The 57,671-nt window shown below is 52.5% G+C and carries 47 protein-coding genes, 1 tRNA gene and 2 pseudogenes (1 of these 50 running past the window's edge); 23 read left to right on the plus strand and 27 right to left on the minus strand.

Going from position 1 to position 57,671, the window contains the following annotated elements; translation table 11 throughout:
- The coding region (locus tag H6F57_RS03640; protein WP_190507635.1) for a transposase at positions 1-156 on the plus strand (156 nt) is incomplete at its 5' end.
- Here the strand turns inward: H6F57_RS03640 and H6F57_RS03645 are convergent.
- Together H6F57_RS03645 and H6F57_RS27440 are read right to left on the minus strand one after the other, a co-directional pair.
- On the minus strand, positions 123-3,341 hold the full coding sequence (locus tag H6F57_RS03645) for a CHAT domain-containing protein (protein WP_199289507.1): 3,219 nt from the start codon (positions 3,339-3,341) through the stop codon (positions 123-125). The genes H6F57_RS03640 and H6F57_RS03645 overlap by 34 nt on opposite strands.
- 44 nt (positions 3,342-3,385) lie before the next feature.
- On the minus strand, positions 3,386-3,793 hold the full coding sequence (locus H6F57_RS27440) for a toll/interleukin-1 receptor domain-containing protein (RefSeq protein ID WP_199289508.1): 408 nt from the start codon (positions 3,791-3,793) through the stop codon (positions 3,386-3,388).
- Between the two features lie 243 nt (positions 3,794-4,036).
- Here H6F57_RS27440 and H6F57_RS03650 point away from each other — a divergent pair, with 243 nt between their 5' ends.
- Complete coding sequence (locus H6F57_RS03650) at positions 4,037-5,185, plus strand: alanine--glyoxylate aminotransferase family protein (RefSeq protein ID WP_190625056.1); 1,149 nt, start codon at positions 4,037-4,039, stop codon at positions 5,183-5,185.
- Between the two features lie 21 nt (positions 5,186-5,206).
- On the opposite strand, the gene H6F57_RS03655 is transcribed toward H6F57_RS03650, so the two are convergent.
- Positions 5,207-6,781 carry a DEAD/DEAH box helicase gene (locus H6F57_RS03655; RefSeq protein ID WP_190625057.1) on the minus strand — a complete coding sequence of 525 codons (1,575 nt, stop codon included), beginning with the start codon at positions 6,779-6,781 and terminating at the stop codon, positions 5,207-5,209.
- Positions 6,782-7,009: 228 nt separating this feature from the next.
- Here H6F57_RS03655 and H6F57_RS03660 point away from each other — a divergent pair, with 228 nt between their 5' ends.
- From H6F57_RS03660 to H6F57_RS03690, 8 genes and pseudogenes are all read left to right on the plus strand, one after another.
- Positions 7,010-7,972 carry an aldo/keto reductase gene (locus H6F57_RS03660; protein ID WP_190625058.1) on the plus strand — a complete coding sequence of 321 codons (963 nt, stop codon included), beginning with the start codon at positions 7,010-7,012 and terminating at the stop codon, positions 7,970-7,972.
- A gap of 195 nt (positions 7,973-8,167) precedes the next feature.
- The gene (locus H6F57_RS03665) at positions 8,168-8,452 is read left to right on the plus strand and encodes a YkvA family protein (protein WP_190625059.1); all 285 of its coding nucleotides are present in this window, start codon (positions 8,168-8,170) and stop codon (positions 8,450-8,452) included.
- Positions 8,452-9,291: a metal ABC transporter permease gene (locus tag H6F57_RS03670; protein WP_190625060.1), complete on the plus strand. Its 840-nt coding sequence runs from the start codon at positions 8,452-8,454 to the stop codon at positions 9,289-9,291. Before H6F57_RS03665 ends, H6F57_RS03670 begins: the two co-directional genes overlap by 1 nt.
- A gap of 134 nt (positions 9,292-9,425) precedes the next feature.
- Positions 9,426-10,274, plus strand: coding sequence for an ABC transporter permease (locus H6F57_RS03675; RefSeq protein WP_190625115.1), 849 nt, complete (start codon positions 9,426-9,428; stop codon positions 10,272-10,274).
- Between the two features lie 261 nt (positions 10,275-10,535).
- A pseudogene (locus H6F57_RS28265) lies at positions 10,536-11,819 on the plus strand (ABC transporter ATP-binding protein); the annotation flags it as partial.
- 138 nt (positions 11,820-11,957) lie between these two features.
- Positions 11,958-12,521: pseudogene (locus H6F57_RS28270) on the plus strand (TylF/MycF/NovP-related O-methyltransferase); the annotation flags it as partial.
- 72 nt (positions 12,522-12,593) lie between these two features.
- Positions 12,594-13,502: a class I SAM-dependent methyltransferase gene (locus H6F57_RS03685; protein ID WP_190625062.1), complete on the plus strand. Its 909-nt coding sequence runs from the start codon at positions 12,594-12,596 to the stop codon at positions 13,500-13,502.
- Positions 13,499-16,018, plus strand: coding sequence for a glycosyltransferase (locus H6F57_RS03690; protein ID WP_190625063.1), 2,520 nt, complete (start codon positions 13,499-13,501; stop codon positions 16,016-16,018). The genes H6F57_RS03685 and H6F57_RS03690 overlap by 4 nt, the downstream gene beginning before the upstream one ends.
- Positions 16,019-16,153: 135 nt before the next feature.
- Here H6F57_RS03690 and H6F57_RS03695 read toward each other — a convergent pair whose 3' ends face one another.
- The 5 genes from H6F57_RS03695 to H6F57_RS28275 form a co-directional block, all read right to left on the minus strand.
- The gene (locus H6F57_RS03695; protein ID WP_190625064.1) at positions 16,154-17,659 is read right to left on the minus strand and encodes a VCBS repeat-containing protein; all 1,506 of its coding nucleotides are present in this window, start codon (positions 17,657-17,659) and stop codon (positions 16,154-16,156) included.
- Positions 17,660-18,538: 879 nt separating this feature from the next.
- Positions 18,539-19,564, minus strand: a complete 1,026-nt coding sequence (locus tag H6F57_RS03700) for a methyltransferase domain-containing protein (protein ID WP_190625065.1) — start codon at positions 19,562-19,564, stop codon at positions 18,539-18,541.
- Positions 19,548-20,498, minus strand: a complete 951-nt coding sequence (locus H6F57_RS03705; protein ID WP_190625066.1) for a class I SAM-dependent methyltransferase — start codon at positions 20,496-20,498, stop codon at positions 19,548-19,550. Before H6F57_RS03705 ends, H6F57_RS03700 begins: the two co-directional genes overlap by 17 nt.
- Before the next feature lie 56 nt (positions 20,499-20,554).
- Positions 20,555-21,892, minus strand: coding sequence for a glycosyltransferase (locus H6F57_RS03710; RefSeq protein WP_190625067.1), 1,338 nt, complete (start codon positions 21,890-21,892; stop codon positions 20,555-20,557).
- Between the two features lie 14 nt (positions 21,893-21,906).
- Entirely contained in the window at positions 21,907-23,703 is a 1,797-nt protein-coding gene (locus H6F57_RS28275; RefSeq protein WP_190794979.1) for a glycosyltransferase family 2 protein, read from the minus strand.
- A gap of 526 nt (positions 23,704-24,229) precedes the next feature.
- Here H6F57_RS28275 and H6F57_RS03720 point away from each other — a divergent pair.
- The 5 genes from H6F57_RS03720 to H6F57_RS03740 are packed head-to-tail and all read left to right on the plus strand — an operon-like array spanning position 24,230 to position 29,169.
- Entirely contained in the window at positions 24,230-24,928 is a 699-nt protein-coding gene (locus tag H6F57_RS03720) for a glycosyltransferase (RefSeq protein WP_190625069.1), read from the plus strand.
- A 52-nt stretch (positions 24,929-24,980) separates the two neighbouring features.
- On the plus strand, positions 24,981-25,895 hold the full coding sequence (locus H6F57_RS03725) for a glycosyltransferase family 2 protein (RefSeq protein ID WP_190625070.1): 915 nt from the start codon (positions 24,981-24,983) through the stop codon (positions 25,893-25,895).
- A gap of 2 nt (positions 25,896-25,897) precedes the next feature.
- On the plus strand, positions 25,898-27,046 hold the full coding sequence (locus H6F57_RS03730) for a glycosyltransferase family 1 protein (RefSeq protein WP_190625071.1): 1,149 nt from the start codon (positions 25,898-25,900) through the stop codon (positions 27,044-27,046).
- Positions 27,047-27,082: 36 nt separating this feature from the next.
- The gene (locus tag H6F57_RS03735) at positions 27,083-28,045 is read left to right on the plus strand and encodes a GDP-mannose 4,6-dehydratase (protein WP_190625072.1); all 963 of its coding nucleotides are present in this window, start codon (positions 27,083-27,085) and stop codon (positions 28,043-28,045) included.
- 50 nt (positions 28,046-28,095) lie between these two features.
- On the plus strand, positions 28,096-29,169 hold the full coding sequence (locus tag H6F57_RS03740; RefSeq protein WP_190625073.1) for a glycosyltransferase family 1 protein: 1,074 nt from the start codon (positions 28,096-28,098) through the stop codon (positions 29,167-29,169).
- Between the two features lie 53 nt (positions 29,170-29,222).
- On the opposite strand, the gene H6F57_RS03745 is transcribed toward H6F57_RS03740, so the two are convergent.
- The 3 genes from H6F57_RS03745 to H6F57_RS03755 form a co-directional block, all read right to left on the minus strand.
- Positions 29,223-29,672 (minus strand): phosphate-starvation-inducible PsiE family protein, encoded by a 450-nt coding sequence (locus tag H6F57_RS03745; protein ID WP_190625074.1) that lies wholly within the window; start codon positions 29,670-29,672, stop codon positions 29,223-29,225.
- Positions 29,673-29,685: 13 nt separating this feature from the next.
- Positions 29,686-31,920: a nitrate reductase gene (locus tag H6F57_RS03750; protein ID WP_190625075.1), complete on the minus strand. Its 2,235-nt coding sequence runs from the start codon at positions 31,918-31,920 to the stop codon at positions 29,686-29,688.
- A gap of 416 nt (positions 31,921-32,336) precedes the next feature.
- Positions 32,337-33,929: a ferredoxin--nitrite reductase gene (locus H6F57_RS03755; RefSeq protein ID WP_190625076.1), complete on the minus strand. Its 1,593-nt coding sequence runs from the start codon at positions 33,927-33,929 to the stop codon at positions 32,337-32,339.
- Between the two features lie 326 nt (positions 33,930-34,255).
- Between H6F57_RS03755 and H6F57_RS03760 the strand changes: the two genes are divergently transcribed.
- From H6F57_RS03760 to H6F57_RS03770, 3 genes are all read left to right on the plus strand, one after another.
- Entirely contained in the window at positions 34,256-35,356 is a 1,101-nt protein-coding gene (locus tag H6F57_RS03760; protein WP_190625077.1) for a HEAT repeat domain-containing protein, read from the plus strand.
- Between the two features lie 239 nt (positions 35,357-35,595).
- Positions 35,596-36,522 (plus strand): LysR family transcriptional regulator, encoded by a 927-nt coding sequence (locus tag H6F57_RS03765; protein ID WP_190625078.1) that lies wholly within the window; start codon positions 35,596-35,598, stop codon positions 36,520-36,522.
- A gap of 46 nt (positions 36,523-36,568) precedes the next feature.
- Entirely contained in the window at positions 36,569-37,651 is a 1,083-nt protein-coding gene (locus H6F57_RS03770; protein WP_190625079.1) for an anthranilate phosphoribosyltransferase family protein, read from the plus strand.
- Between the two features lie 53 nt (positions 37,652-37,704).
- On the opposite strand, the gene H6F57_RS03775 is transcribed toward H6F57_RS03770, so the two are convergent.
- Both H6F57_RS03775 and H6F57_RS03780 read right to left on the minus strand, forming a co-directional pair.
- The gene (locus tag H6F57_RS03775; protein ID WP_190625080.1) at positions 37,705-38,385 is read right to left on the minus strand and encodes a Rho termination factor N-terminal domain-containing protein; all 681 of its coding nucleotides are present in this window, start codon (positions 38,383-38,385) and stop codon (positions 37,705-37,707) included.
- Positions 38,385-39,728, minus strand: coding sequence for a ParA family protein (locus tag H6F57_RS03780; RefSeq protein WP_199289510.1), 1,344 nt, complete (start codon positions 39,726-39,728; stop codon positions 38,385-38,387). Before H6F57_RS03780 ends, H6F57_RS03775 begins: the two co-directional genes overlap by 1 nt.
- A gap of 456 nt (positions 39,729-40,184) precedes the next feature.
- On the opposite strand from H6F57_RS03780, the gene H6F57_RS27900 reads away from it, so the two are divergent.
- Together H6F57_RS27900 and H6F57_RS03785 are read left to right on the plus strand one after the other, a co-directional pair.
- Entirely contained in the window at positions 40,185-40,310 is a 126-nt protein-coding gene (locus H6F57_RS27900; protein ID WP_277873735.1) for a hypothetical protein, read from the plus strand.
- A gap of 372 nt (positions 40,311-40,682) precedes the next feature.
- A complete protein-coding gene (locus tag H6F57_RS03785; RefSeq protein ID WP_190625081.1) occupies positions 40,683-41,834 on the plus strand; it encodes an S-layer homology domain-containing protein in 1,152 nt (383 codons plus the stop codon).
- Between the two features lie 60 nt (positions 41,835-41,894).
- Here the strand turns inward: H6F57_RS03785 and H6F57_RS03790 are convergent, their stop codons facing one another.
- Positions 41,895-42,566, minus strand: a complete 672-nt coding sequence (locus H6F57_RS03790) for a MarC family protein (RefSeq protein WP_190625082.1) — start codon at positions 42,564-42,566, stop codon at positions 41,895-41,897.
- Positions 42,567-42,675: 109 nt separating this feature from the next.
- Between H6F57_RS03790 and H6F57_RS03795 the strand changes: the two genes are divergently transcribed.
- Positions 42,676-43,326: a TraX family protein gene (locus H6F57_RS03795; protein ID WP_190625083.1), complete on the plus strand. Its 651-nt coding sequence runs from the start codon at positions 42,676-42,678 to the stop codon at positions 43,324-43,326.
- A 143-nt stretch (positions 43,327-43,469) separates the two neighbouring features.
- Here the strand turns inward: H6F57_RS03795 and H6F57_RS03800 are convergent, their stop codons facing one another.
- From H6F57_RS03800 to xth, 12 genes are all read right to left on the minus strand, one after another.
- Positions 43,470-43,634 (minus strand): hypothetical protein, encoded by a 165-nt coding sequence (locus H6F57_RS03800; protein ID WP_190625084.1) that lies wholly within the window; start codon positions 43,632-43,634, stop codon positions 43,470-43,472.
- Positions 43,635-43,865: 231 nt separating this feature from the next.
- Positions 43,866-44,327 carry an SH3 domain-containing protein gene (locus H6F57_RS03805; RefSeq protein WP_190625085.1) on the minus strand — a complete coding sequence of 154 codons (462 nt, stop codon included), beginning with the start codon at positions 44,325-44,327 and terminating at the stop codon, positions 43,866-43,868.
- 74 nt (positions 44,328-44,401) lie between these two features.
- Positions 44,402-45,922 (minus strand): AAA family ATPase, encoded by a 1,521-nt coding sequence (locus H6F57_RS03810; protein WP_190625086.1) that lies wholly within the window; start codon positions 45,920-45,922, stop codon positions 44,402-44,404.
- A 108-nt stretch (positions 45,923-46,030) separates the two neighbouring features.
- Positions 46,031-46,546, minus strand: a complete 516-nt coding sequence (locus H6F57_RS03815; protein WP_190625087.1) for a YceD family protein — start codon at positions 46,544-46,546, stop codon at positions 46,031-46,033.
- A 39-nt stretch (positions 46,547-46,585) separates the two neighbouring features.
- A complete protein-coding gene (locus tag H6F57_RS03820) occupies positions 46,586-47,101 on the minus strand; it encodes a R3H domain-containing nucleic acid-binding protein (protein ID WP_190625088.1) in 516 nt (171 codons plus the stop codon).
- 3 nt (positions 47,102-47,104) lie between these two features.
- Positions 47,105-48,250: a membrane protein insertase YidC gene (gene yidC / locus H6F57_RS03825; RefSeq protein WP_190625089.1), complete on the minus strand. Its 1,146-nt coding sequence runs from the start codon at positions 48,248-48,250 to the stop codon at positions 47,105-47,107.
- A gap of 107 nt (positions 48,251-48,357) precedes the next feature.
- A complete protein-coding gene (locus tag H6F57_RS03830; RefSeq protein WP_190625090.1) occupies positions 48,358-48,753 on the minus strand; it encodes a PH domain-containing protein in 396 nt (131 codons plus the stop codon).
- Entirely contained in the window at positions 48,740-49,120 is a 381-nt protein-coding gene (gene rnpA / locus H6F57_RS03835) for a ribonuclease P protein component (protein WP_190625091.1), read from the minus strand. Before rnpA ends, H6F57_RS03830 begins: the two co-directional genes overlap by 14 nt.
- A 98-nt stretch (positions 49,121-49,218) precedes the next feature.
- Complete coding sequence (rpmH, locus tag H6F57_RS03840; RefSeq protein ID WP_190523372.1) at positions 49,219-49,356, minus strand: 50S ribosomal protein L34; 138 nt, start codon at positions 49,354-49,356, stop codon at positions 49,219-49,221.
- 62 nt (positions 49,357-49,418) lie between these two features.
- Positions 49,419-49,994, minus strand: a complete 576-nt coding sequence (locus H6F57_RS03845) for a DUF2808 domain-containing protein (RefSeq protein WP_190625092.1) — start codon at positions 49,992-49,994, stop codon at positions 49,419-49,421.
- A gap of 213 nt (positions 49,995-50,207) precedes the next feature.
- On the minus strand, positions 50,208-53,501 hold the full coding sequence (locus tag H6F57_RS03850; RefSeq protein WP_190625093.1) for a DEAD/DEAH box helicase: 3,294 nt from the start codon (positions 53,499-53,501) through the stop codon (positions 50,208-50,210).
- A 221-nt stretch (positions 53,502-53,722) separates the two neighbouring features.
- Complete coding sequence (xth, locus tag H6F57_RS03855) at positions 53,723-54,511, minus strand: exodeoxyribonuclease III (RefSeq protein ID WP_190625094.1); 789 nt, start codon at positions 54,509-54,511, stop codon at positions 53,723-53,725.
- Positions 54,512-54,600: 89 nt separating this feature from the next.
- On the opposite strand from xth, the gene H6F57_RS03860 reads away from it, so the two are divergent.
- Positions 54,601-54,894, plus strand: a complete 294-nt coding sequence (locus H6F57_RS03860) for a Precorrin-3B methylase (RefSeq protein ID WP_190625095.1) — start codon at positions 54,601-54,603, stop codon at positions 54,892-54,894.
- Positions 54,895-54,926: 32 nt separating this feature from the next.
- A tRNA-Ala gene (locus H6F57_RS03865) sits at positions 54,927-54,999 on the plus strand.
- A 1,071-nt stretch (positions 55,000-56,070) separates the two neighbouring features.
- Here H6F57_RS03865 and cas12k read toward each other — a convergent pair.
- On the minus strand, positions 56,071-57,671 hold the 3' portion of the coding sequence (cas12k, locus tag H6F57_RS03870) for a type V CRISPR-associated protein Cas12k (protein WP_190625096.1). The gene runs 379 nt beyond the window's last position; only the last 1,601 of its 1,980 coding nucleotides appear in the window; the start codon falls outside the window, past its right edge; it ends in the stop codon at positions 56,071-56,073.

Raw genomic sequence — 57,671 nt, forward strand, 5'->3', positions numbered from 1 at the left:
GACTATGACCAGGAGTTATACAAAGCACGGCATCTAATTGAGAACTTCTTTGCCAAGCTTAAGCAGTATCGAGCGATTGCTACCCGCTACGATAAGCTCGCAGAAACCTTTCTTAGTGCAATCTACATGGCGGCTGTCGTGATTTGGCTTAATTGATGACACGCCCTAGGTTCATTGAGTTGATTAAAGATCGTGAATGCTGCTTCATAACCAGCTAGAGAATCTTGGATTTTATCTTGCAGAAGATGTACTGTTGCTAGTTGAAGCCTTCCTACTGCTATGCTTCTAAGATTTTGTATTTTTTCGGATTCGACGATACCTTTTTCATAAATTTCAGCTGCTTGATCCAGTTGCCCCAAACTTACTAAGCAATCAGCTCGATCAAGTCTACTAACAGAGGCCATAAGTTCTCCCAGTTCATTTAATTCCTCAAATATTTTTTGGGCTTGCACAAATTCTTCTAAGCCAGCTTTAGGTTGTCCAAGCCTTTTTAGAACTCTACCTAGCAACCAATGAGCTTGCGCCAGATTATGAGAGACTCCAGTGTAGGCAGTTAGCTCTAGTGTTTTTACTTCTGATAGCAAAGCCTGAGCTTTCTGGAAAGCTAGATTTAGATTCCCTTGCTCCAAAAGGCGCTGAATTGTCTGCTTTTCACTATTAAAACGCGTATTGCTCCAATTTTGAATTACTACTACTGCCTGTTCTCGAACTGCTATGGTTCGAACTACCAGCTGGGGGCGATTCAGTCGAGCTGCCAGTTCCTCAATCTTTCCTGCGACGTCTACAACTTGTTTGGCAGTTGAATGATCTGCTTTGAATTGCAGCTCAAGTGCATCCAGTAAGGCTATTAAATTGGGTAGTTCAAGGAGTGTCAGGCTACAGGCCAGTTTGCTGTCGTTAAACTGCTGCTCATAGAGAAAGTCGATCAGTTTTACCATGGCTTGAATCCAGATAGTTGTTAATTTTGCTAGTTTCTCTGGAGCTTGTCTTAGCCTTAAATAAGGAGGCAGGGCTGGGTCAAGCCACAAATAGCCATACTCCCGATCTTCTGCCACCCCTACTTCAATCAGCATCAAACCTAAGGCTTTTGTGTGATCTGCATCAAGGTTCATTAACTGACCCATCACAAACAGATGAACTCCACCATGCACCACCGCCAGCCGATTCACCTGCTCTCGCACCTCATCGGGCAGCCGCCGCAGCGACAGCTCCACGCTGGCGTACAGCGAGTTCTCCCGATCGCCCGGATTCTCCGCCTCCAGCTTCGCCATCAACTGGGCCACATTCTGTGTCGTTGCCCGTACCCCCCACGCCACTTCCCTGGCCAGCAGCACCAGGGCGCGGGGGTGGCGGTTCACGGTTTCCACCAGTTCGGTAATTTCTGCCGGGGTGGTGGCGTTGTCGGTGGCGGGGGGCTCCCAGCCGTGTTGGGCCATCACCTGCTCTACTAGTTGAATCGCTTCCCGTTCGCTCAGCCGATCCAGTTCAACGGTGCATCGGGCTTTGGTAAAGGGGGCGGGCAGGCGTTCTCGGCTGGTGAACAGCAGGCGGCATCGGGAGTCGGCAGCGAGAAATTTTTGGCAGAGGGCCAGCAGTTCTGTCACATCCGCCACGCCAGCGGGGTTCTGTCCCTGGGCATCGGGCAGCACGCTTTCCATATTGTCCAGCACGATCACCGTGGGGAAGTCCCGCAGAGCGCGTTCAATGGATTGCAGGGCGGCGGCCAGATCGTCGCCATACTGAGCCACCAGGTAATTCGGCACCAGTTGCCCCCCGATGACCTGCAAAACGCCTTTCACATCCTGCACATTCTGGGGCTCCACGCTGACAAAGGCGGCCCGCTGGAACCGGCCCGACTGCACCAGCCAGCGGGCGAGTTCTGTAGTCAGGGCGGTTTTGCCCAGGCCGCCGCTGCCGCGAATTACGGCGTATTGTTCCTGCTGTAGCAAGCGCTCCAGGTGCAGCAGTTGGCGGCTGCGACCGACAAAATGGTGCTCCGGTTCTGGGGGGAGTTGGCCCAGTTGTACCTGCCGCCGCTCTCGGGCCAGGCGGGCCGCTGCTTCCCCCACGGTGACAGTAAAGAGCTGGGGGTCGGCTTCATCCTGGTAGAGCACGGGCACAAACCAGTCTTGCAGCTCCAGGTTGCCTGCTCCCATAATTTTGAAGCGGTAGGGGTCGCCGTAGAGGGCCGCTTGCCCCGCCAGCATGGCATCTCCCACCCGTTTGCCTTCCGCCAGGGTGCGGTAAAGGGGCTCCACAAAGCGGCGGGCGGTTTCCACCAGCACAGAATGGCTCATGGCCACCACAGAACCGACGCCTTCTTCCAGCAGCCGGGCAGCGACGGAGGCCATGGGGTCGTCGGTGGCCTGGGCGCTCTGACAGGCTTCCAGAAAAATCAGCGGCACGCCGTAGCCTCGCATTTCGGCGGCGAGTTCCGGGGCATTTACCAGTTCGAGTAGTCGCTTGCCGAGTTTTTGGCGATCGCGGTGGGCTTCAAAGCAGAGATACCCCAGCCCCACCCGTCGGTCATAAACGCCATGACCGTCAAAGTGGACGACATCGTAGGGTTCGCCTTCGTCCCTGGCCTGCTTCAGGGCTTCTTTCATGGCGGGAAAGGTGGAGGATTGCAGCATATTCACCTTGACCAGGTCTTCCCCCAGTTCCTCAACAGCCTGCACCAGGGCTTTGGCACTGATGCGGTGGTCGATATAACCCACTGGATTTCCCTGATCATCCGCGACTTCGGGACGAGGGCTGATGAGCAGCACTCGAATCGGAAGCTTTGCTTTTGTAACAGGTTGAGGCTCTCGATTCGGCAAACGACGCCTGACTCGCGCTCCGTTTGCCCCTTGAGACAGATAGCCTTTGCCATCGTGCAAAATCTCCCAGGGCAGCGAGAGCAGATCGCTGGCGGCTTCTCGGCACAGAGCGGCTTCTTCTTCGGGAGTGCCTTCCACAGGTTCGCCGTCTACCTGCACGGAAAAGCGGCGATTGCCGCTGGTGCGCCGCCATTCTGCTAACGGTTCGCGGGCGGTTTCGCCGCTAAGGGCAGCATCGTAGAAGGCTTTGCCCCAGAGGGGGAGGTTTTGCTCTGTCTTGGTGGCCCGTTGCTTAAAGACGCCCGTGGGCCACTGGTAGTACTTCTCGATGTACCAGCGAATGTCTTCAAGTTCCAATGGCCCCAAGGGAGCGGTGAAGCGGTAGCGACGGCTGGTAATCTCGCGGTTATGGTTAGCAGGGATGTAGGTGAGTTCGGCGATCGCTGTGGCGCGGCGAATGCCATCTTGCTCGGTGATGTGGGGGTCGCTGAGCTTAAGCAGTAATTCTTCAACGGGCTGCACCTGAACGATTTGGCCTTGCTGTCTATCCGTAGGCAGCTCTAGCCCTAGCCGGCAGCGATATCGGGCATGGCCTCGTTAAGGCCGCTAGGGGTGTCGTGAACGAAAATGTGAATGGGGTCGTTGGGGAAGAAGGGCTTGAGGATACCCCGCTGTACCCCCGGCAGCACTACGGGAATTACCTTGTAGCCATCGGTGCGTTCTTGCGCCACCTCTGAAGCCAGGCGAATTTCTTTTTGTACCCATGATGAGCCCAAGGCGTCAAGGCTGATCACCACCAAAAAATGCCGAGCGGTGCGAATGGCCGTTTCAATCGTGGGAGTTAACGCATCTCCGCCTGTGAGTTCTCGGGAATCAACCCAGGTAGTTTGACCGTGGAGCTCTAGCGTTTCCCGCAGCCGCTGAACGGTGGGGTCGTCTTTGCTGGAGTGGGAAATAAAAATATGGTCACTCATACCCCGGTTTACCCTAGTGAGGTGCCGAAAAGAGTTTGTTAGCTTCTAGCCCTAGCTCTGCGTAGATACACCAAAGATAACGGGCATTTTCCGGAAAGCTTTGCATCTGACCCTCCAGTTGCCCAATTCAAAACCCAAAACCTCCTGCCGCGTCTCACGACACTCCGAAAAAATGCAGATTCTCCTAACCTTATTGGTAAGCTGGAGGTTTGTTCTTCGATCGCAGAGTTGGGGCAGTAAGGCATGGATAACAAGTTGATGCTGATGATTCCGGGGCCGACCCCGGTACCCGAGCAGGTGCTGTTGGCCATGGCCAAGCACCCCATGGGCCACCGTAGCGGCGAGTTTAGCGCCCTGATGGGCGAGGTGACTGAAAACCTCAAGTGGCTGCACCAAACCCAAAACGACGTGCTGGTGCTCTGCTCCAGCGGCACCGGGGCCATGGAAGCGGGCATTATCAACTTTCTCAGCGCGGGCGATAAAGTGCTGGTGGGCAACAACGGCAAGTTTGGCGAACGCTGGGGCGAAGTGGCCCGCGCCTACGGCCTCGATACCCACGAGATTACCGCTGAGTGGGGCAAACCCCTCAACCCCGACGACTTCAAGGCTGCTTTAGACGCCGACACCGCTAAAGATATTAAAGCGGTGATCATTACCCACAGCGAAACCTCTACCGGGGTGCTCAACGATGTGGAGACCATCAACCGCCATGTCAAAGCCCACGGCGCGCTGATCATGCTGGATGCGGTGACTAGCCTAGGAGCTATCTCGGTACCGGTGGATGAGTGGGGTCTGGATGTGGTGGCCTCAGGTTCCCAAAAGGGCTACATGATTCCGCCGGGGCTGGCCTTTGTCAGCGTCAGCGCCAAGGCCTGGGAGGCTTACGAAACGGCTACCTTGCCCAAGTTTTACCTCGACCTCAAGCCCTACAGCAAAGGGGCGGCCAAGAATACGACCCCCTTCACCCCCCCAGTTAACTTGTTCTTTGCCCTGCACGCGGCACTGCAAATGATGCAGAAAGAGGGGCTAGAGGCGATCTTTGCCCGTCACGATCGCCAGAAGCGAGCCACCCGCGCCGCCATGGCCGCCCTCAACCTGCCGCTGTTTGGGGCCGACGACTGCGCTAGCCCGGCCATCACCGCCGTTATGCCCCAAGGAGTCGATGCCGAGCAAATTCGCTCGGTGATGAAGAAGCAGTTTGACATTGTCTTAGCCGGGGGCCAAGACCACCTGAAGGGCAAGATCTTTCGGATTGGGCACCTGGGCTTTGTGGGCGATCGCGACGTGCTGACCGCCGTTGCTTCCCTAGAGGCCACCCTGACCAAGCTCGGCTATGACCAGTTCACCCCTGGGGCTGGGGTCAACGCTGCGGGCCAAATTCTGCTGGCTTAGGCTCACACCTAAAGGCCCTGGCTAGATCGCTTGACGCAGGTTAGCCATCCGCTGAAAGCTGCCGGGGCCGCACTCTTTCTCAAACTCCAGCACAATCCAGTCCTGGCGCTTGCCGATGCGCTTGGCGCTTTTTTGCAAGTATTCGAAGTACTCCAGCATTTGCGTAGGCGTGGGCCGGGGGCCAAGGATGGAGCCTAAGCACCAGACATCCTTGGGTCGGCGACCGCAGTGCTCCCAAAACGATCGCTCGGCCCAGGTTGGCGCATTGCCACGCATGTAGGCGCGGCGGCGGTGGCTGTGGAACAACTCCATCAGGGTGGGAATGTCGTTGATCTGGTGGGCTTGGTCGGCGGAGTAAATTTCCACCATATCCTCCAGATTGAGCGGGCGCTCGGTGATCCACTGGTGACCGCAGTCGGGGCATTTGGCGATGAACGAGAGCACAATGCGCCCGCACTGGGGGCAGGGCTTCGTCGGCGGTGGATTGCCCCCCTCGTCGTCTTTTTGCTCTTGGACAGGCAAGTGGTAGTCCTTAATATCTTCAGGAAAGCCCAGGCGCTCTAGGTTGCCCGCCTGATCGAGAATAATGCCGTACTGCTTGCCCGACTGGGGCGAGATTCGCATCACCCGGCCAATCTGTTGCAGGTGTAGGGCGCTCGACTGGGTGGGTCGCAGCATCAGCCCTACCTCTACGCTGGGCTCGTCAAAGCCGATGCTGATCACATTGCAGGAGGTCAGTACCAGAATCTTTTCTTCCCGCAGCTCGCTGTACATGCGCTTGCGGTCTTTAATCGGGGTGCCGCCTTCTACCGTGTCGGCGGTGATACCCACCGCACGAAAGGCCTCGGCAACGTGGCGGGCGTGCTCGATATCCACACAAAAGGCGATGGTGCGCTTGCCGGGGCAGAGGCGCTGCCACTCGCGGACGATTTTTTCGATCAGCTCGGGGCGATCGCAGGCATTCTTCAGCCCGATCTCGTCGTAGTCGCCTCGCACGGTCTTCACTTCTTTCAAGTTGGCGACTCCATCCGGCGGCATGCTGTAGTACTTCATGGGGGCTAAAAAGCCCCGCTGTTGCAGGTCGCTGGGCACGGGCGAGGCCACCAGAGTATCCATAAAGTCGCCGAGCTGCTCTTTGCCCAGACGCTTGGGGGTGGCGGTCATCACCAGGTGCCAGGCATCGGGAAACGTTTTGAGCACTTTTTTGCCCACCTGACTAAACAGGGTAATGTGACCCTCGTCGTAGAACACCACATCCGCAGGCCACTGCTTCCACCACTGCCGCTTTGACATGGTTTGAATGCTGGCGATCTGAATGGGGGCATCGCGGTTCTCTTCCCAGCCCGCTTTGATAAATCCGCAGTTGAGCCCAAAGGATTCCATCTTTTCGTAGGTCTGGCCCACTAGCACATCCAGATGCACCAAAAACATTAGCCGCTTGCCCGCCCGCTCGGCATGGGCGCAGATTTGCCCGCTGATCACGGTCTTGCCTGCCCCGGTGCCGGCGACGATCGCTACCCGCTTGTGCCCTTCGTTGAGCTTGCGGTAGAGATCGTTAATTAGGTCAACCTGGTAGGGGCGCAGTTGGGGCGGCATGGGGGAGTGGGCGGGTGAATGGGTGGATGGGTCGATGGGTGGCGGGCGACGGGTGGTGGTTCAAGGTTTACGGTGTAAGGCAGAGACGTAAACTCTCTTCCCCTGATACCCGATACCCAACACCTTATAGATAATAAACGGGTACTACCTTCTGTCCTCGCGATCAAGAGCGCCAATGGCAACGGCGCTACCATGCAGGTAGCTAAATCCAGGGACGGGCGCTTGAGCATGGAAACTCGCAAGTTGGGCAACACCGATATCGAGATCACGCCGTTGATTTTTGGCACTTGGCAGGCGGGTAAGAGCGGCTGGGTCGGGATAGAAGACCAGGATGTGATTGACGCGATGCGGGCGGCCCTAGAGGCGGGGATAACCACCTTCGATACGGCAGAGGTCTACGGCAACGGCTGTTCTGAGGAACTGGTGGGCAAGGCGCTGGGGGATCGACGCGACCAAGTGGTGCTCGCCACCAAAGTTTTCGCCAACCACCTCAAGGCCGACCAGGTGATTGAGGCCTGCGAGCAGTCTCTCCAGCGCATGCAGACCGATGTGATCGACCTCTACCAGATTCACTGGCCGTCGGGGGCGTTTAAGAGCGAGGTCGTGCCCATTGGCGAAACCATGGGGGCGCTAAACCAGCTGAAGGAGCAAGGCAAAATTCGCGCGATCGGGGTGTCGAACTTTTCGAAGGCACAGATTGAGGAGGCCACGCAGTATGGCCAAATCGATAGCCTCCAGCCGCCCTATTCTCTCTTTTGGCGTGGGGTAGAGACTGAGCTATTGCCCTACTGCGTAGAAAACAACCTGACGATCCTTTCCTATTCATCCCTAGCCCAAGGGCTGCTCACCGGTAAGTTTGGCCCCGACCATCACTTTCCCAAGGAAGACATTCGCAGCAAAAACAAGCTGTTTCAGCCGCCAATTTACGGCAAAGCCCAAGCGGCCTTAGAGAAGCTGCGCCCCATTGCCGAGCGTTACAACACCACGTTGGGGAATTTGGCTCTGGCCTGGCTGATTGCCCAGCCTCAGACCACTTCGATCGTCGGGGCGCGTAACACTGAGCAAGCTGTAGAAAATGCCAAGGCCGCAGCGCTTTCGCTCTCTGCGGACGACTTGGCGGCGATCGACGGCATCAGCCGCACCGTAACCGATCACCTGCCCGCCGATCCAGTAATGTGGGCTTTTGGGTAAAGTACTTCCTTTACGTTGGTGCTCCCTGTGCCTGTTCTCCTTTGTCTTTCTTAAATGGCTGGCTGTTCATTCTCCTGGTCAACTTTCTGTTTTCCCATAGCCAGACTTGCCCTCAGAAAACGCCTAGGCGATCGCCTGAGAGAGTGTATTACAGTAGTCGGTGATGAGTTCCAAACGTTCTCTCCTTGTCAACCCATGAAAGTTCCGTTCTTTAGTCGTCTCTACAACGGCCTGCTGAAGCATCCCCGCTACCGCTGGGTCGTTATGGGCGCCTCGCTCATCTACCTGGTGAGCCCTATCGACATTTCTCCCGACTTTATTCCCGTAGCGGGCTGGATTGACGATGGTGTAGTCGCGACTCTGCTGGCCACTGGCATTACTCAGGTCTTGCTCGATCGCCGTCAGACTCTAAAAGACCAAAAAATTCTGGCTAAAGATCCCAAAGCCATTGCCCTTTCTACCGATTCTGAGAACGCTTGATGGACTGGCTGCTCGACCCGCTGAACTACGACTTTATGCGTCAGGCGCTGCTGGCCAGCCTGCTGGTGGGCATTCTCTGCCCAGTTGTTGGCACCTATCTAATTGTGCAGCGCATGGCCATGCTGGGGGATGTGGTAGCCCACGGAGTGCTGCCAGGACTGGCGATCGCCAGCTTTTTTAACCTCCCCATCCTGCTGGGAGCCTTTACCATGGGCCTATTTAGCACCGCCGTCATCGACTGGATTCGCAGCCAGTCGCGCATTAAAGTTGATACGGCGATGGCCATCACCTTCTCTACCTTTTTCTCCCTAGGCATTACCCTGCTGACAGTGTTTCGCAGCCGCGTTTCCCTAGAACAGCTGTTGTTTGGCGACATTCTTAGCATTAATCCCAGCGATGTCTGGCAAATCGCCCTAATTGCTGGACTAGTGCTCATGGGAGTGGCACTATTTTACAAAGAACTGCTGTTCTTCACCTTCGACCCCCTAGGGGCCGAAGCTTTAGGTTTACCCGTTAACACCATTAACCTGGGCCTAATGGCAAGCATTACCCTAGCCATCATCGCTGGCATGAAAACCGTAGGCGTCATCCTTGTCGTTGCCCTTATGGTAGGCCCCGCCGCCACGGCTTACCTGCTGGTCAAGGAACTCCACTGGATGATGATCCTAGGCGCAGCCCTAGGCGTACTTTTTGGGATCGTGGGCATGTACAGCAGCTACTATTTGGATATTCCGTCGGGGCCTGCGATCGGTCTGACCGTGTTTGCAGGGTTCTTGCTGGCGCTGCTGTTTAGCCCTCGCCAGGGAATTGTAGGGCGATGGGTTAGCGGCAATACCTAAGCAGTCACCGGGTACCTAAACCACCCCGATTGGTGTCCACCTCTGCTAGCTGGGTAAGAGCCAAGTTGCGGTATGGTGTCTGTGGTTTAAGTCTTATTGTTAAGGTAGCTACGGTGGCGATTGTCCTGACCCCCCTGAAAGCCCTATGGCGCAAGAAAACTTTAATCAAGCGTTGGCTGCCGCTGGATGATACCCAATGGGCAAAGCTCAATTTACTCAAAACCTTAGTTCAGCGAGACTTAGAGGCGCGCTATAAAGGCTCTATTTTAGGCAAGCTTTGGCCCTTGCTCAACCAAGTGTCCCAGCTGCTGATCTATACCTACGTGTTTGGGGTCGTGCTTCAGCTTAGGCTCAGTTTGGCGGGATTACCGGAAGACAATTCTTTCGTCTTTGGGCTATGGCTGTTTGCCGGTTTGCTTCCCTGGCTAGCCTTTAGCGGCGGACTATCCCAAGCGGCTACGTCAGTTATTAACCAATCTAATCTGGTCAAGAAGGTTGTCTTTCCTCTTACCCTGCTGCCCCTAGTGCCAATTCTCTCTAGCTTTATTGAAAGCACCTTGGGCCTCATGGCGCTGATCACCTTCGTGGTGCTAGCCACCCAAAAGCTGCATCCAACCCTACTCTTGTTGCCTCTAGTATGGCTACCCCAGCTCTGTCTGACCGCTGGCCTGGGGTTTTTAACTGCCGGGCTGTCAGTATTCTTACGCGATATTCCTCAAACCCTAGGGGTTATTCTCAACCTATGGTTCTATGCCACACCTCTCATTTATCCAGCTAACATGATTCCCCAGCCATTTCAAAGCTGGGTATTTTGGCTGAACCCTATGGCAGCTATAGGCGAGCTATACCGGGATATGATTTTAACGGGCACTGTGACCCACTGGAACGAGTGGGCTGTAGCGACAATTGTATCCATACTGATTTTGCTAGGGGGCTTCTGGTGTTATCGAAAACTGCGACCCGCTTTTGCTGATGTACTGTAGTGCGATCGCAAAAAACACGATCTGGGAGAATTAGCCGTGCTTTTTGTAAGCATTGTGGTCTGTGATCTTGCCAGAGCGTGACAACTCCAACATTGAGGTTTGGCTGATCTCACCTTCTATCAAGATAAAGCAACCAGAGGCAGAGAAACTAACATAACAGAGCCTCAGCCGAGAGAACTAAAGGCACCGCCGAATGTTCACGGCATGAATAAGGTAGGCGTTAGCGGTAATTGGACTACATAGGAAGGACTTTGAGGAGCAATGACTAAGGAGATTGTGATTTCGCTACAAAATGTATCCAAGGTGTATAAGCGATATCATCAGCCTGTAGATCGTTTGAAGGAAATTTTGCTGCCTGGAAAGCCCAGAGCAGAAGAGTTTTGGGCACTGCAAAATGTCAACCTGGAAATCGCTCAGGGCGAGTCGTTGGGCATCATTGGCCGAAATGGGTCGGGCAAAAGTACCTTGCTGCAAATTATTGCAGGCACCCTCACCCCAACAACGGGGGAGATGAAGGTCAACGGACGAATGTCAGCGCTACTGGAGTTGGGCAGCGGGTTTAATCCAGAATTCACAGGACGGCAAAACGTATTTTTTAATGGCCGCCTTTTGGGATTAACCCAGGAAGAAGTTGAGGGTAAGTTTGATGAAATTGCTGCCTTTGCTGACATCGGTGATTTTCTTGATCAGCCAGTCAAAACTTACTCTAGTGGTATGTTTATCCGCTTGGCCTTTTCGGTAGCGGTTAACGTTGATCCTCAGATCCTGATTGTAGACGAAGCTCTAGCCGTAGGAGATGTTTTTTTTCAGCAAAAGTGCTTTGGCAAAATGCGGCAGCTAAAGGCATCGGGTAGCAACTTACTATTTGTCTCTCATGATTCCTCGGCAATCTACAAACTCTGTAGTCGGGCAATACTTTTAGAAAATGGGCACCTAATTCTAGATAGTCAGCCGAGGCAAGTGATCGATTTATACGAAGCCAAAGTCTTGAAAGAAGCAGATCAAGACTCTGGCTCCCTAGACATCAACGTGATTTTTGAAACGAATCAACCCAAAGATAATCCTGACCTACAGGATGTAATTGAGGGAATGCCAGAGAACGTAGAAGAGATAAAACTTCATCGATCAGACGTTACTATCCGCTCGGTTCAGCTTTTGGATGCTGACGGAAAAACCATTCAAACCCCTGCTATTGACCAGCCTGTTAGGCTGGCGATAAATCTACAGTTTCACAAAGCCTTTGAAGATCCGCACGTTGGATTTAAGGTTCGAGATCGCACAGGCTTAGACTTGTTTATGACGAACACCTACATCATGAACAAATCATTAGGGGCAGTTACAGCTGGTGAAATTATAGAAATAAGCTTTAGCTTTTCTGTCTCTATAGCTGAAGGCGATTATACAGTAACCATTGGCGTAGCTGATGGTGGCTACGGTGAAGGCTCATTTCGCACGACTCTTATTTATGCACACAACGCCCTGTCCTTTAAAGTGCTACGAAACCCTGAGGAACCAGTATGGTTTGGAATTGCTAACCTACGGCCAAAGTTGACATTAAAGCGGAGTCAATCAACAATTTCTCATTCGAATGAGATCCCATCACTAGAAATAATTACCCCATTGTCGTCAGCTAGGACTTATATAGACGATCAGCTGTTCGCCTTACTTCAGCCATACACGCTGTGTAGCCGTGGTCGCCTTGAAAATATGGCCCAACTTTCCGCGCAACTCAACAACCAAAATATACCTGGCGACTTTGTTGAATGTGGAACGTATAAAGGTGGTTCTGCGGCTCTACTTTCAAAATTTTTGAATTTGGGGCGGCAGCTTTGGTTATACGACAGCTTCCAGGGAATGCCATCAACCTCTGCCAAAGATGGAAAAGATGCCGCCGATTGGGTCGGAAAATGTGTGGCTGAGATCAGTGATGTCAAAGAAATCTTAGGCTATGTATCTGCGCCCTTAGAGAAATGTCATATCAAGCCAGGTTGGTTTCAAGAAACGTTCCAGCAGCCTTTACCAGAACAGGTTGCACTGCTACACTGCGATGCTGATTGGTATGAGTCAGTTATTCTTGTTTTGAACACGTTCTATGATCGCATTCCAAGGGGGGGATGCATTGTTCTCGATGACTTTGGCTATTGGGAGGGATGCCGGGAAGCCTTCTATGAGTTTTGCAAGCAGCGAGATGAGAAACCCCTGTTAGAGCGTGTTGGCTCAACTCAAGCATACTGGATTAAAACTTAATTACGCGATTGTTAAGCGCCATATTGAGACTCTCCTTATCATATTCTTGAAACTGTTACTTAGTATAGGTCAATGGTAGTTAAGAGCCCCCTAACTAATTGCGGTAATGTGACTCTCTTGAACAAGTTCTCAAGGGAAAAGATTATCAGCGACTGGCAAGATTTTTTTCAAATAGATGTTAGTGCGGATCTCAAAGCTTATCCAGCCTTTCAACTGTATCGATGTAATATCACCGACCTACGTTTTTTCTACCCTTTGGATATTTTCGGTTCAGCTCAGTTGTACGAGAATCTTATGAAATTTGAGTGGTACTACATGGCTGAAAAGTGGGAGTACCAAGTCGCCCTTCAGGACTTACAAGAGAACAGCAGAATCCTAGAAATAGGTTGTGGACATGGTCATTTCGTGCGTCAGGCAGAAAATAAGGGCTTTCAAATTGGAGGAATTGACTCTAACCAGAAAGCTGTGCTTAATGCTCAGAAAAACGGCCTCAATATTCGTCAGTTATCAGTTCCAGATATTTTGGTTGAAGGAAAATCTCAATACGATTGTCTCTGTGCCTTCCAGGTTCTGGAACACTTACCCAATCCGTTAAAGTTTCTTACAGATTGTATTGACCTTTTGAAATCAAATGGTTTGTTATTGCTAAGCGTACCTAACGCGAATAGCTTTCTAAAGTACCAGTATAACTTACTTGATATGCCTCCTCACCACATGACTCAGTGGTCTGTTAAATCTTTCCGCGCTTTAGAAAAGTTGTTACCGCTAAAACTTGAAGCTGCCCGTTATGAACCCCTAGCTGATTATCATATTACTGGCTACGTTCAAACAAAGGAAAATCGACTTAAGGGAGTATTATCTCGACTACCAAACTCCTTAACTGGCTTAATAATAAATAACTATGAGAAAGCTTTAAGAAGAGGATTAAATAGATATACAAGAGGGCAAAGTCTGTACGTTAAACTTCGGAAGCAGAAATGAGATATCTAAATTTAGGATGTGGCAATCACTTTCATCCAGACTGGGTTAACATAGACTTCCAGTCAACTGGAACTGATGTTATTGCTCATGATCTGCGTAAACCGATCCCTTTTGCAGACGATACTTTTGATGCCGTTTACCATTCTCATCTTCTAGAACACTTTTCTCGATCTCAAGCTAAGCCTTTTCTTCAAGAGTGCTTACGAGTTCTTCGTCCGGGTGGTGTGCTTAGGGTTGTTGTACCAGATCTAGAGCAAATAGCCCGCGAATATCTACGAATCTTGGAAGAAACAGAAAATGGTTCTGAGAAGACCGCCCATGATTACGACTGGATTTTGTTAGAAATGTATGACCAGGCTGTTCGTCATCAATCTGGAGGCGACATGGCCAAGTATCTCTCGAAAGACCAGATTCCTAACGAAGATTACGTCATCAAGCGTTTTGGCTATGAAGGGCAGACGCTTATAGAAAACTTAAAAGGCAAAAATTTAGAAGATTCTCAAAACCAAGCGATTTCAGAAAATACGGATGAAGCTGCATTGGCAATCGGGCATTTTCGTTTAGGTGGTGAAGTTCATCAATGGATGTATGATGGCTATTCTCTACGGCGATTATTAAGAGAGTCTGGATTCAACGATGTTAAAGTTAACGATCCATCAGAATCACGAATTTTAAACTTCTCTAATTATTATTTAGATGTTCTGGAGAATGGTCAGATTAGGAAACCTGACTCCTTATTTGTAGAAGCTAGTAAACCCAATAGTGTTATAGATTCCTGGATTTTTGAGACTGGGAACTCTCAAGAGATACTAAAAACAATACAGATCGTGACTTACGACATACAAGGAGGAGCAGCTCGGTCTGCATATCGACTACATCAAGGATTACGCCTGATTGGTCAAGACTCTTTGATGTTAACCAGATATCGAAAGTCAGAAGATCAGTTTGTATGCTCAGCATCAGATTTAAGTTCGGTAGACGTTCTTTCAGACGAATACAGTCTCTACGCAGAAATTCAGCCTAACTACATAGATAATAACCGTACTGACCTTTCAAACACTTTATTTTCGTATCCTTATCCAGCTATTGACCTAGCGAATGTTGAGCAGGTTAAGCAGGCTGACATTTTAAATTTACACTGGGTTGCTTGGTTTCAATCTGCTAAAACTATCGCTTCACTTTTAGCTTTAGGAAAACCTATCGTGTGGACTCTGCATGATATGGCTGCCTTTACAGGTGGCTGTCATTATTCTGCTAGATGCCATCAGTATCAAACCGATTGTAGTAAATGCCCTCAATTAAAAGCAGATAAACATGATTTACCTGCTTTGATTTTAGAAGATAAGCTTAAAAATTTATCGCCTTATTCAAATTTGACTATTGTGACACCTAGTAAATGGTTAGCAGAGTGTGCTCGCAAAAGCTCCTTATTTCAGAATAATCGTATTGAAGTGATACCTTATGGTTTAGACACTGAAGTGTTCAAACCCATTCCTAAAGAAATAGCTAAACGTCAATTAGACCTACCTAGCGATTCAATAGTATTGCTTTTTGGTGCTGACTCTAATGGGGAAAAACGAAAGGGATTTGAGCTTCTATTTAAAGCACTATGTCAATGCTTTGAAAACTCTCTAGTTCAGCAAAAGCTCCAAGAGGGTCAAATTAGGATCTTGAACTTTGGTTATGGTTGTTCTAGTTTAGATAGCCTAGGATTGCCTATCACGTCTCTTGGCCATATAACTTCAGACAAAGAACTAAGCTATATTTATTCTGCCTCAAACGTTTTACTACTTCCTTCTCTAGAAGATAATCTGCCGAATCTTATGTTAGAAGCGATGAGTTGTGGAACACCTGTTTTTGCATTTTCAACAGGTGGAATGAAAAGCTTTATAAAAGATAAAAAGACAGGGAGTCTAGTACCTCTTGAAGACATTTTCAGCTTTTCCGAAGCAATTTTAGATATATTACTTGATCCTGAAAAATATTTACGGATGGGTTTGAAAGCACGTTCGGAAATCGAGGAAAATAATTCCTTAAAACACCAAGCAAATCTATATACGGAGCTTTATCTAGACTTATTAAATAATTATCAAAAATCAGACATGCACAAACAACAAGAATCTGAAAGATCTATTTATAGTAAAAGCTCGGGCCTACGTGATGTTGCTATTGAGGCAGGGCGCATCGCTTTATTAAAAGAGCGTCAGCTTACTCATGATCTCCGACAAGAAGTTATAGATGCTCAAATTAAACTTCAGCAAGCCAAAGAGACTCTTCAGCAAACTCAAACTCACCTCCAGCAAACTCAGGCTGATCTCCAGCAAACTCAAACTCACCTCCAGCAAACTCAGGCTGATCTCCAGCAAACTCGGGCTGATCTCCAGCAAACTCGGGCTGATCTCCAACAGGTTCAAACTGCCATAGTAAATATGGAAATGAGCAAGTTTTGGCAAATGCGAAAAATTTGGATTTTAGTGAAAACCTCAATACGTGAAAAGTTCTTTAAGTCTGATTAGGTAATAATTGCCATTTGAGATGCCCAGCTAAGAGCTGCTAACTGCGCATCCTAACTGGGCATCTTAGATTTTCCAATTGACCAACACGGGTCGCAATAACTTTCATCCTGCCTTAGCCGTGTTCCTGTGTGCCCGTTAGACAAGAACTTCAGGAACTTCTCCAGTTGGGTTGGGCTGTGCAAAGAATCCACCGCCAATAATGTCGGGGCCATCCATAAGCCAAGCAGCCTTTGTTCCGGTACTGGATGTCCAATAGATATCAGTCTTGCCATCCCCATTTAGCTCACGGAATTCAAATTGCCAACCATTTTGTCCTGTAATTGGGGCATCGGGTAAGAAGCCACCATCGATAATAGTAGGCCCATCCATGATCCAGATGGCGAACTGGTCATCAGGGGTGTTGTTCCATAAGATATCAGTCTTGCCGTCGCCGTTAAAGTCGGCAAAGAATGAATCCCAATCTTCGCCGTTGGTGCCAGTTTTGGGCGATGTGGGCAGGAAGCCGCCATTGACAATGGCGGGGCCATCCATTATCCAAACTGCTTTAGTGCCGTTAACAGAGTTTTCCCACAGAATGTCGGTTTTGCTATCGCCATTAAAATCGCCAAAGGCAGTATCCCAATCGTTGGGGTTGCTGCCAGAAATCGGTGTTGATGGCAAAAAGCCGCCATTAACGATGTTGGGGCCATCCATTATCCAGATGGCCTTTTCTCCGGTGGTATTATTCTGCCAGAAAAAGTCAGTTTTGCTGTCGCCATTAAAGTCAGCAAATACAGAGAACCAGGAACTAGGTGGCTGCTCAGGTCTGGGGTTTGCCTGCAAAAAGCCCCCGTTTACAATGTTAGGGCCATCCATGATCCAAATTGCTTTTTGGCCAGGGCTAGTAGCTGCAGAGTTACTTTTACTCCAGAAATAGTCCGTTTTGCCATCTCCGTTAAAGTCAGCAAAGCCTTCAGACCAATCTCTAGGAGCTGAACCTGTGGGTGAGATAGGCAAAAAGCCCCCATTGGCGATGGTAGGACCATCCATAATCCAGATGGCGTTTTCTCCAGCATTAGAGTTTAACGAGAAGCTAGATTTTCGCCAAGCAAGGTCAGTTTTGCCGTCTCCATTAAAGTCAACAAGTGGTTGCACGAACCAGTCGGCAAGATTCTCCCCTAGATCAGTACGGGGAACTCCCTGCAGAAAGGCTCCATTGATAACGGTGGCACCCTGCATGTTCCAAATAGCGATTTCGCTACCACCATCCTTCCGCCAAAAAATGTCGCTAGTGCCGTTACCATCAAAATCTAGCTTGGGGAGAGGATAGCCGAGAAAATTACCTGCATTACTGAATTCACCAAATGGAATATAGCTTTGCGTATCGCCATAGGAGGCATTAATAGACCAAAAAGACGGATCCTCTGTACCCTTAGGCGATGCTGGTAAAAAACCACCATTTATAATGCTCGCGCCATTCACAATCCAAATGGCGACCTGTCCACGGTTGGAGCCTATAAAAGCACTTCGTCGCCAAAGAATATCAGTTATTCCGTCTTCATTAAAATCTGAGGACGGTAATGAGGAAGTAAAAGAATCGTAGAGGTTAACCTGCCCCCAGGTAGTGGGGCCGGTTTGTACACCGTAAAATGTATTTGGCATGGGCTTTCTCCAAAGTTAAGCATTTACACACATGACATGTTGCCAGAAATGACAACATGCCTTTGAATTTTCTGAATGCGCTTTCCGTAGGATTGGACAATTTTGGCAACGCCACGTGATAAGCGTGGAGCTTATCACGCTGTAGACGTCGTCGCGTCATCGTTCCCATCACTAGGTAGAGCGAACCCGACGAAAGCATGTAATAGAAATCTTTAGAGAACACACTATGACACTGTACTACTCTACTAATGCGCTGGGTTTTTACATCTGACAAAGTAAAACAATCTTCTCATTGCCTTACTCAAGTACATATGATATGACAGAGTTCTCGCATGCGTGTTAAGCACTGGATACCGGATGCTTTTAGGGCATCTCGAAAAATAATCCTTACTGGGAATGGCAACGAGACTTCAATGGCTTTGGGCTCTAAAATTCGCAATAATGCAATTAACCGAGGTACGTTTTACATTGACAGGTTCTTAAGATAGTTTGTCCAGCGATCGCCTTGACACTTAAGTGCGCATTCTTCTCAATCAGCTTTTTCCTGACCTCCCCGTAGATTCGACCAACATCAGAATCTTCCATGAAAAGCTTTATCTCGTCAATCATTGTGTCAGCTGTAGCCTCATTGACCAGACGAGCATTGAGATCAAATAGTTTTAGGAAAGGTGTTGAATGGGATTGTTCAGTTCATCAGAGATCTACCTTATAGAAAGTACACCAACCGACGGAGAAAGGCACCATCAACAGTTTAGGTACCATTCATGAGCTAAATTGCCTCCACTTGGATACTGAAATTTTTCCAATGGCATCTCTCAATAAAATTGAATTAATTGAATTTTCCTCAATTGCTCACTGAAAACCAATATATAGGAAGCACTATTCTGTTTTAATTTCCATTTCAATCGTACGACGTAAATATTCCGGGTAGTCAAATTTTTCTCGTGTTCTCTGAATATCTCGAGTGTCAATAATATACAGAATATGATGGTGGTCATCCGGAGCTTTATAACGCTTTACCTTGCTCGGTGGAATCCCTATCAAATTTAAGAAATCCATGATTAGACCATCTGACATGGTGAAGCTATGATATATCAAAGATTTACTATCGTTTGTCCAACCTGAAGACAGATTGAACCTATGATCAGAATTATCTTGAGCGCCCGTATCAAAAATTACGGTTTCTTTTGCTAAATTTACAACACGGGCCAACCCATAAAAAGGGAACAGAAAGTGATTGTGTACCTCGGACAAAAATACAATATCGTGAGTGGGAATGGTGAAATCCATTAGCACATCAGTGTTCTGGAATTTAACATTCTGATAACCAAGAATACTCGCGGACCAAATAGCACTTTCATATTGACTCCGAATAATCTCAACACCCGTTACTTCAGAAGCTCCAAGTTCTGCAAAACGGAAACTGAAGAATCCGTTGGAGCTTCCTAATTCGAGCACCGATTTCCCAGTCAGTTCGGGTAATAGTGGTCTAAGATAATACCATTTAGGCCAAGGGCGTAAAATCGATGCTTCCTTGCTAGTTAGTCTTTTGCCTAAGGTGTTCAAGCCTCCTTCATCAATATATGCTATTGAATGATTTGATGTAGAAGTGAGATGATGATTGGGATAATCAACTCTTTGAAACCAATGAGGATAGAAGGACTCAATTTTTTGAGCAATCTCTCCTGTTAAAGCGATTTGGGTTTCGGAAGATTTGTCTTGTGCTAACATCTTCCTTAATTCGATTACTGCTTGATCAAGAAAATCCTCATTGAACAGTGGCATAACTGAACTTTCTCGAAAAGGATCATCGTCTGTATCAATTGATCCTTTCCGATGAGTGTAGGCCCCAAGATTAACTTTATCCGAACTTAAAGTCTTGCGTATACTATTTGATAAATCCATTCTTATTTTTCTCCAAAACTCCAAACATTTTCTTTACTTTGAACCAAGCTAATCTAATCTTCCAAAACTTACTAGACTCCATTGCCTGAATACGAGATTGAGCTTGCTCAAGTTCAGTCTTAACTTGCTGAATACGAAATTGAGCTTGCTCGAGTTCAGTCTTAACTTGTTGTAAATCCTGGCCTATGGCTGCATCAGGTTTAGGATTACTAGGTTTGCTCGAATCAAGGGCAGTATTACGCTTATACGTTGATTGACCAATTTTCGAAAGAACGTCAGCTTTACATCCTGCAAATTCCTGTTCGCTCAGTCTTGGCCTAGCTACTCCACCACATTGATTTGTTGTTAGTAAGAAAGCGGAACAACCAAACGTTCCAACAAACTCAGCATAGCCTTCTCGAATAAACTCATTAACGGCCTGCCTGACTCCCATTTCACCTGTTTCATTTTCAGGGTTAGCGTAGTCATGACACAGAATTGGGGTTCCAGCTACTAGATAATCTTTGAGCAATAGTAAGTCGCTTTTAACGCCTTCATATCGATGATCAGCATCCACGAAAACCATTGTGGGTTGAATAGAAAATTCTTTAGCAAAACTATTGAGCGTTCCGTGAAATAAAAGGCAATAATCCGTCAAATTAAATTTTTCGAGAGTATCAGCTGTTCTCAAAACACCATTAATATCTAGGTCAATACCAAAATATTGGGGCTTGATAGAGCGATCTGGATTTGCTAGGGCACCTTCCAACTCCACAACTGCCGATCGACCACCGTAAGTCCCAATCTCCAAAATTACATCCCCGCTTCTATAGCCCATTTCGTAGAGCTTATAGGAATCTCCAGGCTCCTGCCAGCCTGGAATATCTTTTGTCTTCTCGAAAATGTTATGATGATCTTCGTTGAGGAAGTGCTGTTGCTCAGTCCAAGTAGTCATATGCTTGCTCTAGTTTAAGACCTATAAAAAATTAAGCTCATGGTTCTGGGATACTTCTATTCCAGATGGGAAGGACTTTCGGCAGCCAAACGTGAACTTGTTTCTTTACAGTTCCCTACTGGCTGCGTTGATAGCTTTCTAAAATAGTTCATCCATCGCTCGCCTTGACACTTAAGGGAAAATTCTTTCTCAACTAACTTTCTTCCCGCCTCTCCATAGATTTGACATGCATTTGATGTTCCCATAAAAAACTCAATCTCGTCAATCAACGCTTCAGCTGTTGCCTCATTAGCCAGACGGGCATTGAGCTCATGGCGGGCTATTTCTGGAATGCCATCTCTCTTGAAAGCAACAATGGGTACAGCACAGGCTGAGGCTTCACAAAAGGTTTGGCCAAAGGCTTCTTCCAAGGAGGTTCCTACAAACAAATCTACTGCACTGTAAATTAAAGGCATTCGGCGATAGTCTCGAATTAACCCTGTGCCACACACACCAGGAACTTGTGTGGATGCCATACCAAACACAACAAAGTGGGCTCTGCCTTTCAGGCGTTGGACAACTTCCTTGAAAATGTGCCCTCCCTTGCGATAATCGGTGACGTTAACCGAACCCCCTAAAATCACAAACTTATTTTGGGGAATACCGAGAATCTTGCGGGCTAAGGTTCGATTTATCGGCTGAAACAATTGCTCGTCTATCCCATAATAGAGACAGTCAACCTGAGCCTCTCCATGAAAAGCTTTATTTGCCATGTCTGCCGTCCACCGACTATTTGCAGCCAGAGGAATAGCGTTAGCACCACAAAAAATCTCTCGACGTAGTTGCCATTGGTCAAAGATTTTCTTAGGTTCTAAGACAGGATACTCTTGCCACGTAGGACAGGTATCATTACAGCCGGTTTGATATAAAGTGCAGTTACCAGTGTAGGCACAACGTCCTGAGATCAGGTAACAGTCATGCATATAAGCAATCACCAGACATTTTAGTGATTGCAAGGTTTTCAGTAAATCTAGGGGCCACATGGCACTATGTAAGTTGCCTACGACAATTACATCAGGGCTCCATCGGCTCACTTCGAGAATCAACTGCTCTATGATGTAGTTTGCCCTCAAACCAAGGTAACCATCCAAATGGGGCAGTTCTGTTAACCCAAGCCAACGCCCCGAAGAGTTTTGCGTCTCTAACGGAATAGTCTTTTCCGTTTCCCCTTGGGTACAGGAAATAGCTTTGACAGCATGCCCCATGAGCAAAAAAGACTGAATCTGCCGTAGAGCAGCAATGCCAGCTCCATATTGAAAACCCAGATCATTGATGTAGAGAATACGAAGCGGTTGCTGCCTATCGAGCTTATCCTGAATGAAAGGATAGCGGCAATCTGTTGAGGAAGTATTCATGCCTGGGTGTACAACTAGAGATATTGACTAAACTGCTTGCTGACCCCCCGCAATTCGGGGAGGTAGGGAAGGACTTCACCATAGGTTTTTTGGGCATTGTGAACCCGATAGTTCACAAGTACATCAGGAATGTGGATGACCTTTGCTCCTGCACGAGCCATTCGAAGCCACAGTTCATAATCCATGCTGTAAAAAAGGTCTTCCTTGAGACGAGCGCCTGAGCGTTCCCAAATATCGCGAGTCCAAAAAACTTCAGGCTGATAGAAGAAATATCCCTTTAACCAACAATTATCAATATCCAATAATTTTTCTAGCGATAAAGGAACAACCTGGCCGATCGGCATTTGATCGTGATGAATTGTAGAAAGTTCAGGACTATAATCATGGTATAGACGACAACCTCCAGTCACAATATCACACTCGTAGATTTTAAGAGCCTGTGCTACCCGCATTAAGGTGCCGGGTAGATAGTAATCATCACTATTGAGCCATGCCAAAATATCCCCAGTGGCATGACTAAATCCTTTATTCAGCGCGTTAGCCTGACCCTGATCCGGCTCGCTGACGCAATAAGTAAGTTCATGTCTGTAGCGATCGAGAATTGCTGAGGTGTTGTCGGTAGATCCTCCATCGATGACGATATACTCCAGATTCGGATATCCTTGCATCAATACCGAACGGATTGTTTCTTCCAAGAATGCTCCCTGGTTGAGAGTCACTGTAATGATGGAAATTTTGGGAAATTTGTACCCTGATGATAATCTTTCAGGAAGTTGGGCGGTAGGATAGTTCCAAGGCCAGGCATAACGCTTATTGAAGTCCTGATTCTCAAACGGATCAACCCAACTTTCAGCCGGAGCTTCGTAGAAATTTAGAGTTGAAGATAGTTTTTCACCGGGAACCCAATCAAATTCTGAGTTAATCATGGCAGGAAAGGTAATGATCCGAGTTTGAGGCGTAAGGTGTCCTTTTAGGAGTAGAAGACTATTTGGTGAGGTGTTACTGCTAAGGCAGAGTAAATCACAGTTCTTGAGGCTATCAGTATAGGGGTTTGCTAACCAACTTTCTAAGGTGTCAGCAATTGCACATATATTGTAGTTGGCGAGATTTGCAATTTCCAGGAAGCTACAGTCAAGACAGGTAACCTGACCTCCGGCTTGGGTGATTGCTTGCAAGAGTGGCAAAATCTGTTGATTGGGCTTTATGCAGAGAGCGTGCTGTGTTGTGGCAATCAGTACAGATAAGTACTCTAGTATTGGCAGATCGGACTCACCGTTGACCTTAATACCCAAAGCCCTCGCTACGACTGTTGTTTTGACCAACAGTGTTTCTGTGTCAATGTTAGAGCCGATTGCCTTATTGGGGAATGTCAATCTCTGTAATGTTGGCTGAGCTTTAGATTGGGTGTCGGGAGGGCTCTCCTGCCCGAATGGAGGATCTTGAAGATCGCTAGTAAGGGTGGCTGGCCGCCATTGATCGCGGAAAAAAAAGTTGTAAAGGGGAACAAATATTTTATGATTTCTGTAAACCAGGTCATAGACCTTAACTTTCTGTAAAGTTGTCTTGAATAATTTGCGAATAGAGGCCTTAGTTGTTGAGAGGTAAGCTAGTTCCTGTTGTAGGGTAAGGGTCTCATGGGTCAAAGCTGAGCGAGACAACTGAACAGATGCAAGTGCTTGTTGTAGGTGAATGATAATCGCTTCTTTTTCTTGCAATTGATTTTGCAATTGTTTGATATTATCCGATTTGGGTTGACTTTGACTCGGCAGCATGTTGAATGTTAGTTTTGCTGGATAGAGAGTGACTCGCACATAGAGACTTGAGTCAATAAGGATAGTATCATCCCTATTGACTCAAGTGGTATCGAGTCTGTCTAAGGTTCGTTTGTCTCAAGGTAACTGCTAAAGAGCTATCTGACTAGATTCGCGGGAGTTACACGGATTCGAGTTTTTTACCATACCTTTTCTAAAGTCATAGATTCGGAACCAAAATGAGTTCAGATATATGGAGTTGGCAAAGCAAGGCGAACATTGTCAGAAGTTCTTACCTTAAAATGTTTGTACTAAGTCTGAGCCTTTCTAGGGCTTCCATAATGGATTATCTCAACGTCATAATGCGGATCCTAGCCATTTGGGGTGACTGAGGTTAGTCCTTTGAACAAGAACCATTCTCATGATGAATTTTATTAGAACATTGTCTGTTCAGCAAAGTATCAAATGGTGATAGCACACCTTTACTTCCTAGAAGATTATTGATCTCTACCGCACTCCCCCTAAATGTTGTCGACCTGACTTTGGTGACTAGCTTTTCCTTCTCGGCGCACTATGGACAGAATGTATGGATAGCGTACTAGCAAAGCGATTAAAGCTAGGGATTAAGCTCTCATTTGCAATAAGCCTTCTCAAAATAAACCATAGTAAGCTTAGTAAGAGAATCCTAAGAAAATTTAACCCGCTAAAGTTTATTTTTGGTCAAGCGATACCAGATGTTATTGCGACTCATTGTGAGATTAATGATAAGCAGGGCGTCGGCATTCTTATTCAAAGACTCTTCCCCAAGAGTGACAATAATTCGCCCATTCGTTCCAAAAATCTTTACGGTGGCCGTCAAAAGTTTGGATTTGCCCATGCCTGTCTCAGCTACAGCGACGGCGAGCATGTAGCTGAGACAGGCAAAGTAGAGGACGTTAGACCCTACTTTGCACAATCGGTAGCCATGTGTGCACCGCTGTCATCGGGCAGTGGAAGCAAGTACAAGCTTTTAGAGGCGTTAAGTGCTGGAGTACCTATTGTCTGTTCCAGTTTGGCTTTGGAATGGCTAAGTTTGACTCCTGAGGTCTGTCTATTGAGCACAAACACTGATCAAGATGTAGCATCAGCTCTCTTGCGACTCATGAATGACACGGCCTTAGGGGCTCGTCTAGCCCATCAAGGGAGAGCGCTTGTATCCCAGCACTACTCCTGGGATGTAAGCCTGCAAGGTATTGATCAGTGGCTTAATGTTATGGCCAGTATGCCCAAACGAATCACCCAGTAGCAGTGGCTCTTAACTCCAGAAGACCCCGTTGAGTCATTTACTCTAAGTCATTATGTCGCTTACGTTTAGTGTCGTTACTCCCTCCTATAATCAAGGGCAATTTATTGAAAGAACGATTCAAAGCGTGCTGACGCAATCTGGGGCGGCAATTGAGTACACGATTTGCGATGGTGGTAGCACTGACGCAACTGTCAATATTCTGAAGCGCTACAAAGACCGACTGAGGTGGGTTAGCGAGCTAGATGACGGCCAAGCTGATGCCGTTAATAAAGGGGTGGCCATGACTCATGGCGATATTATTGCTTGGCTAAACTCTGATGATATCTATTACCCCAATGCTCTGGCGAAGGTAGCGGCGGCATTTGAGGCAAACCCCGCTCTAGATATTGTCTACGGTGAGGCCGACTGGATTGGAGAAAATGATGAGGTCTTAAAGGCATTTCCCACAGAGCCGTGGCGGTACAACCGCCTCAAGGAGGTATGCTTCCTTTGCCAACCGGCGGTGTTTTTTAAGCGCTCTATGGTAGATCGTTACGGTGGATTAGATAAGACTCTGCAATATTGCATGGACTACGAATTATGGCTGCGGTACGGCCAGCATGCTGTCGTTCACTTTTTACCGGAAAAGCTAGCAGGGTCTAGAATGTATGCCTCGAATAAGACTATGAGTCAAACCCTAATTGCCCATACTGAAATCAATCAAATGCTGGAGGCTAAGTTAGGGCTGATCCCAGCTAATTGGTTGCTGGGCTATGCTTTGGTAAATGTGGAAAAAACCTACGGTATTAGCCGCTACGATCGCACTCAAACCCACCGCTTCGTACGTCTACTAGTGCAGTTTTCTTGCCAGGAGCTAATGGCACACAATCCGCTGGCTTTCTTCAAAATTGCTCCCAAGATGATTTTTTGGTTTCTGGTTCCCGACCGAGCTTGGTTTAGGCGTGAAGACATTTTGGCGCTGGTTTAAGTATGGTCAGGGTTGTGGTAGATGCTACTCCGGTTTTGCCTAAGCCTAGTGGCGTAGGCTTATACGTGCTCAACCTGCTGTGGGCCTTGCGATCGCTGCAAGCATCCGAAACCTTTAGCCTCGGCGTTGCCTATCAACCTAGCCTAAAGAACTGGCTACGAGGGAATTTAGCTCTGCCTGAGGCGCTTGCGGTCTATGACGATGTGGCCGTCTTACCCCTGCCGGTGCGCTTGCTCAACCTGCTGGCCAAAGTGCCTAGAAATCCGGTTTTAGGACAGCTAGAGCATCGGTTTGGTCAGCCCGACATCTATCACGGTACCAACTATGCGGTCTATCCGTGCCGACATAGCCAGCGAGTGATGACGATTTATGATTTGTCCTTCCTGCGCTATCCCGAATATGTGACTGCCGTGGTGAGCACCTACAGTCAGCGAGTGCAGCAGTGTCTAGGCTGGACTGATCTGGTGGTGACTATCTCTGAAAGCTCTAAGCGTGACATCGTGGAGTATATGGGAGTTTCGCCAGAGCGGATATGGGTAACGCCTTTGGCTAGTCGCTACGCTGATGATACCCAGGCAGTTAGCCGTGCTGTAAAAGCGGTTGATCTAGGCGATCGCCCCTATATTCTCTTTGTTAGCACCCTGGAACCCCGAAAAAATGTGGTGCGCCTGATTCAGGCTTTTGACCAGCTTAAAAATAAGCATCGAATTGATCATCAACTAGTGTTGGTGGGCCAAAAAGGATGGCAGTTTGAGCCAATTTTCGAGGCGATCGCAGCTTCTCCCTGGAAGCATCACATTCGCCATCTCGACTATCTCTCTGATGCTGAAGTGGCTTATTGCTACAAAAATGCTGATGTCTTTGCCTACCCCTCTCTCTACGAAGGTTTTGGCCTGCCAGTGCTGGAAGCCATGACTCTGGGCTGCCCAGTGGTTACTGCCAATACGTCGTCTTTACCCGAGGTAGCCGGTGATGCAGCGCTGTTGGTAGACCCTACCAGTGTAGAAGACCTGGCTGAGGCACTGGGGCGGGTGATCGGCGATCGCTCCCTACGCCAGGCCATGATTGCCCAAGGCTATCAGCAGGCGGCTCAGTTTTCCTGGACTCGTACGGCCAAATTAACGCTGGCGGCCTATCGTTCACTACTATAGGTAAGCCCAGCCCTATGGATCTAACAAGTAGTTTCAATGGCAAAAAAAGCGTTGATTACAGGCCTCACTGGCCAAGACGGCTCTTACCTGGCTGAGCTTTTGTTGTCGCAGGGGTACGAGGTCTGCGGCATGGTCAGGCGCTCTAGTTCCAGTAGTTTTGAGCGCATCAGCCATTTTTCGAATCAAATTGAAGTTATATCTGGCGATCTGCTAGATCAATTCTCACTGATTGACGCGATCGAGCAGACACAGCCCGACGAAATTTATAACTTGGCCTCCCAAAGCTACGTGCCCCTGTCTTGGACACAGCCAGCCTTGACCGCTGAGTACACAGCCCTAGGGGTATCTCGCCTGCTGGAGGCAATTCGGCGCTGCAAGCCCAGCACTCGCTTTTATCAAGCTTCAAGCAGTGAGGTGTTTGGTCAACCCGATGAATCTCCTCAGACCGAGCGCACGGCCTTTCGGCCCCGGAATCCCTATGGGGTGGCCAAAGCCTATGCACACTGGATGACGGTCAACTATCGACAAAAGTATGACCTGTACGCCTGCTGTGGCATTACCTACACCCACGAGTCACCGCGTCGGGGCGCTGAGTTTGTCTTTCGTAAAATTACCCTGGGGGCGGTGCAGATTAAACTCGGCTTAGCCAAGGAACTGCGGCTGGGCAATCTAGATGCCCGGCGAGACTGGTGCCATGCCGAGGATGTGGTGATGGCGATGTGGCTGATGCTGCAGCCTGAGAGCCCCGACGACTACATTATTGCCAGCGGTGAGACCCATTCTGTGCGTGAATTGGTGGACTGTGCGTTTAGCTACCTGGGTTTGGACTACCAGCAGTATGTCAGCGTTGATCCAACGTTTTATCGCCCCGATGAGGATGTGCAGCTGGTGGGGTCGATTGACAAGATTAAAACTCAGCTCAACTGGCAGCCGAAGTATTCATTTCAGCGTCTAGTCGAATCGATGGTTGATCACGACTTGAAAACGTTGAATGGGTAAGCGCGGCCAGCTGATCGTAGGCACAAAATACACGACTGAACGGCTCTTACATGACTGAGGCTTCGCTGCTGATTAATCTGGCGTTTATCCCCGCCAAGCCGACGGGGCTAGGGGTCTATGCGCTCAATCTGATTCAGCATCTTCCGAAGGAAGACAGCTGGATTCTCAGCGATCGCCCCATCATCGGGCACCGCCATCTTCCCTCACCCTCAGGGGCGACCACTGATTCAGGCAAGCAGGGCCATGCACGGCGGCTGTGGTGGACACAGTTTCAGGTGCCGAGGTTGTATCGGCAGGTCGGCGCAAAACTGCTGTTTTCGCCCATACCCGAAACGCCGCTCTGGTCATCGTGCCGAACGGTGGTGACGGTGCACGACCTAATTCCCCTGCACTTTCCCCAAAAAGGGTCGCCGCTGACGCTGTATTTTCGGCACTATCTGCCCCAGGTCATTCGTCAAGCTGAGCACGTTGTTTGCGATTCTGAGTCGACCCTGCGCGATATCCACCATTTTTTTGGTCAACTACCCAAGGCAGCAACGGTCGTGCCTCTGGCCTACGATGCTGATCACTATCGCTGGCTAGATCTGCCGCGTCAGCCCTATTTTCTCTACGTGGGTAGCCATTATACCTACAAGAACCTGAGCCGTCTGATTGAGGCCTTTGCCCAGACTACGCTGCCCGACTTTAAGCTGTTGATTGCTGGAGTGCCTGACTCCCGCTATACGCCAGCGCTGCAAGCTCAGGTAGAGGCGATGGGGCTGGGTGATCGCGTTCAGTTTTTGGCCTACGTGCCCTACGACGAACTGCCTCGATTGATTAACCAGGCGATCGCGCTGGTGTTTCCCAGTCTGTGGGAAGGGTTTGGCCTGCCCGTCCTAGAGGCAATGGCCTGCGGCACCCCAGTGATTACGTCCAACGTTTCTTCGCTGCCCGAGGTGGTTGGGGATGCGGCGCTGTCAATCGACCCCTACAACGTCGGTGAACTGGCCGAGGCGATGACCGCTGTGGCCAATGACCCCACGCTTTGGGCGACGCTTCACCAAGCTGGGCTAGCACGGGTGAAGGCCTTTAGCTGGAAGCAGACCGGACATCAGACTAGCGAGATTCTTCAGCATTATTTATGAGTAAGTTTTAAGTTTTAGTTATTCAAAACTCAGAACTCGACATTCAGAACTAATTAACGGTGGCTGACCCGCACGAGCCAGTAGCTAATAGCCAGGGCAAAGATAGCGATCGCCAGCCCAATCAGGGTCGTACCCGACACCTTGGTCAGGTCGAGAATAATGAACTTGCGGCCTACCGCCGTCAGGGCCGTAGCAATGACCAGCTCGACCTGCACCACGTGCTTTTGAATATAGGCGGTGATATTTTCTAAAATCTCCAGGGCGATCAGCACCGTTAAAAAGAGGCCAAAAATATCGATTACGGTCTGGCCCAAAAACGCGCCGGGGGCGGTGGTGAAAATGGCTTGGATCAGCACTACTACCAGATCAAACACGATCGCCAAAATAACGACGACCATGCCCAGAGAAAGCACCTTCGAGATGCTGCCCTCAAACTGGTGCAGGCGACTTAAAAAAGTGTCGTTTTCGAGTTGCTTGATCAACCGTTTGGCCCAGTTTGCCATCGATGCTGACTGCTCAAGAAGTGGGTGCTGCTGAGAGAATAGACGATTCTGTAGTCTTTGGTAAAGTTTCTGCGGCGACAGTTGCCGCTTCAAGACACTTCAGCGGCACGACTTGTACCGCGCAGGCTTTGAGTTCGGGCTGGCCTGAGATCGGGCAGACGACCGGGTGAGTGAGGGCGTTGCACTCGGCATCTTCGGCCCACAGATTGCCCCAGTGCATGGGCACGAACAGAGTGCCCCGGCGAATGTTTTGGGTGACCAGCAGTGGCAGCCGGACCCTACCTCGGGGCGATCGCACCTCTACCCATTCGCCCCCCTGCACCTGGAGCTGCTGGGCATCGCGGGGGTTAATCTCTAGAAACGGGGCGGGGTGCATTTTCTGAATTTTTTCGATGCGCCCGGTGCGGGTTTGAGTGTGCCAGTGGCCGTAGAGCCGCCCGGTGGTTAGCACAAAGGGGTACTGGTCGTCGGGCGGTTCCGCTAACCCGTTGGAATGGAGGGCGGCAAAGCGGGCCCGGCGATCGGCGGTGTTGAAAATACCTCGGGTGTAGAGGCGCTTGTCGTAGCGGGTAGCGGCGGTGGCGGCCGTCTCGGGGTCGGGACAGGGCCACTGAATGGGGCCCTGTTCTCGCAGGCGCTCGTGGCTGAGGCCAGTGATATCGCAGGGTTGCCCTCGGGTGCTTTGGGCAAACTCGCGGTAGACCTCGGCGCTGGTGACGAAGTTAAACTGATCGGCAAATCCCAGGCGACGGCCCACCTCGGCAAAAATCTTCCAGTCGGGGCGGGCCTCACCGGGGGGCAAGCGAAAGGCGGCGCAGAGGGTGACTACCCGCTCTGAGTTGGTCATGGTGCCGGTTTTTTCGCCCCACTGGGCGGCGGGCAGCAGCAGGTGGGCAAACGCGGCGGTCTCGGTAGGGTAGTAGGCGTCTTGGTAGACAGTAAAGGGCGACTGGCGCAGCGCCGCCTTGGTGCGGTTGAGGTCGGGCAGACTGACCGCCGGGTTGGTGGCGGCGATCCACAACAGACCTACCTGCTGCTGCTCCAGGGCCAGCATCATTTCGCCCACGGCCAGGCCGGGGGTGGCTGAAATCTGCCCAGCGGGCAGCCCCCAGAACTCCTCCATCTGGCGGCGATGGTCGGGGTTTTTCACCAGACGATAGCCCGGCAAAATGTGGGATAGTCCCCCGGCCTCGCGTCCGCCCATGGCGTTTGGCTGCCCAGTGAGGGAAAATGGCCCCGCCCCTGGCCGGCCAATATTGCCAGTCATCAAGTGGAGGTTGATCAGCGATCGCACCTTCGCCGTCCCCTCCGACGACTGGTTGAGCCCCATTGACCACAGCGACAACACTGCCTTGGCATCGGCCCAGGCGTGGGCGGCGGTTTCTAAATCGGCGACGGTAATGTCGCAGCGCTCGGCCACAATGGTCGGCTCGTAGTGGCGCAGCACCTCGGTGTAGGCGGCAAACCCTTGGGTGCAACCGTCGATAAACTCGGGGTCAAGGCTGCCCCAGCGCAGCAGCAGGTGGCCAATGCCGTTGAGCAGGGTAATGTCGCTGCCGGGGCGAATGGCGAGGTGCAGGTCGGCGGCCTTGGCCGTGTCGGTGCGGCGGGGGTCAACCACGATGAGCTTGACGTGACCGTGGCGCTTATGGTGCTTGCGCAGGCGGTTAAAGACGATGGGGTGGCACTCTGCAGTGTTGGTGCCGATCAAAAAGGCGCAGTCAGTAGCCTCCAGATCGGCGTAGCAGCAGGGCGGGCCGTCGCTGCCGAAGCTCTGGATGTAGCCCGCCACCGCCGACGACATGCACAGCCGGGAGTTGGCGTCAAAGTTGTTGGTGCCCAGACAGCCCTTCACCAGTTTTTGGGCGACGTAGTAGTCTTCGGTTTGAAATTGCCCCGAGCCATAGACACAGATGCCGTCGGAGCCCATCGTGTCGCGCACGGCCTGAATGCGGTTGACGATCGCATCCAGCGCCACTTCCCACGACACCCGCTGGAAGGGATCGTCGAGGGAGGTCCGCATCATGGGGTACTTGAGCCGATCGCGATCGAGGGATTCGGCCACGGTGGCTCCCTTGACGCACACCATGCCCTGGCTGGAGGGGTGGGCGCGATCGCCCCGCGTTTGCCACAGCGGATTGCCTGCTGCGTCGCGGTTAGTGGGCTTGTTGGGCTGGGCCGGAGGTAAGACTTCCAGGCCGCAACCCACGCCGCAGTAAGGACACAAGGTTTTAGCCGGATCGGTCATAAGCTCAATGGGTAAACAGCAATAGATGTGGATTGGAGGGATGGCGAAAGCGTGGTTGGAGATCCCTCCTCCCCCTTAAAAGGGATGGTGGTTAGGTGCTTGCTCAGAGAGACCTAGGGTACGGAGATAGCCAATGATGCATTTGTTGTGGAGTTATCTACAATCCCTGAAAAATGCTGTACCCCTCTTAGCCAGGTAAATTTTCCCTCTTTTTAAGGGGGCTACCGACAAAGCTCCTACAGCAGAGACTTAGAGGATCGATTCAGATCTTTAAAAACACCTCACTCCAAAATCTTCCAAAAACACAAGGTTGTGAAAACCTAATATTCGCTATCGCCACTGAGCTCTGGACTGTGCTACGTTTGCCTCAAATGCAAACTGTGTGTCCTGGGGCCGTTGGCCCACAGGACATTTTTTTAGTCTGCCGTCACCATCACGCTATTGTTAGTTTCAGCGGTGCTACTGGGCTGGGCACCGAAGTTGTCGATTAGCAGCGATCGCAGCACCTCGTGCAGCTCATCGCAGGGAATGCCCTGCTGCACCTTTTCGCCCAGGTGAGCCTCCTTGCCCACCTTGCCGCCCATGAAAATATCCACCCCTTCCACGGTTTTGCCGTCCTTGCGCACCTTGGTACCCATCAGGCCAATGTCGGCCACCTGGGGCTGACCGCAGGAGTTGGGGCAGCCCGTCCAGTGAATGCGCACCGGCTGCGACAGGGTGAGTTCTGCGTCTAGCGTCTCAGCCAGGGCTAGGGCGCGCTGCTTAGTCTCTATCAGGGCAAAGTTACAGAACTGCGACCCGGTGCAGGAGACCAGCGATCGCGTCAGCGCCGAGGGGGCGATCGAAAATTTATCCAGCAGCGGCTCTTGCCGCAGCACCGCCAGCCGCGAGTCGGGCACGTTCGGAATAATCACATTCTGCTCAACCGTCAGGCGCAGTTCGCCGCTGCCATAGACCTCTGCCAGCCGGGCCAGGTCAAAGAGATCGGCTGCCTGCAATCGCCCCACCGGAATGTGCAGCCCTACGTAGTTGAGCCCCACCTGCTTTTGGGGGTAAACGCCAATGTGGTCGCGCTTATCCCAGTCCATCTCGTCTTTGGGGGCGGCAGACAGCAGCGGCTGCCCGTAGGTGGTCTCCACGGCGGCCCGAAATTGATCCATGCCCCATTCGTCAATTAGCCACATCAGGCGGGCCTTTTGCCGATTCACCCGCGGGCCGTGGTCACGGTACACCTCCAGAATGGCGCGGCACAGCTCCACTACGCTGTCGTCGGGGGTGACCCAGGCATTGAGCGGAATCGCGGCCTCACAGCGGCGAGCGGAGAAAAAGCCCCCCACCACGACGTTAAAGCCCAGCACGTCCTCTCGGTAAGCGGGCACAAAGGCAATATCGTTAATCTCCGCGTGGATAGAATTGTCGCGGCCGCCCTCAATGGCGATATTGAATTTGCGGGGCAGATTGCTAAAGGCCGCATTGCCTTCGCCGTTAGCGGTAATCATGTCTTGAACTTTGCGCACCAGCCCCTGGGTGTCGATCAGCTCGTCGGCGTCAAGGCCCGCCACGGGTGATCCGGTGATGTTGCGCACGTTGTCCATACCCGACTGAACGGAGGTCAGACCCGCCGCGTGCATGCGCCGAAAAATATCGGGAATGTCTTCGAGCAGAATGCCTCGCAGCTGAAGGTTTTGCCGAGTGGTGATGTCGGCGCTGCCATCTTCGCCGTAGCGCTGGATAATCTCAGCCAGGGTGCGGGCCTTGTAGCCGTTGAGCAACCCGTTGGGCAACCGCAGCCGCAGCATAAACTTGCCGGGCGTCACCGGGCGAAAGAAAATGCCCAGCCACTTGAGCCGATGGGTGAGGTCGGTGTCGTCCACGGCTTCCCACCCTAGCTGGGCAAACTGCTCCAGCTCGTGCTTGACTAGCAGGCCGTCTTTATCAGCCTTAAACTGTTCAAACTTGTTGAGTTTGGCGGTGGCCGCTGTGCTGGCCGTGTTTATAGAAGTGGTCACTGGTACACCGTTGTAGCAAGACGTTTACCGACGTATTCCCTATCTGAGGCTCTAACTGGTGAAAGTCTCCCAGTCTCCCCCGGACGCTACTGCCTCAATCGCTACAGAACGATCGGGATCAGCCTAGGGTTAGGTGTGGCTAGCCTAGGACCGCTCTAAACAGGCTTTTGTATAGACTCATACGTTTTTGGCAGCACCATGCAGGCTCCGCAAGAGGCGGCTGCGCGAACTGCATAGTCAACCCTTGGGTTTCCCAAGGTCAGGCCCTATGGTGTAGAAAGCCGGTGCCCGCTGCTGCCAGTTTCAAAGTCAACTAGGAGCAATCTGTGTCCTCTTTTGATCAGTTTGCGGTTTCATCATTTCCGTCAGAGGCGGCCCGAACTGCGGTGGCCAAGCTGGGTGCCGGAGACTTTCACGATCGCTGGGAGCAGTCGCGCCAGGTCGCTGATCTGGGCGACGCGGCCTTAGACGATCTGCTGGCCATGCTTCAAAACAGCGAGTGCGATTGGGAAGCCCGCTGGTTTGCGGCTCGCGCCCTGGGGGAATTTGATCGACCCGAGGTAATTGCTGCCCTGGTCAACACCTTTGCCACCACGACCGATGAAGACCTGCGCCAGGCCATGGCGGCGGCCCTGACCCAGATTGGCCCGGCGGCGATCGCTGCTCTGGGCGAGCAGCTCGCTCAACCCGCAGCGGTACAGGCTCTAGCCCGCATTCACCACCCCGCCACTATTCCCTGGCTGAAATTGGCGATGGCCGATGGGCGATCGCCTGTACGGGCCACCGCCCTCGATGCCCTTAGCGCCTTTGCCGACCCCACCCTGCTGCCCTTAGTGCAGCAAAGCTTAGCGGATCCGGCGGTGGCGGTGCGGACGGCAGCAGTACGAGGCCTACTAGGACTACGATTTTGCCTGTCTGCCCAACAGCTGATCGACGCCCTCACGCCACTACTCAGAGACGCGGATGAACGAGTGGCCCAGCAAGCCGCCTACGCCCTGGGACGACTGTCGAGTGCGGCGGCAACAACGCCTCTGCTACAGCTGCTGCAAACCCCCGACATCCCTGAGGCCCGCCAAATTTTTATTGTGCAAGCCCTGAGCTGGCAGAATACTGCCACAGCCCTAGAAGGTCTGATTCAGTCCTGGGATCGGTTGAAGGAGCCCGCTCGACTGGCTCTGGTGCAAGGAATGGCTGCCGTGGCCCCTGACCATCGTTCCCAGGCCACCTCGGCCTTAGCGAACTGGCTGCAGCTGTTGCCGCCCACGGCTGAAAACGGCACTCTGCGTCGCCACCTGGTTCTGGCTTTAGGGCAGATGGGCGACCCAAAACTAGAGGCCGTTCTGCGATCGCTGCTGCACGACCCAGACCCTGGGGTGCAGCTCCATGCTGAGGCAGCCCTACGTCAGCTCCAGCCCCAATCTGCCTAATCAATTCTCGCCCGCTGCTGGGGAAGACTGAAGGATGAAGTATTGAGCCGGCATGGGGCTGAGGTAAACTGGCCCAGCCCGCGACTCGCTGCTGTTGGTCGAAAACCCCAGCGGCCTAAACCAGGTATCGCTACTTTCGATACCAAGTGCGGGGGTACGATCTGCTAATCAAGACAAGGGCGGTCTAACGAAACTCCGTTGGGCCAATTTTCTAGCAGCGGTGTGGATACCTGTCTAAAATGCGCATAGAGCAGCTCCAGGCGTTTTTATCGGTGGCTGAAACCGGCAGCTTTCAGGCGGCGGCGCAGCAGTGCGCGGTGACGCAATCCACTGTCAGCCGCCAGGTACAGGCCCTGGAGGCCGAACTGGATGCGCCGTTGTTTCACCGGGGGGCCCAGGCCAAACTCACGGTGGCCGGAGAGCGCCTGCTGCCCAAGGCCCGGCGCATCTACCAAGACTGGATGCAGGTTTCTAAAGATATTGCCGACCTGATGGCCGGTAAGCAGCCTGAGCTTTGCGTGGCGGCAATTCAGTCGGTGTGTGCCACGGTGCTGCCGCCAGTTCTCCAGCAGTTTTGCTCAGAGTATCCTCAGGTGCAGCTGCGGGTGACGGCTCTGGGCAGCGATCGCTCTCTCAAAGTGCTGCGCGATGGTCTAGTTGACCTGGCCATTGTGATGGATAATCCCCGCCTCACCACCCAGCCCGAAATGGTGGTCACGCCTCTCTTTGAGGAGTCGATTGAGGTGTTAATGGCGGGCAACCACGACCTAGCCCGGCAGCCTGCGATCTCTTGGGAAATGCTGGCTCGGTTTCCGCAGATTATTTTTAAAGACGGCTACGGCATGGCGCGGCTGGTGCAGCAGCAGTTTCAAGACCGAGGCGAGGTGTTTAACCCAGCCATGGAACTCAATACCCTCGATGCCTTTCGCGGCGTCATTCGCCAGGGTAACTTTGTCGCGCTACTGCCCCAGTCGGCTCTATCCGACTGCCACGATGACCCCACCCTGGCGGTGCGCCCCACCGAAGCGCCGGTGTTGACCCGCTCGGTGGTGCTGGTGACCACCCGCGATCGCCTAGTGATTCCCCCCATTCAGCGATTTCACGATCTGGTGCAGAGCCTGGCCACCCCCATTCGCTCTAGACCCGCAGCGGTGTCTTACAGTTAGGTAATCATCCTTTACGAACCCCTTTTTCCCAGGGTTAGCAGTCTCTATGAGCCACGAGTTTCGGGATTTGCTCAAGCAAGTTGGCAGCGGCAGTCACACCTCTAGGGCGCTGACCCGCGCCGAGGCCGAAGCCGCCACCCGCATGATGCTGACCCAGACAGCTACCCCGGCCCAGATCGGTGCGTTTATGATTGCCCACCGCATCAAGCGCCCCACCGCTGATGAACTGGCGGGCACCCTAGATGCCTACGCTGCCCTGGGGCCGACCCTGCCCGCGATCGCCCCCAACAGCGCCTACAACCGCCCGGCCCTGGTGCTGAGCTGCCCCTACGACGGTCGCTCGCGTACTGCCCCCGTCACCCTCATCACTGCTCTGGTGGTGGCGGCAGCCGGGGTGCCAGTGGTAATGCATGGCGGCGATCGCATGCCCACCAAAGAAGGGATTCCACTAGTCGAGCTGTGGGAACAGTTGGGTGTTGAGCTGCGCTCCCATAGCCTAGAGCAGGCCCACACCCTGCTCAACCGCACTGGCATCGGCTTTGTCTACCTGCCCCAACACTTTCCGCTGGCCCACGGGCTGGTGTCCTACCGCGAGCAAATTGGCAAACGCCCTCCCTTTGCCACGGTAGAGCTGCTGTGGTCGCCCTACGCTGGTCCCCACACCCTGGTGATGGGGTTTGTGCACCCGCCCACCGAGGAGTTTGCTAAGGGCACTTTTGCCCTGCGAGGCCAGACCGACTGGATTACGGTTAAGGGGCTAGAGGGCAGCTGCGATCTAGCGCGGGGCAGAACGGCAATAGTTGGGGTCAACCACCCTGGTCAGACTGATCGCCTGCTGCTGCACCCCCGCGACTACGGCCTAGAAGGCGACGATGTGGAACTGGGGGATGAGGTGACGCTGGGCGATCGCCTGCTGGATGTCATCTTGGGTAACCCTTCAGAACTCGCCAAAACCGCTCTGTGGAATGCCGGTTTTTATCTGTGGCAGGGGGGAGCAGCAGACTCGTTAGAGGCGGGGCTGGCTCAAGCCCAAGACATCATCGCCACAGGCGGCGCAATAGCCAAGCTAAATGAGTTGCAGCTCCAGGCTGCCAGCTTAAATCAACCGCTGGCCTACAGCCGCAGTTAGTTCAGCAGAGGTGGCACCGCCCATCGCCGGAGAGAATGTCTTTAGGCATGACCTCAAGCGGCGGCTAGCAACTCCACCAAGTCAGCCTTTTTGAGCTTAGACAGGCCCTTGACATCCCGTTTTTTGGCCATGTCTTTGAGCTGCTGAGTGGTCAGAGTCTCTAGAATCTTGCGGTCTGTAATCACCTCTGGCATCGGTTCAGGCGTCAAATAAAACACTTCTTCTAGCGCCTTGAGTTTCGCCTTAGTAGTGATGCCACAACCTAGTTTTTTGACTGGTTCGAAGTTTTTCCAATATTGCCGGGGGGCTTCATCAAGCCTAGCTATAAGCGAAACGGGTTTTACCCCTTTAAGCGGAGTCGCAGGCTGGCTCAACAAATAATCTATAGCAACAGAAATTTCTTCACGACTGGCGGTAGATAGATTGGTTTTGGGCAAAACCTCTTGAGTTAACGCCTGGGTAGCTACTACTGTCTCTGGCGCGTCATCCGCAATAATGCACCAAACCTTAGATAGGCCGGCCTCAGCCGCTACGGCATATACAAAACTGTTACCAATTACCTGGTACTGCTCAGGAGAAATTTCTTTAACGATCACTGGAACCCAGTTGCGACCATTCGAACCCAATTGATTTGCTGCTGACTGAATTAAATATTCATGAATTTCAGCAGGTTTGCCAGGCTCAATTTCATCAAAGGGCAGATACATTAAGTTTCCAATATCTGAGAAGCTCATTATAGAAAATACTCCTTAACAAGGTTTTGGTATTGTTCACGGGCTTGCTTAAAAGCAAATGCAGCTGGCATGTGCATAAAATCAGCCCTAGAAATAAAAGCCATATAGGGAATGCCAATCATTTTTCGGTTGCTGTGGGCTTGCGTATCCTTGGGATAGAAATAGGGCTTCAAGTCAAATCCTGAACAATTTTTTTTAGCATCTTTGATGATGCCATCGATTGCCTGATGCATTAGTTCTACCTGTGCAGGTGTCACCCGAAAAGCATTATTCAGAAAAATTGGCAACGCTATCGGCCCTGCATCTCCAAACTTTCTCCGCTCAACCTGGGTTTCCGGGATAAACTGTGTGATTGCCGTCCCAGCGTTCTGCAACGAGTGCAGATTGTCATGGCGTGCGGGAATCAAAACAACATCAGCGGCATAAAGAGCCTTTTGGGCAAAAATACGCCAGTTGGGTGGAGCATCAATCAAAATATAGTCATAATCGTTCTGAACAGATTCTAAGAGGCGACGGAGAGCATAAAATTTTATCTGCTGCCGCAGATCTTTTTCCTCTTTTTCACTTACCAATTGTTCATCAGCCAGAATAACATCAAATTCCGGTGGTTCTTTGACGCGGGGATGCTCAAATTTGTAAGTAGATATAATACTTCTGACGTCACATTCTTTATTGGAAAGTGCCTCAAAAACCTTACCGTTCAAAGGCTTAAGATTGAGAGCATCACCTAAGTCGCTTTGATTGGGATCAAAATCGACTATCAGAACTCGCTTTCTATATAGTGCTAGTGTGGCAGCAATGTTTAGAGTTGTAGTGGTTTTTCCCACACCACCCTTGTTATTGTAAACTGCCACCATCAACGCTCTACTTGGGGCTTCTATCCGACGTTTAATTTCACTTACAGTATGCTCAAAGTCTTCCTTAAGAGAAAGACATGGCGTAATTGGATGAATAACTTTCCCGTGCTTGCGAAACAGCTGAACGTGATTGGCATTGGTGAGAATTCCCCACTTAACCGTTTTTGAGTCTGGGTGTAAGAGATATTGCTTTAATTGAAAAGCAGCCTTACGATAATTTGGATGTTTTTCATCAGATAGATTTTCACACCGGCCCTTAACTTCCATATAAAGATATGGATTTTTTCTAGTGCTTAAAAAAATATCTTCTTCGCCAGGATTTTTCCGGGCGGCTTGATCTACAAATCTTTTGCCTACAGGAAATTGAGGTAGAATTTCCAAATTCTCGAACCCCAAAGCATTTAGAAAGACTTTAGAAAAGTTGTGTTCCACGACTGCTTCTGGTGCGTCGCCGGGAAGATCTCTTAGAACTTGTGCTAGGCTCATGGTTATTTTTGGGGCTTTACCCTAGTCGTAACGAATGTGACTGAAGGTATCCGCAGATTTTCTGCTGATTTCATCGAAGCTTTATGTAATGCGGTAGTTAGCGATGGCTGCCCATTATCTTTTAGTCCCGCCAGATCCGCATATTCAACATACCCAGCCGACCACGATCGCCATCACCTAATTCTTGAGCCTTGCTAATTATTCTTGTGTAAAGAATATTTTTTTATTAGCAAACCAGCTATAGGGCCTGCACTTCTAAATTTCAATCACGACGGAGCACTAAGTCTCTATATTCAAAACAGAATGTTTTGCGTAGAGCTGGGCGATGATGCAGTTCTGGGCGATCACCTGCTAGACATTCTCACGGGCACCCCTTCAGAACTCGCCAAAACTGCCCTGTGGAATGCCGGGTTTTGCCTGTAGCAGGGCAGCATTGCCGATTCTCTCGCAGGGGGCTTGGCCGAGGCTCAGACGCTACTGGCGACTGGCAAAGCGCTGGCCAAACTAGAAGAATTTTGCCAGCAGTCCGCCGACTTGACCCAGGCTCTCACCTACAACCACAGTTCAATCCCCGCCGGGTGAACCAATACTGCCCGCTGGCGGTTTCAAGATCAGGGCAACAAGACCAACCCGGCACTCACCACGATAAATCAAGGGAAAACTCAGTTGACAGGAGCATTCTCGATCAAGTAGCGAAAAAATCTCGGATAGAGGCAAAATTTCGCCGTTTATCAAAGAATTGTGAAGGTCACATAGGATTTCTATAAAGTGCCTCTGGCCCTGCAACCTCAGGGTTTCGGGCGCGTCATAGAAGCTCAGCAATGAGGAGCATTGTGATTTCGACTGATGAGATGGGCAGACTGCGGGAGTCGGCTAAATTCAGGCCGCACTACGGAAGTGTCTATCTACCTCATCAACATTACACTTCAAAGACTCTACGGGGAATGAACGAGAATGACTCAAACTAACTGGGCTAAGCTACTGCGGTTAGCACCGCTTTCGGCAATTTTGGCGACTTTAACTATTGGCAGTGGGGCGGCGATCGCCCTGGCCGCTGAAGGCCCCATTCAAAATTTTAACTGGCTCAAAGACGAAGCCCTGCTCGACCAGGCCCTCGATGCGGCCCACACCAAAGATGATGACGACGATGACGATGATGATGACGACGACGTAGAATCGGGCGAGGTTATTTACCAGCAGCGTCGCACCACGACCACGACCACGACCACCAACGTCAACCAGGTCAGCTTTAGCGATATTTCCACCAATTACTGGGCGAGCAGCTTTGTCTATCGCCTCTCCGCTATTAAAGTTGTCAGCGGATTCCCCAGCGGAAATTTCTTGCCGAGCAACAATCTCACCAAAGCCCAGTATGCGGCGATGATTGCCCAGGCCTTTGATATGCCTGCTTCGCGTCAAACCGTCACCCTGCGCAACGTCAACCGCAGCTATTGGGCCTACAGCGCTATTCAAAAAGCCTACTCCATGGGCTTTTTGGAGGTTTCCAATGGGATGTTTGACACCAACGGCACTATGACCCGTCTCGACATGTTGGTGATGCTAGCCCGAGGGCTGAACATTACCCAAGTCACCTCTGGGCAGTCGGTCGATAGCCTGTTGAGCATCTTCAGCGACGCCAACCAAATCCCCAGTGAGTATCGCGTCATTATCGCGGCTCTGGTGGAGCGCGGCATTTTGGTGAACTATCCCACCATCACCCAGCTAAACCTGTTTGGGGTGGTTTCTCGCGCTGAAGCTTGTAGCTTTGTCTACCAGGCCCTGGCCTACATGGGCAAGGTCGAAACCGTTGAGTCGGCCTACATCGTCAACAGCAGCAACTTCTCTAGTCTGACCGAAACTATCACCACCACCACCGAAACTACCACCGAAACCGGCGGAACGAACGTGGACAATGATGATGACGACGATGATGATGACGACGATGATGATGATGATGATGACGATGATGATGATGACGATAACGATGGCCGCAGACAGAACTGCAACCAGGGCATTGGCAATGGTGCTGAGGGCTGCGACCCCGGCAACTCTCGCCCCCGCGGCGGCAGCAATGACGAGGGTGGTCGCACCCCCGGCAATCGCTAATCTACGTTCTCTGTCCTGATAAGTGTTACAAGACGCCCTGCGGGGCGTCTTTTTTTGCGCTTAAGAATCAGGAGTGGGGGTGTCGATGCCAAAGGCTTGAGCGGGGGGCAGCTGGAGCAGGCTGAGCAAGCCATCGAGCATGTATTGAACGGCTAGGGCAGCCAGCAGCACCCCCAACACTCGGGTAACCACGTTAATGCCGATTTGGCCCAGCACCTTAGCCAACGGCCTTGACAGCAGCAAAAACAGATAGCACAGCAGCAAGACCACCGCCGCCGCCCCTAGCACTACGCTCAACCCCAGGTAATAGTTGGTTGACTCCCGCGATAGCACTAAAATGCTGGCCAAACTGCCCGGCCCTGCAATCAGCGGAATTGCCAACGGAAATACGCTGACATCTTGCTTGGTGCCCGCTTCCTGCACCTCAGCCTCGGTCTCGCGCTCCTGTTGCACAAAGATCATGTCGAGAGCAATCTTAAACAGCAAAAACCCCGCCGCAATTTGAAAGGCTTGCAGACTAATGCCCAAATTGTGTAGCACGTAAGCCCCAGTAAGCCCAAATGCGAGCAGAATACCGGCTGAAACTGCCACCGCTCGCGTGGCGATCTGGGTTTGCTCGGCCTCGGTGCGATCGCTTACCAAAGCCAGGTACAAGGGCGCTAACCCCACCGGGTCAATTACCACAAACAGGGTCAGAAAGGCTTTAGCAAACAGCGGCAGAATGATCGGCATAGGGTTGCTTAGGAGACTGCCTCAAATCTACCGCTGTTCGGCCCAAACGGTCGCCTCCCCCTGTGTTAGACCAAAGATATAGATCACTAGTCCAGACAGGTTTCAGCTATTGCAGTCAAGACTCGGCGCTTTTTCTGAAGGATTAACCAGCTACCAGATCAAAGTTTTAGCGGCTGTGACCATGCTGGTAGATCACATCGGCGTGGTGTTTTTTCCTGAGGCGATCGGATTTCGCATTGTTGGGCGGATCAGCTTTCCGCTGTTTGTTTGGCTGCTAGTGCAGGGCGAGGCTCACACTAAGCATGTGGGGCGTTACGGTCTGCGGTTGGCAGTGTTAGGCGTGGTGTCTCAGCCGATCTACCAACTCACCTTTGATACGGCTCGGCCCAATATTTTGTTTGAGCTGCTTTTGGGGCTGATCTGTCTGCGATTAGCGCGGGGGTTTCCCCGCTTTCAGCTGCCCATTTGGATTGGAGGGGCGGGTCTAAGTGAACTGCTGGCTATGGGTTACAGCAGCTATGGCATTGGGCTAATCGCTCTTACCCGCTACTACCGCCCCACTGTGCTGTGGGGGTTAGCCTGGGTTGGTTTTCACCTGTTTTGGGCCTGGCGAGAAGGGCCGTTTCAACTGCCGGCGATCGCCGTCTCGCTGATCTTTTGGCTGGCCAGTAGGGAGCGGGGAGCCAAGGCGCGATGGTTTTATGCCTTTTATCCTGGCCATCTAGCCCTGCTGTGGCTCATTCGGCAGGGTTTGAATTAGCGGCAGGTGGCAAGCTCTTACTACCCGAGGGCTAGGGGAATTCACGTCTGCGGCACCGCTTAGCAATACCCCCGACAGTCAGCAGTCGTTCTGCTAACCGTCGGGGGTACTGGTTCGGGATGGAGACGCGGTTTAAGCCGAGCTTACAAAAAATGGTCGATCGCCACTGCCGAAACAGCAGCAAAAACGGTGATTGACAGGCCCACCAGTGGGTTCTGCCCCTGAGCAACCGCAAAGCTTGTAATCACGCCAGCCCCTAGAGCCGCGATCGCAACAGAGCCAATCCAGTCTTTTTGTAGGTTATGCATGGGTTCTTAAAAGTGGGGTATGACGCCGAAGAACGGGGCAGCAGTTGTGTATGGAAACTACGTACCTAACCCTAGGGCTGTTCAGACCTCACGCTACCACCCTGACCGGGGTCAAATGAAACCGCAGCGGGGAACTGATACCAAGCTTAAGGCTTAGTTAAATTAGTTAACATTCTTCCCATAGAAGGAGCAAGCCCAACGGAAAAACCAGCCTCAAGTGAGAGGTTGAGGCTATTCGACGCGACGGGTATTGCCTGCTTTGACCCAGCCTTCCTGGCCGTTAGACACCACTCGTACCTTGACCCACGACTGGTTGGCGGGTTCTTCGAGCACCACCACTGCTTCGTTGACATCCACGCCCCCCACCTGGGGAAACTCGACCCCAGGACCTTCGCGCATGACCAGGCCAATGGGCTGCACGACCGTGGCGTTGTAGGTACCGGGTTCAAGAGCGGCCTCTGCCGGCGGCTCCGCTGGGGCCGGTGGGGCTTCGACCACAGGCTCGGCAGGGGCTTCTGGGGCTGCTTCTGGGGCTGGGGTCGGCATTTCATCGCCGTACAGGGGCTTGGGCGGTAGCACCGACAGGCGACCCATGAAGTAGCGGGCAGTGGCCACCCCTGCCATCGACAGCAGGATGAGGGCGATCGCCATGCCCAAAATTAATTTTGATAGGCCAATGAAAAATCCTTTCATGGAGGCAGCGGGCCGGAGGTAGGGTCTACAGCTTGCTAATGGTACAGCACCTCTTGGCAATCGGCATGGGGAAACTAATCGCCACTGGGGAGAGTGGGGCGAAATCGGGGGTCGATGCCGCTGCGGGAGGCCATGCGGGCTTTACCCGCCGCTGCCCAGGCTTGCAGCGCCTCAATTTGCTCCTGGGCGGTGCGAGCCAGGGGCACCATTTCGCTGGCGGCAGTGAGAATATCGTCGGTGGTAAAATCGCGGTTTTGGCTAAAGCCCAGGTGCATTGCCTCGACAATCGCCTGCTCGATCTCAGCCCCCGAGAAGTCGGGGGTTTCGTAGGCCAGCCGGGCGGTGTCGAAGGTCTTGAGGGTGTGGGGCCGCAGGCGCGAGAGGTGAACCTCAAAAATAGCCTGGCGATCGCTCTGGCTGGGCAGACCAACAAAGAAAATTTCGTCAAAGCGACCCCGACGCAGCATCTCTGGCGGCAGAGCCTGAATATTGTTGGCCGTGGCCACCACAAACACCGGGGAGGTTTTCTCCGCCATCCAGGTGATAAAGGTGCCAAAGACCCGACTGGCGGTGCCTGAGTCGCCCCGGCCATCCATGCCCGCAAAGGCCTTATCGATTTCGTCAATCCACAGCACGCAGGGGGCCAGGGCTTCTGCCAGCTGAATCATTTGGCGGGTGCGGGCCTCTGACTCGCCCACCAGGCCACCAAACAGCCGGCCCACATCGAGGCGCAGCAGGGGCAGGTGCCAGTGGTGGGCGATCGCCTTGGCAGTCAGCGACTTGCCTGTACCCTGAATGCCTAGCAGCAGAAGCCCGCGCGGATGGGGCAGGCCGTACTGGCGGGCTTTTTCGGAGAAGGCGGTACCTCGCTTTAGCAACCAGTCTTTGAGGTTGTCGAGGCCACCAATGTCAGAGATCTGCTCCCTGGCCGGGTAGTAGTCGAGAATTTGGGTCTGACGAATGCTCTGGCGCTTTTCGTCGAGAATTAGGTCGAGGTCGTTGGGGTCAAAAGCTCCATGGGCCGCGATCGCCCGCGACAGCACCCGCCGAATGCGCTCCAGTGACAGCCCCTGGCAGGTGCGCACGACCTCTTCCAACGTAGCCATCGGCAGGTTAGTGCCGGTCGAGCCCAAGAGCTGCTGCACCTCGTGCCGAATGGCAGCGGCATCAGGCAGGGTAAACTCCAGCACCGTCACGGTCTCGCTCAGCTCGTCGGGGATAGTGAGCTGGGCTGAGAGAATGATCAGCGTCTTAGGTTGAGCCTTCAGCCGTCGGGCCAGGTTGCGCAGCTTGCGAGAGATCGCCACGTCGTCTAGAAAGCGGTGAAAGTCGCGCAGCACGAAGATGGCTGGAGCCGTGGCGGGCAGCTTTTCCACCAGTTCTAGCGCTTGCAGGGGGTTGCGTTTGCCAAAGCCCGCGTCGTTGAGGTTGCCCTGGTAGCCATCGACAAAATCCCAGGTGTAGAGGGCGCGGTTGCCCTGCTGGGTGGCGCAGGCGGCAATGTCGGCCTCGGCCCGCTCTTCCTCGGCGGTGGCGATATAGATAATCGGGTAGCGGGCGCGAATCAGTAAACCCAGTTCGTCGGTAAAACCCATGTCAGCGCGACTCAGTTATCCCACAGTGCTCGGTTGATGTTTCCAGCCTATCGGATTTTAAGGAGTCCCTGCCCCCCTCGTGAGCATGAAGCTATAAATTCATGCTCTTTAGCGATCGGGCTGGTTTAGCTGCTGCTGAAGCTGAGTTAAGGCTGCCCAGCGGTGATCTACGGGTTTAGCGGCAGCTGTCCCCTGTCCTCGCAGCTCAATGCCGGGGCAGTCTTCATCGCAGATCTGAGGCATGGGCAGCGCCAGGCAGATTTGCTCGTAGACCCAGGTTTCGGGGTAAAAGTGGCCGTTGGGGGGCAGGGTCTCAAACAGATCCTCCACCGCCACCTCCCGTTCTAGCGGTAGGGTGGCGGGGTCAGGCTCATGCTCAAGCCAAATTAGCTCCTGAGCCGACAGCGCTACGCGGTGATTGTAGGCCTGCAAACAGCGATCGCAGGTCAGCGTCACAATCGTATCGGCTCTGGCCTTGACCTCCAAGTAGGTGCCCTGGTGGGTAATTGTCATCTCGCCCCGCACGGGGGTTAGGGTTTCCAGCTCCGCTAGGTGCTGGTCAAGCTCAACGGTGAGAGTCTTCTCAGGCCGCTGTAGCAGGTTGGGGATATAAACTTTCTCCATTGTTTTTGCCTCCCATGGCTCGCGCTGTCTGTGTGCGACTTAGCCGTCTGTAGCCTCGTCGTCCTGCTGTCCGGCTAGACAGACCACGAGGCGGCGATCGGGCTCGCGACCGCGACTAAAGGTAGAAAGCCCATCCTGGGCGGCTAAGAAATGGTGCATTTGCCGCCGCTCGGCGGATGAAAGCCCCTGCATTTCGTACTTCTCACCGCTGGCCAAGACGCGTTCAGCGGCCTCGGCAGCCATGGCCTTAAGCTCTTCAAGCCGTTTAGCTCGGTAGCCCGCTAGCTCGATGGTAAAGGCCTGCTGATCCGCTTGCTCTTTGCCCAAATTGAGGGTGGTGTTGGCCAAATACTGAATCGAGTCGAGCACCGTGCCGCCATCGCCGATCAGCGCCTGCACCTGCTCGGGCGACAGAGGCTCTTCGGCAATGGTGAGCCAGCAGCTCTCCCCAGACTCGTCTTCGACCGGGTGAGCGGTGACAGTGCTGGTCAGCCCCTGCATGGTGAGCAGGGTGGTTAACCAGTTGACGCCAGCGGTGGCAGCATCGGTGGCCATGGGCTACGCCTTTTTCTTCTTGCTACGTCCGGGTTCAAAGGGCAGGGTCTGCCGATTTTCCTCAACCTTGGTTTCGGCATCGACGATTTTTTGCAGATTCTCAGGCAGAGGCTCTCGCGAAAGAATAAACGTTTGCAAGGTCTGAAAGATGTTAGCAATTAGCATGTACATCAGCACCCCGGCAGGCAGGGGAAAGAACAGGAACATGCCGGAGAAGATGATCGGCGTGAACTTGTTAACGGCGGCCTGTTGAGAGTTTTCGCTACTTGTGGAGCCCTGGCCGGAGAGCACCTGGTTGAGGTACAGGCTGGCCCCAAAGCCCAGAATCATGATCAAAATATCCCAGTGGATGGCACCGTCTTCACCGGTTACACCGATGCGGCCCAGGGCTTTGATAAACAAAAACCCTTTGTTGGCCGCTAAACCTGGAGCCTGCACTCGCACGGTCGCTTCACCTGGGGCTAGCGCGGTGATATGGCCTTCGGCATCGATCGCAACGACATCCTCACCCTTGGTAATTTCCCACTTGGGCTGGAAGCTGTCTACGTCTTCGTTGTACTCGGCAACAAGGGTCTCGATAGATTCGCCTTCAGCGGTTTGCAGGCGCACGTCGGTTTTTTCGCCCACCACGAGCTTGTTGCCACCGGGCATCACCGCCGAGATGGGGAAGTGAGACCCGTCAGAGACGTAGATGGCCTTGGGGGGCGTGGTAAACACCTGGAGCTGAATCTGCTCAATCTTTTCTTGGGGAAAGACCTGAACGTTAACGTCGTAGTTGATGTCAGAAAACGGCGACCCCCGCAGGGTGGCGAATAGGGCAAAGAGAATGGGCATTTGCAGCAGCACCGGAAAGCAACCTGCCAGGGGGTTGCCAAACTCTTTGTAAACCCCGCTCATCTCCTCTTGCAGCTTGGTGGGGTTATCTTTGTAACGCTCTTGAATCTCTTTGACGCGCTTTTGCATTAGAGGCTGGGCCACCTTCATACGCCGCATGTTGCGAATTGAGCCGGCGTTGAGGGGGTACAAGGCAAAGCGAATTACCAGAGTGAGGGCCACAATGGCTAACCCGTAGCTGGGCACGATTCCATAGAAAAAATCTAGGATCGGCAACATGATGTTGTTAGTCAGAAATCCAATTCCAAAATCCATGGGCACCTGAACCCTGCTACAGGGGATACGACGTTAACTGCTTAGTTACCTAATCTACCCCATCGTTGGGGAGACAAGCCGCCCCAGCGGGTTGGGATTGCCGTAAGTTAGCTCTTGCCAAGGGAGCCGCTGACGGCCTGGGCTGCGGGAGAGATGCGCTCGTTCATGTATTCGTATACTTCGCGAAACCGGGGCATAGAGCGCAATTCTAGGCGGCTGCCATCCTTGAGGGTGACGACCATGTCGCCCCAAAGGCCCAGCCCGCGAGGCACCGTGACAATTTTACTGATTTCGTTGTAGATCAAGTCGGTGCGCTCGCGCCCCAGCCAGCCGCCGGTCACCGAAAGCCGCCGACTGGTAATGCGGTAGCGCAGCCACAGGGCGCGGGTGATGGCTCCAACCGTGAGGGGAAGGCAGATAATCGTGAAACCCAGCAAAATATTGATGATTAAATCGCCAATGTGGGGGCCGCCTTCGTAGAACACATCCTCACGAATGCCCATGGAATACCTCTAGCTTGGTAAACAACTGCTCTAATTCTCGCAAAAATTCGCCATATTCGCACTCAGCCGCCCCGGGCTTCAGGCTGATGACGATCCACTGAGAAGGACGCAGGCGGGGCAGTAGGATGCGCAGGGCAGCGCGCACTCGTCGCTTGAGGCGGTTGCGCACCACGGCTCGCTTGTGCACCTTGAGGCTCACAACAATGCCAATGCGTGAATCATGGGCGTTAGGGGTCACGGGTTTGGCCTGGGCTGGAGGTAGCGACCACGCCCGCATCAACAGGTGGGCAGAGGCCACTTTTCTGCCCTGCCGATAGACCTGGGAAAAATCTCGCGATCGCCGCAGCCGATGGTGTTTGGGCAGCACTACCGATCCTCAACGCGCAACAATAGTCCTGGAGCTTAAGGCAGCCCCAGGACTTTGCAATGATCTACGAACGGTGAAGGGAGTAACCCCAGCTCGAGCTAGACGGCGAGCTTGGCCCGGCCCTTGCGGCGGCGAGCTTTAATCACCTCCTGACCGGTGTGGGAGCGCATACGAGCGCGAAACCCGGAGGTTCGCTTTTGCTTTCGGTTGGTGCCCTCTAGGGTGCGCTTGCTCATGGCTTAGTCTCTGCCTGTTTCTGCTAAAAATCACGGTCTCATATAATAGCACCCACTGGCCCCTAGCGGTCGTGGTTGCTCTCAGAGGCAATCTCCATCGGCCAGGTGCCGACGTACTGGTTGACTACATCACCCTGGTACATCATTCTCAGGTTGAAGTAGTGGTAGCCATAGCGGCGGGTATTGCGCACATTGGAGAGCACCACCACCAGGTCGGTGTTGGCCTCAATCGGCTGCTCAGGAATGATTTCAATGCGGTTCTCGTCCTGAATCCAGTCGATGGCTTTGACCGGAATCACTTCACCACCGCGCCAGTCGCCCTTGCGTAACTCGATGGCGTTGGGGTCAAACCGACCGCCAATTTCGGTAAAGCTATCGGGATAGTCAATTTCTAGTGAAATGACATCGCGCGGCAGCTTGTTGCGCATGATGTTGAGGTAGTAGCGGGAGTTGGTGCTACGCGGATAGTTGAAATCAATCATGTATCTGAGTCGATACTCAATTTCAACACCGCCAAAGATGGTCAACCCGGTCTGAGCCTGGGTGGGTTGGGGCAGCGCGGTGCTAAGGCCAACCGCTGTGGCCACAGCGACCAGCCCCAGGGCGGCCAACTTAAGCAATTTCTTAAGGGATGTCATGGTGTACCTCCAATGAAAACTATCTGGCCGGGTAGCTTGGGGCAACCAATCTAGGCCACCCATCACAATAGCTCTAGCGGCCTAAGGGCGTGCTCCGATCTGTGCCAGTGATGCAACCGGGCTTTTGATATCGGGGAATTCTCAGGGAATTAGCTCCCAAACCTGCCCCAATCCTACCATTTAGCCTCTGTTCCTCAGGGCTTGGCGGTGCGGCTACTCGCCGTCGTCGTCGATAATGGCGTTGCGATCGAGCAGCAGCAGGTTGCGCAGCTGGTCGGTGTCGAACTCGGTGAGCCAGCCTTCGCCTGCGCTGACTACCTGCTCGGAGAGGGCTTTTTTGCTCTCAATCATCTCGTGGATGCGCTCCTCTAGAGTGCCGGTGGTGACAAATTTGTGCACCTGCACGTTGCGGGTTTGGCCAATGCGAAAGGCGCGGTCGGTGGCCTGGTTTTCGATCGCCGGGTTCCACCAGCGATCGTAATGGAACACGTGGTTGGCGCGGGTGAGGTTGAGGCCTACTCCCCCGGCCTTGAGGGAGAGAATAAACAGACGCGGCGCAGCGGGGTCATTTTGAAACCGCTCGACCATGGCCTCTCGCTGGTTTTTGGTGGAGCTGCCGTAGAGAAACAGCGCTTCTTGGCCCAGATAGGACTGGAGGTGTCGCTGGAGTAGTTTGCCCCACTCGGCAAACTGGGTGAAGATGAGGGCGCGATCGCCCTCAGCAATCACTTCCTCCAGCATTTCATCGAGCCGCTGAAGCTTGCCCGATCGCCCCTTCAGCCCCAGGCTCGACTCCTGCAAAAACTGGGCCGGGTGGTTACAGATCTGCTTCAGTCGGGTTAAGAGAGCAAGAATTTGCCCCTTGCGCTGCACCCCGGTGGTGTCATCCAGGGTTTTTAGGGCCGCATCGACGGTCTGCTGGTAGAGGTTGGCCTGCTCGGCCGACAAACCGCAGTACACGCTCATTTCCTGCTTTTCGGGCAGGTCTTGAATGATGCTGCGATCGGTCTTGAGGCGGCGTAAAATAAACGGCTGCACCAGACCCTTTAGCGCCTTGAGGGAAGCCACATCGCCATAGCGCTCGATGGGGGTAGCAAAGCGCCGCTGAAAGAAATTTTTCGGCCCTAGGTAGCCGGGGTTGAGAAAGTCCATGATCGACCACAGCTCGCCCAGGCGGTTTTCCACTGGCGTGCCGGTGAGGGCAACGCGGAACTGGGCCTCGATCTGGCGGGCCGCTTTAGACTGCTTGGCGTCGGAGTTTTTAATGTTTTGAGCTTCGTCAAGGACTAGGCAGGGCCAACTCACCGACTGGAGAGGTTTGAGATCTCGGTAAATTAGCGCATAGCTAGTGATTACCAGGTGCTTGCCCTGCACGGCTTTGGCAAAGCTGGCCCCCTTGGGGCGGCGATCGCCGTGGTGCATCAGGGTTTTGAGCTGGGGAGCAAACCGTTTGACCTCCTTTTCCCAGTTGCCCAGCACCGAGGTGGGGCACACCAACAGCACCGGGGTCTCAAGCCAGCCGTTGTCTTGCAGGTAGAGCAAAAAGGCAATTAGCTGAATGGTCTTGCCCAGACCCATGTCGTCGGCCAGGCAGGCCCCTAGGCCCCACTGTTCTAAAAATGCCAGCCACGATACCCCGCGCGCCTGGTACGGCCGTAGGGTGCCTTTAAAGCCGCTGGGGGCCTCCATTTCTTCGAGGGTTTGGTTGCCGGTGGTGAGGGTTTCAATCAGGGTTTGCAGTGCCCCGGTGGCCTCAAAGCTGACCACCGGAAGCCGATCGATCAGCTGAGTGTCGCCGGTGCTAATTCGCAGGGCATCTTCCACCGAGAGGGGCGTGGCGGTCTTTTGCCCCGCCAAAAACTGCCGAGCCGCTTTCACATCTTGGGGCTTCAGCTCAACCCAGCGTCCGTTGATTTCGACCAGCGGTGAGCCCTGGTTAATCAACTGCTCAAACTCGGCGGTGGAGAGGGTTTCCCCTGCGATCGATAGCTCCCAGCGAAAGTTGAGCAGGCTTTTGAGGCCGAGCCGCTGCCGCTGGTTTTGGGGCGGCACCTCCGCCTGCACCTTGAGGCCCAAGCGTCCGGCTCCGTCTTCGGTAGTTTGGGCTAGACCAGGGGGAAGTTGTACCTCGACGCCGTTGTCTTGCAGTTGCCAGGCCGATGCCTTAATAAACTGGTAGGCCTGGATCGGATCGAGATCGCAGTGGGCCGGATGCTGCTGACGCAGACTCTCGCGAATTGGGTCGTACAGCCGAGCGGCGCGACCCAAGGCTCCGAGCAGGGTCTCTTGAGGTGACTTGAGGGTCGCCCCCTGGTGGTGCAGCTCGTCTACGGGATGCTGCCAGATCTGATCTGCTCCCATCTGCCAGTCGGGATTAGCGGCTGACTGAAGCTGGTACAGAAGTTGCCAGGGCTGTTCGAGTTCGGCGGGTGGCTGTAACACTAGCCGCAGGCGAAACTGGGTGGCAGGGTCTTCTGCCAGGGTCTGCAGCGGCGTGGTCCAGGTAGTGAGAGCCTCTTGCAGACGGGCGCTGGCGGCGGCGCTGGCCTCTAGGGTTCCCCCTGGCTGGCTTAGAGCCTGGAGCCAGGGCTGAATCGGCAGCTCTTTGCTGAGATTGCCCAGGCCGTTGAAGGACTGGGCCTGGGCCGCCTGTCGCACTTGGTGGTCGACTACAGCGGCTAAAAAAGTGAGTAGCAGCGGCTGAGGGTCGAGTAGGGGCACCCCACAGCCCAAGGGGGCTTCACCTTTGGCAACGGTTGGCAGATGGGTGCGGCAGATCACGGGCATAGCCCGCGAAAAATTGCGCAGGCGCTCTTGGTCGGGCGCGCTGTCGAGTAGGGGATGCCAGCCTGCTGCCAGGGTTTGGCTAGTGAGTTCTAAGCCCGGCAGAAACTTGCCCCGAGCTAGGAGGTTGAGGCCCCAGCGAGCAATGTGACCCCAGTAGCGCAGGTCGGCCCCGATCTCGCCGGGACCAGTGAGAGTTTGCTGCCCCAGAGGTAGGGCAAGCAGCATAGGCAAAAAGTCGGCTATGCCTAGGTGCCAGCCCTGAATTTGCCAGGGGTGAAGCACTGTGTTGGCCTGGACCGAATCGTCGGTCTGAGCATCGACTCGGGCTGAATGGACTGGTATAAGAGCTGATGGCGTAATCTGGGCGGGCAGCGGCAGGGCCAATTCTCCCCAGACCGGGCCGATGGCGCGCGTCGCTGCTTTTGGCCCACGCGACGCCCCTCGTCGACCGCTGCTCTCCGGTGCTTTTTTAGCACCTTTGCCAGTGCCTGCCGCTTGGGTCAACGCCGGTGGAAATAGCTCTCCGGTCGCAGAACGGCCCACCAGCTGCTTTTGCATGGCGGTGAGCACTTGGGCCAGGTCGGTTTGGGCAAGGGAATAGGGATGGGGGTGCAGGCCGTCCCAGGGGGCGAGCCCCTCTGGCGGCAAGGGCTGCCAGGCCTCGGCCCAGAGAAAGAACTGCTGCGCCTGAGGAACCCAACTGACGTGTAGTATTGCCATTAGCCCTGTATCTACGACTCGCTCAAAAGTTTGGCATGGGTTGGGAGCAGGTAGATAGGGCCAGTTGCCCCCCAGTTGCGGGTAAAACGCCAGTGAGTACCCCGGCGGGTAAGCCCATCCCTAAAGCCCCGTCCTCGGTTACACCGGGTGTGCAGAAAACCTGCTTAATTTGCCTATCTTACTCTCTTCGGCTGGCCCTGACGGGGCATCCTCGATAACCTTTAGGCATATTCCATAGTGACTGGGGTGTGGTCGCTGGGTTTTTCCCAGCGACGAGGTTCGAGGTCAATGGTGCAGCTGAGGGCGCGATCGCTCAACCCTGCCGACAGATAATGGTGGTCAATGCGCCAGCCCATGTTTCGCTGAAACGCGGCGGTTCGGTAGTCCCACCAGCTAAAGTGCCCCCCCTCATCGTTGAATAGGCGAAAGCCATCCTTAAGCCCTACCGCTATCACCTCCTTGAGTGCCTCTCGTTCGGTGGGCGAGGACATAATGTGTTTCTCTTTGCCTTCAGGGTTATAGATATCTTTGTCCTCGAGGGCGATATTGAAATCACCGCAGACATTCAGGTTGGGATATTCGGCGAGCAGGGCAGCTAAATAGTCTTTTAGGCAGGCTAGCCAACGCAGCTTGTACGCGTACTTTTCGCTGCCAATAGAACTGCCGTTGGGCACGTAGAGGTTCACTATATAGATGTCGTCCCATAGCCCGGCGACCACCCGCTTTTGGTCATCTAAGTCGCCAACGCGGTCTTCCCCCAGCACTGGGGCGAAGCCGTATTGCACCTTCTCTAGGGGCTGACGACTGAGCAAGGCTACTCCGTTATAAGACTTTTGGCCGTGGATATAGGCGGTATAGCCCAGCTCTGAAAAGGCTGCGGTGGGAAACGTCTCGTTAACCACCTTGGTTTCTTGCAGGCACAGCACATCCACTGGATTGGTTTGCAGCCACTGGGTCGCATGGTCGAGGCGCGATCGAATGGAGTTGACGTTCCAGGTGGCAACTTTCATAGCGGGGGTTAAGCTAAACGGGTAGGGTCACAACGTTCTAGCTTAAGGGGTTGACCGCCCAAAAAGATCGCGCCCAAAGGATCGCAACCGTGTCACCAGAACCCCCCTCAAATTCACAACCAGAGGGCAAAGCTCTGGTCAAGGAAGTGTGTCGTCGCATTCGGCTGGCTCGCAGCTACTGGGATGCCCACAACAATGCCGCTTGCCGGGGCGAGCGAGAAAAGGCGCTAGCCCTCTACAACACTCTCGCCAAGGAGCAAAAAGACCAGATTCCCCAGACCCTGCGGGTGTGGCTGCGCTACCGCAGCGAGAAATATTTTGGCGCGCATCAGACGCAGCCGGGGAATAAGAGGCGATCTGCCAAGGGCCGAAGTAAGAAGTAGACAGGGGTTTTGGTAGAATACTGACAAGTTTAGGGGAATTAGCTCAGTTGGTAGAGCGCTGCGATCGCACCGCAGAGGTCAGGAGTTCGAATCTCCTATTCTCCATTCTCTCAAACGCTGTACGTTCGCACGCTAAATGTCGCGGTTCGCAGATTAGTGTCGTTTTTCGCAGATTAGTGTCGCTTTTGCTTAAATAAGAGATTTACACAGGTGAATATGCTGTTCGCAAGTTAGATGTCGTAAACACTCAATTCTGAGTTTCCTCCGCTGGTGCAATCGCAGCGCTCCTTTCAACCCTCCCAAAGGCTCTTGAATGCAGGATCCACCTAACCGAAAAACTTCTCTCATCCACCCATAGCTGGGGAACTGATGCAATGGTCAGCACCGCCCGGCTGCGGTAAGGCTTTCAACCCACCCATAGCTGGGAGGGCTGATGCAACTGCGGGGCGTGCCCTGAGCGTTGAACCCGTCAAGGATCATCTTTCAACCCACCCATAGCTGGGAGGGCTGATGCAACAGGGAGTGCGCCGAGCCTACGAGGGCAGGCAATACTTTCAACCCACCCATAGCTGGGAGGGCTGATGCAACTCCGCAGCGCGTAATCCTTGCAGGGAAAAGGTTCTAGGCCTTGGTTTGGCAAACCTACTCCCTATGACTTTACTCTGAGTGCTTAGAGATTCCCGAAGAACAACCAAGAATCTCGAAAATAGCTTTCAGGCAAGCGTTTCAGGATTTTGGCAAACCCCCTAGGGATTTAACCCTTGCTTGGGTTTGCCAAAGAATATTGGGGGAGGGTTCCTCCTTGCTCGGAGGCGATTCGGTAGCCACCTATCCAGTCTCGCTCTACAACACAAAGGCTGTAAAGGTCCCTGTACCCTCACAATGTGAAGGCTTGACTTCCTTTGCCGGGTGCGCACCTACGCTATATTACAAAGAGAGAACTCAAGTAAAAATAGCGAACCACCTTTTGTCAGCTTGCTGAACTCAGGCGGCGACTTCAGAGCTTGTTCAAAGAACAAATTCATTGGAAGCAGACAGCTACCAGGGCCGGAAAGAAAAGCTGTCGTACAACAGCCAAACTGACCCTCATTTTTCACAGTTCAGCGGCTCAAAAGCATGAACTGCGGCGCTAGAGACTAATTATATTCTCTTTTCAAGGTACAAGGGTTTAACAACCTATTTTGACGCAGACTGGCGACGATAATAAGCTGAAAAGGCTATATCACGAGCTGTAGCCTGGGGACTATCCGAAACCAGCCCTGGTACAATCTCTACTGGAATACCGAGTTTGGCAGCCCGGTTTTTTATCGACTCCGCGAGCTGGTTGTAGCTCCAGTGGTGCAGGCGTAGGCTTGCAGTTCGGGCATAACGTTTTTGAGCGGCGACGGAACCAACAATTTTGCTGGCCGCTTTCGCTCGCAGTTGAGCCTCAAGCTTATCCCTTAGCCCCTTGGTGTCTGGTAGCACAATGCTTGATACTCGAAATTGGAGGGCGATATCAACGACCCGCTTTGCCAGAACTTGATTAAGGTAGGTTCCTAGGTCGTCCTCCTTGTAAGGGGCATAGTTACCCTTTTTAAGGGCTTTGTGGCGCTCATAGTCATGGTGTTGCTGCTGGGCTTTTTGCCGCCGGAGAAGATGAGACTGATCAGTTTTGGGATCAGACGTTGACAGAAGCTGGCGTGAAGAGTGGTATTTGACAACCTCTTGAGACTGCACATCGACTACCGCTACGGTGACAGGATGCTTGAGGTCGAAACTAACCCCCAGAATCATTTGAGGTTGGCCTTCGTAAGGGGGGCGACTGGGCAAAGGAATAGGATGCTGGTCAGGGCACTGGAGACGGGCAAGGTTCCCCTGTCGTCTAGTAGCCTGCGTAGGCGTGGCATGGCGAGTCTGCTCAGATGCTTGAGCGCTAGTGAGTTTCTTCTGCCGTTTCTCTTCAACGCCCTCTTGAGTTAAAAGCTGGGTATTAATCTGACAGTGCAGGTAAAGGTAATGATCGTTCCAAGGTTCTCCTGTAGCTCTACGCCCAGATTGCTGTACGGGCTTCCATAAGATGCTGGCAGTACGCAGCAAGAACAGGCTGCCGGAAATAGGGCCTTTGCCCCGGTCGTAAATAACCCAGTCCTGTACAAAGCGTTGGAAATAGTGATGCTGCCTAGCATCGCACTGTACTTTAAACACATGCCTACTCGATCCATTGAACTTGACGCAGATCTGCTGTTTGGGTTTCTGAGACTTTCCCCTAGGCACCTCCTCCACAAACCAAGTTAGGTCAAGATTGCTGCTATATAAAATAGGGTAAGGCAGGGGATTGGGTTCTCTCAGGAGTTGAGACTTCCATTGGGCAAACTCTTCTGTGCTGGTAGGTATTTGATGAGTTAGCAGTTCTAGGGCATTCAAAAAGTTCTCATTTGTTAGATCGCGCCCTTTGGGTAGACGGCTTAGGAGTTCTTCTTCCATACGCCTGACTGCAATCTGTTTGGCCAGCAGCATACGCTGATAGCGTTCGGGCTGCTCTGCTCGCTCTGGCACTGTACAGCCATTTTTGAGTAGAAGTGCAATAGCGCAGCGATTTAGGGGTTCGGGTAATTCGTCATACAGATGAAAAAGTCGGTTGACTAGTAGCCGCCGAGATACGACGTTGTCGCTTTGCTCCCGCTGTTGTCCACTACCTCGTCTAACTGGTTGTGGAGTAGGCTGTTCAGCCTGAATTTGATTTGTTGCTGTCTGTAAAATGGCCTTAGCCCTTTCTTGAAACGATTCCCAAGAGA

This window comes from Leptolyngbya sp. FACHB-60 (assembly GCF_014695775.1).
GTDB lineage: Bacteria > Cyanobacteriota > Cyanobacteriia > Phormidesmidales > Phormidesmidaceae > Nodosilinea.

What these genes read in the sequence shown, in the direction of transcription:
- H6F57_RS03750 (WP_190625075.1), bottom strand. Translation starts at nt 31,920, where the DNA reads ATGACCGATCCGGCTAAAACCTTGTGTCCTTACTGCGGCGTGGGTTGC.
- H6F57_RS27440 (WP_199289508.1), bottom strand. Translation starts at nt 3,793, where the DNA reads ATGAGTGACCATATTTTTATTTCCCACTCCAGCAAAGACGACCCCACC.
- H6F57_RS03780 (WP_199289510.1), bottom strand. Translation starts at nt 39,728, where the DNA reads ATGAGCCTAGCACAAGTTCTAAGAGATCTTCCCGGCGACGCACCAGAA.
- rpmH (WP_190523372.1), bottom strand. Translation starts at nt 49,356, where the DNA reads ATGAGCAAGCGCACCCTAGAGGGCACCAACCGAAAGCAAAAGCGAACC.
- H6F57_RS03740 (WP_190625073.1), top strand. Translation starts at nt 28,096, where the DNA reads ATGACTGAGGCTTCGCTGCTGATTAATCTGGCGTTTATCCCCGCCAAG.
- H6F57_RS03805 (WP_190625085.1), bottom strand. Translation starts at nt 44,327, where the DNA reads ATGAAAGGATTTTTCATTGGCCTATCAAAATTAATTTTGGGCATGGCG.
- H6F57_RS03745 (WP_190625074.1), bottom strand. Translation starts at nt 29,672, where the DNA reads ATGGCAAACTGGGCCAAACGGTTGATCAAGCAACTCGAAAACGACACT.
- H6F57_RS03775 (WP_190625080.1), bottom strand. Translation starts at nt 38,385, where the DNA reads ATGAGCTTCTCAGATATTGGAAACTTAATGTATCTGCCCTTTGATGAA.
- H6F57_RS03845 (WP_190625092.1), bottom strand. Translation starts at nt 49,994, where the DNA reads ATGACATCCCTTAAGAAATTGCTTAAGTTGGCCGCCCTGGGGCTGGTC.
- H6F57_RS03830 (WP_190625090.1), bottom strand. Translation starts at nt 48,753, where the DNA reads ATGGGCATTCGTGAGGATGTGTTCTACGAAGGCGGCCCCCACATTGGC.
- H6F57_RS03690 (WP_190625063.1), top strand. Translation starts at nt 13,499, where the DNA reads ATGAGATATCTAAATTTAGGATGTGGCAATCACTTTCATCCAGACTGG.
- H6F57_RS03815 (WP_190625087.1), bottom strand. Translation starts at nt 46,546, where the DNA reads ATGGAGAAAGTTTATATCCCCAACCTGCTACAGCGGCCTGAGAAGACT.
- H6F57_RS03720 (WP_190625069.1), top strand. Translation starts at nt 24,230, where the DNA reads ATGGATAGCGTACTAGCAAAGCGATTAAAGCTAGGGATTAAGCTCTCA.
- H6F57_RS03770 (WP_190625079.1), top strand. Translation starts at nt 36,569, where the DNA reads ATGAGCCACGAGTTTCGGGATTTGCTCAAGCAAGTTGGCAGCGGCAGT.
- H6F57_RS03785 (WP_190625081.1), top strand. Translation starts at nt 40,683, where the DNA reads ATGACTCAAACTAACTGGGCTAAGCTACTGCGGTTAGCACCGCTTTCG.
- H6F57_RS03710 (WP_190625067.1), bottom strand. Translation starts at nt 21,892, where the DNA reads ATGAATACTTCCTCAACAGATTGCCGCTATCCTTTCATTCAGGATAAG.
- H6F57_RS03670 (WP_190625060.1), top strand. Translation starts at nt 8,452, where the DNA reads ATGGACTGGCTGCTCGACCCGCTGAACTACGACTTTATGCGTCAGGCG.
- H6F57_RS03725 (WP_190625070.1), top strand. Translation starts at nt 24,981, where the DNA reads ATGTCGCTTACGTTTAGTGTCGTTACTCCCTCCTATAATCAAGGGCAA.
- H6F57_RS03665 (WP_190625059.1), top strand. Translation starts at nt 8,168, where the DNA reads ATGAAAGTTCCGTTCTTTAGTCGTCTCTACAACGGCCTGCTGAAGCAT.
- H6F57_RS03655 (WP_190625057.1), bottom strand. Translation starts at nt 6,781, where the DNA reads ATGCCGCCCCAACTGCGCCCCTACCAGGTTGACCTAATTAACGATCTC.
- H6F57_RS03790 (WP_190625082.1), bottom strand. Translation starts at nt 42,566, where the DNA reads ATGCCGATCATTCTGCCGCTGTTTGCTAAAGCCTTTCTGACCCTGTTT.
- H6F57_RS03765 (WP_190625078.1), top strand. Translation starts at nt 35,596, where the DNA reads ATGCGCATAGAGCAGCTCCAGGCGTTTTTATCGGTGGCTGAAACCGGC.
- H6F57_RS03820 (WP_190625088.1), bottom strand. Translation starts at nt 47,101, where the DNA reads ATGGCCACCGATGCTGCCACCGCTGGCGTCAACTGGTTAACCACCCTG.
- H6F57_RS03705 (WP_190625066.1), bottom strand. Translation starts at nt 20,498, where the DNA reads ATGACTACTTGGACTGAGCAACAGCACTTCCTCAACGAAGATCATCAT.
- xth (WP_190625094.1), bottom strand. Translation starts at nt 54,511, where the DNA reads ATGAAAGTTGCCACCTGGAACGTCAACTCCATTCGATCGCGCCTCGAC.
- H6F57_RS03735 (WP_190625072.1), top strand. Translation starts at nt 27,083, where the DNA reads ATGGCAAAAAAAGCGTTGATTACAGGCCTCACTGGCCAAGACGGCTCT.
- H6F57_RS03660 (WP_190625058.1), top strand. Translation starts at nt 7,010, where the DNA reads ATGGAAACTCGCAAGTTGGGCAACACCGATATCGAGATCACGCCGTTG.
- H6F57_RS03810 (WP_190625086.1), bottom strand. Translation starts at nt 45,922, where the DNA reads ATGGGTTTTACCGACGAACTGGGTTTACTGATTCGCGCCCGCTACCCG.
- H6F57_RS03650 (WP_190625056.1), top strand. Translation starts at nt 4,037, where the DNA reads ATGGATAACAAGTTGATGCTGATGATTCCGGGGCCGACCCCGGTACCC.
- H6F57_RS03700 (WP_190625065.1), bottom strand. Translation starts at nt 19,564, where the DNA reads ATGGATTTATCAAATAGTATACGCAAGACTTTAAGTTCGGATAAAGTT.
- H6F57_RS03730 (WP_190625071.1), top strand. Translation starts at nt 25,898, where the DNA reads ATGGTCAGGGTTGTGGTAGATGCTACTCCGGTTTTGCCTAAGCCTAGT.
- H6F57_RS03695 (WP_190625064.1), bottom strand. Translation starts at nt 17,659, where the DNA reads ATGCCAAATACATTTTACGGTGTACAAACCGGCCCCACTACCTGGGGG.
- H6F57_RS03800 (WP_190625084.1), bottom strand. Translation starts at nt 43,634, where the DNA reads ATGCATAACCTACAAAAAGACTGGATTGGCTCTGTTGCGATCGCGGCT.
- H6F57_RS03850 (WP_190625093.1), bottom strand. Translation starts at nt 53,501, where the DNA reads ATGGCAATACTACACGTCAGTTGGGTTCCTCAGGCGCAGCAGTTCTTT.
- H6F57_RS03685 (WP_190625062.1), top strand. Translation starts at nt 12,594, where the DNA reads ATGGTAGTTAAGAGCCCCCTAACTAATTGCGGTAATGTGACTCTCTTG.
- yidC (WP_190625089.1), bottom strand. Translation starts at nt 48,250, where the DNA reads ATGGATTTTGGAATTGGATTTCTGACTAACAACATCATGTTGCCGATC.